The organism is Micromonospora sp. NPDC018662, from assembly GCF_044391475.1.
Taxonomy (GTDB): domain Bacteria; phylum Actinomycetota; class Actinomycetes; order Mycobacteriales; family Micromonosporaceae; genus Micromonospora.
In genome coordinates, this window is record NZ_JBISAC010000004.1 from 563804 (window position 1) to 620365 (window position 56562).

56 protein-coding genes and 1 riboswitch (2 of these 57 only partly in view) are annotated in these 56562 nt (G+C 74.0%); of the genes, 49 read left to right on the forward strand and 7 right to left on the reverse strand.

Annotated elements, in window-relative coordinates; all coding sequences use genetic code 11:
• Positions 1–485 carry the 5' portion of a DUF2243 domain-containing protein gene (locus ACH495_RS16140; RefSeq protein ID WP_396858496.1) on the reverse strand. 16 nt of this gene lie to the left of the window's left edge, so the window shows 485 of its 501 coding nt (coding positions 1–485); its start codon is at positions 483–485; its stop codon lies off the left edge, out of view.
• 92 nt (positions 486–577) lie between these two features.
• Between ACH495_RS16140 and aroB the strand changes: the two genes are divergently transcribed.
• The 4 genes from aroB to nusB are packed head-to-tail and all read left to right on the forward strand — an operon-like array spanning position 578 to position 3133.
• Positions 578–1654 (forward strand): 3-dehydroquinate synthase, encoded by a 1077-nt coding sequence (gene aroB / locus ACH495_RS16145; RefSeq protein ID WP_396858497.1) that lies wholly within the window; start codon positions 578–580, stop codon positions 1652–1654.
• Entirely contained in the window at positions 1651–2097 is a 447-nt protein-coding gene (gene aroQ / locus ACH495_RS16150; protein WP_396858498.1) for a type II 3-dehydroquinate dehydratase, read from the forward strand. The genes aroB and aroQ overlap by 4 nt, the downstream gene beginning before the upstream one ends.
• Before the next feature lie 44 nt (positions 2098–2141).
• Positions 2142–2699: an elongation factor P gene (gene efp / locus ACH495_RS16155; protein WP_281939722.1), complete on the forward strand. Its 558-nt coding sequence runs from the start codon at positions 2142–2144 to the stop codon at positions 2697–2699.
• Between the two features lie 23 nt (positions 2700–2722).
• Positions 2723–3133 (forward strand): transcription antitermination factor NusB, encoded by a 411-nt coding sequence (nusB, locus tag ACH495_RS16160; RefSeq protein WP_199733039.1) that lies wholly within the window; start codon positions 2723–2725, stop codon positions 3131–3133.
• Positions 3134–3197: 64 nt separating this feature from the next.
• Here nusB and ACH495_RS16165 read toward each other — a convergent pair whose 3' ends face one another.
• Positions 3198–3686 carry a transcriptional regulator gene (locus ACH495_RS16165; protein WP_013285505.1) on the reverse strand — a complete coding sequence of 163 codons (489 nt, stop codon included), beginning with the start codon at positions 3684–3686 and terminating at the stop codon, positions 3198–3200.
• 286 nt (positions 3687–3972) lie between these two features.
• On the opposite strand from ACH495_RS16165, the gene pyrR reads away from it, so the two are divergent.
• The 20 genes from pyrR (at position 3973) to ACH495_RS16265 (ending at position 28250) form a co-directional block, all read left to right on the forward strand.
• Complete coding sequence (gene pyrR / locus ACH495_RS16170) at positions 3973–4557, forward strand: bifunctional pyr operon transcriptional regulator/uracil phosphoribosyltransferase PyrR (RefSeq protein WP_396858499.1); 585 nt, start codon at positions 3973–3975, stop codon at positions 4555–4557.
• Positions 4554–5480 carry an aspartate carbamoyltransferase catalytic subunit gene (locus ACH495_RS16175; RefSeq protein WP_396858500.1) on the forward strand — a complete coding sequence of 309 codons (927 nt, stop codon included), beginning with the start codon at positions 4554–4556 and terminating at the stop codon, positions 5478–5480. Before pyrR ends, ACH495_RS16175 begins: the two co-directional genes overlap by 4 nt.
• On the forward strand, positions 5477–6754 hold the full coding sequence (locus ACH495_RS16180) for a dihydroorotase (protein ID WP_396858501.1): 1278 nt from the start codon (positions 5477–5479) through the stop codon (positions 6752–6754). The genes ACH495_RS16175 and ACH495_RS16180 overlap by 4 nt, the downstream gene beginning before the upstream one ends.
• Positions 6751–7899, forward strand: a complete 1149-nt coding sequence (gene carA, locus ACH495_RS16185; RefSeq protein WP_396858502.1) for a glutamine-hydrolyzing carbamoyl-phosphate synthase small subunit — start codon at positions 6751–6753, stop codon at positions 7897–7899. The genes ACH495_RS16180 and carA overlap by 4 nt, the downstream gene beginning before the upstream one ends.
• Complete coding sequence (gene carB / locus ACH495_RS16190) at positions 7892–11239, forward strand: carbamoyl-phosphate synthase large subunit (RefSeq protein WP_396858503.1); 3348 nt, start codon at positions 7892–7894, stop codon at positions 11237–11239. Before carA ends, carB begins: the two co-directional genes overlap by 8 nt.
• Before the next feature lie 70 nt (positions 11240–11309).
• Positions 11310–12314: a quinone-dependent dihydroorotate dehydrogenase gene (locus tag ACH495_RS16195; RefSeq protein WP_396858504.1), complete on the forward strand. Its 1005-nt coding sequence runs from the start codon at positions 11310–11312 to the stop codon at positions 12312–12314.
• Between the two features lie 97 nt (positions 12315–12411).
• On the forward strand, positions 12412–13686 hold the full coding sequence (locus tag ACH495_RS16200) for an adenosylmethionine--8-amino-7-oxononanoate transaminase (protein WP_396858505.1): 1275 nt from the start codon (positions 12412–12414) through the stop codon (positions 13684–13686).
• A 220-nt stretch (positions 13687–13906) separates the two neighbouring features.
• A complete protein-coding gene (pyrF, locus tag ACH495_RS16205) occupies positions 13907–14773 on the forward strand; it encodes an orotidine-5'-phosphate decarboxylase (protein ID WP_396858506.1) in 867 nt (288 codons plus the stop codon).
• Positions 14774–14920: 147 nt separating this feature from the next.
• Positions 14921–15238 (forward strand): integration host factor, actinobacterial type, encoded by a 318-nt coding sequence (gene mihF, locus ACH495_RS16210; RefSeq protein ID WP_013285515.1) that lies wholly within the window; start codon positions 14921–14923, stop codon positions 15236–15238.
• Between the two features lie 24 nt (positions 15239–15262).
• A complete protein-coding gene (locus tag ACH495_RS16215; RefSeq protein WP_396858507.1) occupies positions 15263–15796 on the forward strand; it encodes a guanylate kinase in 534 nt (177 codons plus the stop codon).
• Positions 15797–15843: 47 nt separating this feature from the next.
• Positions 15844–16110, forward strand: coding sequence for a DNA-directed RNA polymerase subunit omega (gene rpoZ, locus ACH495_RS16220; RefSeq protein WP_025617742.1), 267 nt, complete (start codon positions 15844–15846; stop codon positions 16108–16110).
• Between the two features lie 14 nt (positions 16111–16124).
• Positions 16125–17333 (forward strand): bifunctional phosphopantothenoylcysteine decarboxylase/phosphopantothenate--cysteine ligase CoaBC, encoded by a 1209-nt coding sequence (gene coaBC, locus ACH495_RS16225; protein WP_396858508.1) that lies wholly within the window; start codon positions 16125–16127, stop codon positions 17331–17333.
• An 82-nt stretch (positions 17334–17415) separates the two neighbouring features.
• Positions 17416–18621: a methionine adenosyltransferase gene (metK, locus tag ACH495_RS16230; RefSeq protein ID WP_396858509.1), complete on the forward strand. Its 1206-nt coding sequence runs from the start codon at positions 17416–17418 to the stop codon at positions 18619–18621.
• Positions 18622–18680: 59 nt separating this feature from the next.
• Entirely contained in the window at positions 18681–20633 is a 1953-nt protein-coding gene (locus ACH495_RS16235; RefSeq protein WP_396858510.1) for a primosomal protein N', read from the forward strand.
• Between the two features lie 230 nt (positions 20634–20863).
• The gene (locus tag ACH495_RS16240) at positions 20864–21835 is read left to right on the forward strand and encodes an AAA family ATPase (protein ID WP_396858511.1); all 972 of its coding nucleotides are present in this window, start codon (positions 20864–20866) and stop codon (positions 21833–21835) included.
• 103 nt (positions 21836–21938) lie between these two features.
• Complete coding sequence (locus ACH495_RS16245) at positions 21939–23174, forward strand: cytochrome P450 (RefSeq protein ID WP_396858583.1); 1236 nt, start codon at positions 21939–21941, stop codon at positions 23172–23174.
• Between the two features lie 42 nt (positions 23175–23216).
• Entirely contained in the window at positions 23217–23777 is a 561-nt protein-coding gene (gene def / locus ACH495_RS16250) for a peptide deformylase (protein ID WP_396858512.1), read from the forward strand.
• 5 nt (positions 23778–23782) lie between these two features.
• Positions 23783–24709 carry a methionyl-tRNA formyltransferase gene (gene fmt, locus ACH495_RS16255; RefSeq protein ID WP_396858584.1) on the forward strand — a complete coding sequence of 309 codons (927 nt, stop codon included), beginning with the start codon at positions 23783–23785 and terminating at the stop codon, positions 24707–24709.
• Complete coding sequence (locus ACH495_RS16260) at positions 24706–26229, forward strand: RsmB/NOP family class I SAM-dependent RNA methyltransferase (RefSeq protein ID WP_396858513.1); 1524 nt, start codon at positions 24706–24708, stop codon at positions 26227–26229. The genes fmt and ACH495_RS16260 overlap by 4 nt, the downstream gene beginning before the upstream one ends.
• 251 nt (positions 26230–26480) lie before the next feature.
• Positions 26481–28250 (forward strand): M28 family peptidase, encoded by a 1770-nt coding sequence (locus ACH495_RS16265; protein WP_396858514.1) that lies wholly within the window; start codon positions 26481–26483, stop codon positions 28248–28250.
• 42 nt (positions 28251–28292) lie between these two features.
• Here ACH495_RS16265 and ACH495_RS16270 read toward each other — a convergent pair whose 3' ends face one another.
• Both ACH495_RS16270 and ACH495_RS16275 read right to left on the reverse strand, forming a co-directional pair.
• Positions 28293–29183 carry a septum formation family protein gene (locus ACH495_RS16270; protein ID WP_396858515.1) on the reverse strand — a complete coding sequence of 297 codons (891 nt, stop codon included), beginning with the start codon at positions 29181–29183 and terminating at the stop codon, positions 28293–28295.
• A 77-nt stretch (positions 29184–29260) separates the two neighbouring features.
• Entirely contained in the window at positions 29261–30148 is an 888-nt protein-coding gene (locus ACH495_RS16275; RefSeq protein ID WP_396858516.1) for a septum formation family protein, read from the reverse strand.
• Positions 30149–30409: 261 nt separating this feature from the next.
• Here ACH495_RS16275 and rpe point away from each other — a divergent pair, with 261 nt between their 5' ends.
• The 18 genes from rpe (at position 30410) to pheT (ending at position 46345) form a co-directional block, all read left to right on the forward strand.
• Positions 30410–31090 carry a ribulose-phosphate 3-epimerase gene (gene rpe / locus ACH495_RS16280; protein ID WP_396858517.1) on the forward strand — a complete coding sequence of 227 codons (681 nt, stop codon included), beginning with the start codon at positions 30410–30412 and terminating at the stop codon, positions 31088–31090.
• 1 nt (position 31091) lies between these two features.
• Positions 31092–32048, forward strand: coding sequence for a response regulator (locus ACH495_RS16285; RefSeq protein ID WP_396858518.1), 957 nt, complete (start codon positions 31092–31094; stop codon positions 32046–32048).
• Positions 32049–32127: 79 nt separating this feature from the next.
• A riboswitch (FMN riboswitch) is annotated at positions 32128–32300 on the forward strand.
• 174 nt (positions 32301–32474) lie between these two features.
• On the forward strand, positions 32475–33536 hold the full coding sequence (ribD, locus tag ACH495_RS16290) for a bifunctional diaminohydroxyphosphoribosylaminopyrimidine deaminase/5-amino-6-(5-phosphoribosylamino)uracil reductase RibD (RefSeq protein WP_396858519.1): 1062 nt from the start codon (positions 32475–32477) through the stop codon (positions 33534–33536).
• A gap of 1 nt (position 33537) precedes the next feature.
• Complete coding sequence (locus tag ACH495_RS16295; protein WP_396858520.1) at positions 33538–34149, forward strand: riboflavin synthase; 612 nt, start codon at positions 33538–33540, stop codon at positions 34147–34149.
• Positions 34149–34844, forward strand: a complete 696-nt coding sequence (gene pnuC / locus ACH495_RS16300; protein WP_396858521.1) for a nicotinamide riboside transporter PnuC — start codon at positions 34149–34151, stop codon at positions 34842–34844. Before ACH495_RS16295 ends, pnuC begins: the two co-directional genes overlap by 1 nt.
• Complete coding sequence (locus ACH495_RS16305) at positions 34841–36106, forward strand: bifunctional 3,4-dihydroxy-2-butanone-4-phosphate synthase/GTP cyclohydrolase II (RefSeq protein ID WP_396858522.1); 1266 nt, start codon at positions 34841–34843, stop codon at positions 36104–36106. The genes pnuC and ACH495_RS16305 overlap by 4 nt, the downstream gene beginning before the upstream one ends.
• Before the next feature lie 4 nt (positions 36107–36110).
• On the forward strand, positions 36111–36608 hold the full coding sequence (gene ribH, locus ACH495_RS16310) for a 6,7-dimethyl-8-ribityllumazine synthase (RefSeq protein WP_396858523.1): 498 nt from the start codon (positions 36111–36113) through the stop codon (positions 36606–36608).
• A 540-nt stretch (positions 36609–37148) separates the two neighbouring features.
• Positions 37149–37361, forward strand: coding sequence for an alpha/beta fold hydrolase (locus ACH495_RS16315; RefSeq protein ID WP_396858524.1), 213 nt, complete (start codon positions 37149–37151; stop codon positions 37359–37361).
• A gap of 46 nt (positions 37362–37407) precedes the next feature.
• Positions 37408–37689 carry a phosphoribosyl-ATP diphosphatase gene (locus ACH495_RS16320; RefSeq protein WP_348651336.1) on the forward strand — a complete coding sequence of 94 codons (282 nt, stop codon included), beginning with the start codon at positions 37408–37410 and terminating at the stop codon, positions 37687–37689.
• A gap of 43 nt (positions 37690–37732) precedes the next feature.
• Complete coding sequence (hisG, locus tag ACH495_RS16325; protein WP_396858525.1) at positions 37733–38578, forward strand: ATP phosphoribosyltransferase; 846 nt, start codon at positions 37733–37735, stop codon at positions 38576–38578.
• Complete coding sequence (locus ACH495_RS16330; protein ID WP_396858526.1) at positions 38575–39537, forward strand: DMT family transporter; 963 nt, start codon at positions 38575–38577, stop codon at positions 39535–39537. Before hisG ends, ACH495_RS16330 begins: the two co-directional genes overlap by 4 nt.
• On the forward strand, positions 39534–40007 hold the full coding sequence (locus ACH495_RS16335) for a PH domain-containing protein (protein ID WP_396858527.1): 474 nt from the start codon (positions 39534–39536) through the stop codon (positions 40005–40007). The genes ACH495_RS16330 and ACH495_RS16335 overlap by 4 nt, the downstream gene beginning before the upstream one ends.
• A 326-nt stretch (positions 40008–40333) precedes the next feature.
• Positions 40334–40984: a translation initiation factor IF-3 gene (infC, locus tag ACH495_RS16340; RefSeq protein WP_091263828.1), complete on the forward strand. Its 651-nt coding sequence runs from the start codon at positions 40334–40336 to the stop codon at positions 40982–40984.
• An 18-nt stretch (positions 40985–41002) separates the two neighbouring features.
• Complete coding sequence (rpmI, locus tag ACH495_RS16345; RefSeq protein WP_396858528.1) at positions 41003–41197, forward strand: 50S ribosomal protein L35; 195 nt, start codon at positions 41003–41005, stop codon at positions 41195–41197.
• Between the two features lie 32 nt (positions 41198–41229).
• A complete protein-coding gene (gene rplT, locus ACH495_RS16350; RefSeq protein ID WP_222957518.1) occupies positions 41230–41622 on the forward strand; it encodes a 50S ribosomal protein L20 in 393 nt (130 codons plus the stop codon).
• Between the two features lie 31 nt (positions 41623–41653).
• On the forward strand, positions 41654–42535 hold the full coding sequence (locus ACH495_RS16355) for a TrmH family RNA methyltransferase (protein WP_396858529.1): 882 nt from the start codon (positions 41654–41656) through the stop codon (positions 42533–42535).
• 172 nt (positions 42536–42707) lie between these two features.
• The gene (pheS, locus tag ACH495_RS16360) at positions 42708–43769 is read left to right on the forward strand and encodes a phenylalanine--tRNA ligase subunit alpha (protein ID WP_396858530.1); all 1062 of its coding nucleotides are present in this window, start codon (positions 42708–42710) and stop codon (positions 43767–43769) included.
• A gap of 26 nt (positions 43770–43795) precedes the next feature.
• Positions 43796–46345, forward strand: a complete 2550-nt coding sequence (gene pheT, locus ACH495_RS16365) for a phenylalanine--tRNA ligase subunit beta (protein ID WP_396858531.1) — start codon at positions 43796–43798, stop codon at positions 46343–46345.
• Positions 46346–46419: 74 nt separating this feature from the next.
• Here the strand turns inward: pheT and ACH495_RS16370 are convergent, their stop codons facing one another.
• Positions 46420–48225, reverse strand: coding sequence for a beta-1,3-glucanase family protein (locus ACH495_RS16370; protein WP_396858532.1), 1806 nt, complete (start codon positions 48223–48225; stop codon positions 46420–46422).
• 192 nt (positions 48226–48417) lie between these two features.
• On the opposite strand from ACH495_RS16370, the gene argC reads away from it, so the two are divergent.
• From argC to argH, 7 genes are all read left to right on the forward strand, one after another.
• Positions 48418–49419: an N-acetyl-gamma-glutamyl-phosphate reductase gene (gene argC / locus ACH495_RS16375; RefSeq protein WP_396858533.1), complete on the forward strand. Its 1002-nt coding sequence runs from the start codon at positions 48418–48420 to the stop codon at positions 49417–49419.
• Between the two features lie 55 nt (positions 49420–49474).
• Positions 49475–50644: a bifunctional glutamate N-acetyltransferase/amino-acid acetyltransferase ArgJ gene (gene argJ / locus ACH495_RS16380; protein ID WP_396858534.1), complete on the forward strand. Its 1170-nt coding sequence runs from the start codon at positions 49475–49477 to the stop codon at positions 50642–50644.
• A complete protein-coding gene (argB, locus tag ACH495_RS16385; RefSeq protein WP_396858535.1) occupies positions 50641–51579 on the forward strand; it encodes an acetylglutamate kinase in 939 nt (312 codons plus the stop codon). Before argJ ends, argB begins: the two co-directional genes overlap by 4 nt.
• Complete coding sequence (locus tag ACH495_RS16390; protein WP_396858536.1) at positions 51576–52814, forward strand: acetylornithine transaminase; 1239 nt, start codon at positions 51576–51578, stop codon at positions 52812–52814. Before argB ends, ACH495_RS16390 begins: the two co-directional genes overlap by 4 nt.
• Positions 52811–53737 (forward strand): ornithine carbamoyltransferase, encoded by a 927-nt coding sequence (argF, locus tag ACH495_RS16395; protein ID WP_396858537.1) that lies wholly within the window; start codon positions 52811–52813, stop codon positions 53735–53737. The genes ACH495_RS16390 and argF overlap by 4 nt, the downstream gene beginning before the upstream one ends.
• Positions 53734–54249 (forward strand): arginine repressor, encoded by a 516-nt coding sequence (locus ACH495_RS16400; protein ID WP_396858538.1) that lies wholly within the window; start codon positions 53734–53736, stop codon positions 54247–54249. The genes argF and ACH495_RS16400 overlap by 4 nt, the downstream gene beginning before the upstream one ends.
• 64 nt (positions 54250–54313) lie before the next feature.
• The gene (gene argH / locus ACH495_RS16405; protein ID WP_396858585.1) at positions 54314–55777 is read left to right on the forward strand and encodes an argininosuccinate lyase; all 1464 of its coding nucleotides are present in this window, start codon (positions 54314–54316) and stop codon (positions 55775–55777) included.
• 296 nt (positions 55778–56073) lie between these two features.
• Here argH and ACH495_RS16410 read toward each other — a convergent pair whose 3' ends face one another.
• Together ACH495_RS16410 and ACH495_RS16415 are read right to left on the reverse strand one after the other, a co-directional pair.
• Entirely contained in the window at positions 56074–56427 is a 354-nt protein-coding gene (locus ACH495_RS16410) for an MmcQ/YjbR family DNA-binding protein (RefSeq protein ID WP_396858539.1), read from the reverse strand.
• Positions 56428–56488: 61 nt separating this feature from the next.
• Positions 56489–56562 carry the final stretch of a DNA-binding protein gene (locus tag ACH495_RS16415; protein WP_107160191.1) on the reverse strand. 352 nt of this gene lie beyond the right edge of the window, so only the last 74 of its 426 coding nucleotides appear in the window; its start codon lies off the right edge, out of view; its stop codon occupies positions 56489–56491.

Genomic DNA, 56562 nt, shown 5'->3' on the forward strand with positions numbered 1-56562 from the left:
GCGCACAGGTCGATCGCGTCGGCCCGCCGCTGGATCGCCCAGCCGGCCGCGACCAGGAGCACGCCGAGCGCCAGGAAGCCGAGGTCCCACCAGGTCTGGTACGGGCCGGACCGGACGTGGTGGATGCCGAGCAGGTGGTGGTCGACGACGCCCTCCACCAGGTTGAACAGGCCCCAGCCGACCAGCGCCCAGCCCCAGAGCATGGGGGAGCGCCAGAGCCGGCCCCGGGACCGGGTCACCCGGGCGTGGAGCAGGGCCAGCCCGGTCAGCACCGCCACCCAGGTGACGACGTGGAACAGCCCGTCCCACAGCGTGTTCATCTGCAGGCCGGGCACGGTGTCGACCGGGTAGTCCCGGATCCCCACCCGGTCGGTGGCGGTGCTGCTGAGCATGTGGTGCCACTGGAGGACCTGGTGCAGCGCGATGCCGTCGACGAAGCCACCGAGGCCGACGCCGAGGATCGTGGCGGGAAGACGGATGCTCATCCCGCCGCCCTACCCGGGGTGGGGGCGGACAAACGCCCCACGAAGTGGACAGTCGCCGCGCCGGGGCCGGGCGCTGGACTAGGCTGCCGGCGATGGACGAGGTGACCCGGATCCCGGTCGGCGGCGAGCGGCCGTACGACGTGCTGGTGGGACGCGACCTGCTCGACCCGCCACCCGACCTGCTGCCCGGCGCGGAGCGGGTGGCCTATCTGTACGCGCCGCCGCTCAAGGCGTTGGCCGAGCGGCTCGCCGAGCGGGCCCGCGCCGACGGCGTGGCGCCGCTGCTGGTGGAGGTGCCGGACGCCGAGGCGGGCAAGCACGTCGACGTGGCCGCGGCCTGCTGGGACCGGCTCGGCGCGGCGGGTTTCACCCGTACCGACGCGGTGGTCGGGGTGGGCGGCGGCGCGGTCACCGACCTGGCCGGCTTCGTCGCGGCGAGCTGGCTGCGCGGGGTGCGCTGGGTGCCGGTGGCGACCTCGCTGCTCGGCATGGTCGACGCCGCGGTCGGCGGCAAGACCGGGATCAACACGGCCGCCGGCAAGAACCTGGTCGGCGCGTTCCACCCACCGGCCGGCGTGCTCTGCGACCTGGCGACGCTGGACGCCCTGCCCCCGGCCGACCTGGCCGCCGGGATGGCCGAGGTGGTCAAGTGCGGCTTCATCGCCGACCCGGTGATCCTCGACCTGGTCGAGCGGGACCCGGCAGCCGCGCTGGACCCGACCGGCCCGGTGCTCCGTGAGCTGGTCGAGCGGGCGGTGTGGGTCAAGGCCGGCGTGGTCGGCGGTGACCTGCGCGAGTCGGGGGTGCGCGAGGTGCTCAACTACGGGCACACGCTGGCGCACGCGATCGAGAAGGCGGAGGGCTACCGCTGGCGGCACGGCCACGCGGTCGCGGTCGGGCTGGTCTACGCGGCCACGCTCGCGCGGCTCGCCGGCCGGCTCGACGACGCCACCGCGCGGCGGCACCGGGCGGTGCTGGAGGCGCTCGACCTGCCCACCGGCTACCGGGCGGACGCCTGGCCGGAGCTGCTCGCCGCGATGCGGGTGGACAAGAAGGCCCGGGGGAGCCGGCTGCGGTTCGTGGTGCTGGACGGTCTGGCGCGCCCGGCCATGCTGGAGGCCCCGCCGGACGAGCTGCTGGCCGCGGCCTACCGGGAGATCAGCTCGTGAGGGTGTACGTGCTGAACGGGCCGAACCTGGGCCGGCTCGGCACCCGCCAGGTCGACGTCTACGGCGTGACCAGCCACGCCGACCTGGTCGCCATGTGCGAGCGGACCGGGCGGGAGCTGGGGCTGGACGTGGTGGTCCGGCAGACCGACGCCGAGCACGAGCTGCTGGGCTGGCTGCACCAGGCGGCGGACGAGGAGGCGGCGGTGGTGTTGAACCCGGCCGCCTGGTCGCACTACTCGATAGCGGTCCGGGACGCCTGCGCCCTGCTGCGTGGCCCGCTGGTCGAGGTGCACATCTCCAACATCCACGCCCGGGAGGAGTTCCGGCACCACTCGGTGGTCTCGGCGGTGGCCACCGGCGTGATCTGCGGCCTGGGCGTGGACGGCTACCGGCTGGCCCTGCACCACCTCGCGCAGCGTGCGAGTCCGATTCGACACAGCTAGTAGACTTGGTGGGTCTGTCCGCCAATTGATGATCAAGGCAGGAAATGGCCACCACCAACGACCTGAAGAACGGCCTGGTACTCAACCTGGACGGCGAGCTGTGGGCCGTCGTCGAGTTCCAGCACGTCAAGCCCGGTAAGGGTGGTGCGTTCGTGCGTACCACGCTGAAGAACGTGCTGTCCGGCAAGGTGGTCGACAAGACCTTCAACGCGGGCACCAAGGTCGAGACCGCCACCGTCGACAAGCGCACCATGCAATACCTCTACGCCGACGGCGAGGACTACGTCTTCATGGATCTGGAGACGTTCGACCAGATCACCGTCATGGGCGGCACCGTCGGCGAGGCCGCCAACTACCTCCTCCCGGAGGCCGAGGCGACCGTCGCCACGCACGAGGGCGTGCCGCTCTACATCGAGCTGCCGACCTCGGTCGTGCTCGAGGTCACCTACACCGAGCCGGGCCTGCAGGGCGACCGGTCCACCGGCGGCAACAAGCCGGCCACGGTCGAGACCGGCGCCACCGTCCAGGTGCCGCTGTTCATCACCACCGGCGAGAAGATCAAGGTCGACACCCGCGACGGCCGTTACCTCGGCCGAGCCTGATGGCTGAGGGTCCGAAGCAGCAGATGCCGGCGCGCCGCAAGGCGCGCAAGCGGGCGCTGGACGTGCTCTTCGAGGCCGACCTGCGGGACCGGCCCCCGGTCGAGGTGCTCGCCGGCTACCTGGAGCGGATCGAGCAACCCCGCCCCGACCATCTCGGCTACGCGGTCGGGCTGGTCGAGGGCGTCGCGGCGCACCTCGACCGGATCGACGAGACGATCGCCAGCTACGCCGAGGGGTGGACGCTGGAGCGGATGCCGGTGGTCGACCGCAACCTGGCCCGGATCGCCGTGTACGAGTTGCTCTACGTCGACGAGATCGACGACGCGGTGGCGATCAGCGAGGCCGTCGAGCTGGCCCGGCAGATGTCGACCGACGACTCGCCCCGCTTCCTCAACGGCATCCTCGGCCGGATCGCCGAGTACGCCAGCCGCTGAGGTCCGCAGGCAGCAACGACGAAGGGCCCGTGCCGGACGGCACGGGCCCTTCGTGGCGGGTGGCTCAGGAGGCGAAGAACGCTCGCGGGTCGGCGACCAGCACACCGTGCTCGGTGAGGCGCTCGATCAGACCCGACGGTGAGGCGTCGTAGACGATCGCGAGGGCGCGCAGGTCGTCGGCGCGGATGGAGAGCACCCGGCCGTTGTAGTCGCCGCGCTGCTGCTGGATGGCGCGGGCGTACCGGGCGACGTAGGCGAGGTCCTCGGAGGCCTCGTCGTAGAGCCGCTCCAGGTCCAGCACGATCTTGCTGGTGGGCTCGTGGCGCACCCCGCTGCCGTCGGGCAGCAGCTCCGAGACGGGCACGCGGTAGAAGTCGGCCAGCTCCGCCAGGCGGGACACGGTGACGGCGCGGTCGCCGCGCTCGTACGAGCCGACCACCACGGCCTTCCACCGCCCGTTCGACTTCTCCTCCACCCCCTGCAGGGACAGGCCCTGCTGCTGGCGGATGGAGCGCAGGCGGGCGCCCAGCGACTTGGCGTATTCAGAGGGCATTCGGACACTCCCAGTGCTGCTCGGGGTTCTCCCAGCTATCGCTACGGAGCGTGACGGTACGGGGATTGGGACACGTGGTCAAGTGGTGTTGTCAAGGAGGTTGGGGAGGCCGGTGTGGGTTGTCCGCATTTCGCCGGGCTGACCGGCAGGTCAGGACCGGCGGCAGCCGGCCCGGTGACCGCTGGTAACGTGGCGTGAAGCCCCGGTCCGGGCCCCGCGTGGGCCCGCCGGAGTCGATAGACGTCCTTTAACGACCCGTCCCGTGAGGCGGGGAAGGAGGTCCGCCGTGGCCTACCCACCGGCTGCCCATTCGTCGCCGCCGCGACAACCCTCGGTGAAGGTGATCCTCGCCGCAGCGGACGTCTCGCGGGTGGTCGACCGCATCGCCCACCAGATCCTGGAGAAGACCCAGGGCGCCGCCGACACCGTGCTGCTCGGCATCCCCACCCGGGGCGTGCCCCTGGCCCGCCGCCTCGCGGCCCGGATCAGCACGTTCGAGGACGTGACCGTCCCGGTCGGCGTGCTCGACATCACGCTCTACCGCGACGACCTGCGCCGGCACGCCACCCGCGCGGTCGGCCCGACCGACCTGCCGCCGGGCGGGATCGACGGCCGGCGGGTCGTGCTCGTCGACGACGTGCTCTTCTCCGGCCGCACCGTGCGGGCCGCGCTGGACGCGCTCAGCGACGTCGGCCGCCCGGCCTCCGTGCAACTCGCCGTCCTGGTCGACCGCGGCCACCGCCAGCTGCCGATCCGCGCCGACTACGTGGGCAAGAACATCCCCACCGCGCTGGCCGAGAACGTCAAGGTCACCCTCGCCGAGACCGACGGCGCCGACGAGGTCAAGTTGTACGGGGGGTCTCCCGCATGATCCGGCACCTGCTCTCCGGGGCGGACCTGGACGCCGACACCGCCACCCTGGTCCTGGACACCGCGGCCGAGATGGCCACCGTGGCCGGCCGCGAGGTCAAGAAGCTGCCCGCGTTGCGCGGGCGCACCGTGGTGAACCTCTTCTACGAGGACTCCACCCGGACCCGGATCTCGTTCGAGGCGGCCGCCAAGCGGCTCAGCGCCGACGTGATCAACTTCTCCGCCAAGGGTTCCAGCGTGGCCAAGGGCGAGAGCCTGAAGGACACCGCGCTGACGCTCCAGGCCATGGGCGCCGACGCGGTGGTGGTCCGGCACCCCGCCTCCGGCGCCCCGCACCGGCTGGCCGACTGGGTCGACGGGTCGGTGGTCAACGCCGGCGACGGCACCCACGAGCACCCCACCCAGGCGTTGCTCGACGCGTACACGATGCGCTCCCGGCTGGGCCGGCTCGCCGGCCTGCACGTGGCGATCGTCGGCGACGTGCTGCACTCCCGGGTGGCCCGCTCCAACGTGCTGCTGCTCTCCACGCTCGGCGCCAAGGTCACGCTGGTCGGCCCGCCGACGCTCATCCCGGTCGACATCTCGCCGGCGCTGGCGCCCGGCATCGACGTCTCCTACGACCTCGACGCCGTTCTACCCGGTGTGGACGTGGTGATGATGCTGCGGGTGCAGCGGGAGCGGATGAGCGACTCCTACTTCCCGTCGGCCCGCGAGTACGCCCGGCGCTACGGGCTGGACGGGCCGCGCATGCGCCGGCTGCCGGAACACGCGATCGTCATGCACCCCGGCCCGATGAACCGGGGCATGGAGATCACGCCCGAGGTGGCCGACTCGTCCCGCTCCACCATCGTCGAACAGGTCGCCAACGGGGTCTCCGTGCGGATGGCCGTCCTCTACCTGCTGCTCGGAGGGAACAACCGGTGACCGCGTACCTGATCAGGAACGTCCGTGTGCTCGACGGCGAGCCGACCGACCTGCTGCTCCGCGACGGCGTGGTGGCCGAGGCCGGCGCCGGCCTGACCGCCGGCGACGCCACGGTGCTCGACGCGACCGGCCTGGTCGCGCTGCCCGGCCTGGTCGACCTGCACACCCACCTGCGCGAGCCCGGCCGGGAGGACGCCGAGACGGTCGAGTCCGGCTCCCGGGCGGCGGCGCTCGGCGGCTACACCGCGGTCTGCGCGATGGCGAACACCTCGCCGGTCGCGGACACCGCCGGCGTGGTCGAGCAGGTCTGGCGGCTCGGCCGGGAGGCCGGCCTGGTCGACGTGCAGCCGATCGGCGCGGTCACGGTCGGGCTGGCCGGCGAGCGCCTGGCCGAGCTGGGCGCGATGGCCGACTCCGCGGCCCGGGTGCGGATCTTCTCCGACGACGGGCACTGCGTCGCCGACCCGCGGCTGATGCGGCGGGCCCTGGAGTACGTCAAGGCGTTCGACGGGGTGATCGCCCAGCACGCCGAGGAGCCCCGGCTCACCGAGGGCGCGCAGATGCACGAGGGTGAGGTCTCCACCCGGCTCGGCCTGACCGGGTGGCCGGCCGTGGCCGAGGAGGCGATCATCGCCCGGGACGTGCTGCTGGCCGAGCACGTGGGCAGCCGGCTGCACGTCTGCCACGTCTCCACCGCCGGCAGCGTCGAGGTGCTGCGGCAGGCCAAGGCGCGCGGGGTACGGGTGACCGCCGAGGTGACGCCGCACCACCTGCTGCTGACCGACGAACGGGCCGAGAGTTACGACCCGGTCTTCAAGGTCAACCCGCCGCTGCGGACCGCCGCCGACATCGCCGCGCTGCGGGAGGCGCTGGCCGAGGGCGTGATCGACGTGATCGCCACCGACCACGCGCCGCACGCGGTGGAGGACAAGGAGTGCGAGTGGGCGTACGCCCGGCCGGGCATGCTCGGCCTGGAGACCGCGCTCTCCATCGCGCTGGACGTGCTCGGCCCGCGGTGGGACCTGATCGCCGAGCGGATGTCGCGGGTCCCGGCCCGGATCGCCGGGCTGGCCGGGCACGGTCTCGACCCGGCGCCCGGCGTGCCGGCCAACCTGACAGTGGTCGACCCGGCGGCCCGGCGCGTGATCGAGCCGGCCGAGCTGGCCAGTCGCAGTCGCAACACCCCGTACGCCCGCATGACGCTGCCGGGTCGCATCGTGGCGACCTTCCTGCGCGGCGAGCCGACGGTCCTGGACGGAAAGGCTGTCAAGTGAGCAGTAGGCGGAGAAGCGCGATCCTCGTCCTGGAGGACGGGCGCACGTTCCACGGCGAGGCGTACGGCAGCGTCGGGGAGACCTTCGGCGAGGCGGTCTTCAACACCGGCATGACCGGCTACCAGGAGACGCTCACCGACCCCTCCTACCACCGCCAGGTGGTGGTGCAGACCGCGCCGCACATCGGCAACACCGGCGTGAACGGCGAGGACGACGAGTCCGGCCGGATCTGGGTGGCCGGCTACGTGGTGCGCGACCCGGCCCGGATCGGCTCGAACTGGCGCGCCACCGGCGGGCTGGAGGACCGGCTCGCCGCCGAGGGCGTGGTCGGCATCAGCGGGGTGGACACCCGGGCGCTCACCCGGCATCTGCGGGAACGCGGCGCGATGCGGGTCGGCGTCTCCAGCGTCGAGGACGACCCGGCCGCGCTGCTGGAACGGGTCCGCCGGTCGCCGTCGATGGTCGGCGCGGACCTGTCCGCCGAGGTGACCACCGCCGAGCCGTACGTGGTCGAGGCCCTGGGCACGCACCGGTTCACGGTGGCCGCGCTGGACCTGGGCATCAAGCGCAACGTGCCGCGCCGGCTCGCCGCCCGCGGCGTCACCACCCACGTGCTGCCCGCCGGCTCGACCGTCGACGACCTGCTCGCCACCGGCGCGGACGCGGTCTTCCTGTCGCCCGGCCCGGGTGACCCGGCGACCGCCGACGGCCCGGTGGCGCTGGCCCGCGAGGTGCTCACCCGGCGGGTCCCGCTGTTCGGCATCTGCTTCGGCAGCCAGATCCTCGGCCGGGCGCTCGGCTTCGGCACCTACAAGCTGGGGTACGGCCACCGCGGCATCAACCAGCCGGTGCTGGACCGGGTCACCGGCAAGGTGGAGGTGACCAGCCACAACCACGGCTTCGCCGTGCAGGTGCCGGGCGTCTCCTCCGGCGCGGTGGTGCCCGACCAGGTGGTCGACACCGCGTTCGGCGGCGTCCGGGTCTCCCATGTGTGCCTCAATGACAACGTGGTCGAGGGGCTGCGGGCCGAGGACGTGCCCGCCTTCACCGTCCAGTACCACCCGGAGGCGGCGGCCGGCCCGCACGACGCGGACTACCTGTTCGACCGCTTCGCGGAGCTCATCGAAGGCGGAAAGAATGCCTAAGCGGACCGACCTGAAGCACGTCCTGGTGATCGGCTCCGGGCCGATCGTGATCGGACAGGCCTGCGAGTTCGACTACTCCGGCACCCAGGCCTGCCGGGTGCTGCGCAGCGAGGGGATCCGGGTCAGCCTGGTCAACTCCAACCCGGCGACGATCATGACGGACCCGGAGTTCGCCGACGCCACCTACGTCGAGCCGATCACGCCGGAGTTCGTCGAGCTGGTCATCGCCAAGGAGCGCCCGGACGCGCTGCTGCCCACGCTGGGCGGGCAGACCGCGCTGAACACCGCGGTCGCGCTGCACGCCGCGGGCGTGCTGGAGAAGTATGGCGTCGAGCTGATCGGCGCCAACATCGAGGCGATCAACCGCGGCGAGGACCGGCAGCTCTTCAAGGACATCGTCGCCAAGGCCGGCGTACGTCTGGGCATCGAGGACCCGTCCACGCTGACCCCGCGGTCGCGGGTCTGCCACTCGATGGACGAGGTCCGGGACACCGTCGCCGAGCTGGGCCTGCCGGTGGTCATCCGGCCGTCGTTCACCATGGGTGGCCTCGGCTCCGGGATGGCGCACACCGACGAGGACCTGGACCGCATCGCGGGTGCCGGCCTGGCCGCCAGCCCGGTGCACGAGGTGCTCATCGAGGAGAGCGTGCTCGGCTGGAAGGAGTACGAGCTCGAACTGATGCGCGACCGCCACGACAACGTGGTGGTGGTCTGCTCGATCGAGAACGTCGACCCGATGGGCGTGCACACCGGCGACAGCGTGACCGTCGCCCCGGCCATGACGCTCACCGACCGGGAGTACCAGCGGCTGCGCGACCTCGGCATCGCGGTGCTGCGCGAGGTCGGGGTGGACACCGGCGGCTGCAACATCCAGTTCGCGGTCAACCCGGCCGACGGCCGGATCGTGGTGATCGAGATGAACCCGCGGGTGTCCCGCTCCTCGGCGCTGGCGTCGAAGGCGACCGGCTTCCCGATCGCCAAGATCGCCGCGAAGCTCGCGGTCGGCTACACGCTGGACGAGATCCCGAACGACATCACGCTGAAGACGCCGGCCGCGTTCGAGCCGACGCTCGACTACGTGGTGGTGAAGATCCCCCGGTTCGCGTTCGAGAAGTTCCCCGGCGCCGACCCGGAGCTGACCACCACCATGAAGTCGGTGGGCGAGGCGATGAGCCTGGGCCGCAACTTCTCCGAGGCGCTGAACAAGGCGATGCGGTCGATGGAAACCAAGTCGTCGGGCTTCTGGACCACCCCGGACCCGGCGGGCGCCACGAAGGAGAACACCCTCGCCGCGTTGCGGATGCCGCACGACGGCCGGCTCTACACGGTGGAGCGGGCGCTGCGCCTCGGCGCGTCGATCGCCGAGGTGGCCGAGGCGTCCGGCGGCATGGACCCGTGGTTCCTGGACCAGATCGCCGCGCTGGTCGAGCTGCGCGCCGAGATCGTCGACGCGCCGGTGCTCGACGCCGGTCTGCTGCGTCGGGCCAAGCGCGCCGGCCTGTCCGACCGGCAGCTCGCCGCGCTGCGTCCCGAGCTGGCCGCCGAGGACGGCGTCCGTACGCTGCGGCACCGGCTCGGCATCCGGCCGGTCTACAAGACGGTGGACACCTGCGCGGCCGAGTTCGAGGCGACCACGCCCTACCACTACTCGACGTACGACCAGGAGACGGAGGTGGCGCCCTCGGACCGACCGAAGGTGCTGATCCTCGGCTCCGGGCCGAACCGGATCGGGCAGGGCATCGAGTTCGACTACTCGTGCGTGCACGCCGTCCAAGCGCTGCGGGACGTGGACTACGAGACGGTCATGGTCAACTGCAACCCGGAGACCGTCTCCACCGACTACGACACCGCCGACCGGCTCTACTTCGAGCCGCTGACGTTCGAGGACGTGCTGGAGGCGTGGCACGCCGAGGACTCGTCCGGCAAGGCGGCCGGCGGCCCCGGCGTGGTCGGGGTGATCGTGCAGCTCGGCGGCCAGACCCCGCTCGGCCTCGCCCAGCGGCTCAAGGACGCCGGGGTGCCGATCGTGGGCACCTCGCCGGAGTCGATCCACCTGGCCGAGGAGCGGGGCGCGTTCGGCGCGGTGCTGGACCGGGCCGGCCTGCGCGCGCCCGCGCACGGCATGGCCACCTCGTACGGCGAGGCGAAGGCGATCGCGGACGAGATCGGGTACCCGGTGCTGGTCCGTCCGTCGTACGTGCTGGGCGGCCGGGGCATGGAGATCGTCTACGACGACGCCACGCTGCGCGACTACATCGGCCGGGCCACCGACATCTCGCCGGACCACCCGGTGCTGGTGGACCGCTTCCTCGACGACGCCATCGAGATCGACGTGGACGCGCTGGTGGACGCGGACGGCGACGTCTACCTGGGCGGTGTGATGGAGCACATCGAGGAGGCCGGCATCCACTCCGGCGACTCGTCCTGCGCGCTGCCGCCGATCACGCTGGCCGGCTCGCACCTGACCCAGGTACGCCGCTACACCGAGGAGATCGCCCGCGGCGTGGGGGTGCGCGGCCTGCTCAACGTGCAGTACGCGTTGCAGGGCGACACGCTCTACGTGCTGGAGGCCAACCCGCGCGCCTCCCGGACCGTGCCGTTCGTCTCGAAGGCCACGGCGGTGCCGCTGGCCAAGGCGGCGGCCCGGATCGCGCTGGGCGCCACGATCGCGCAGTTGCGGGCCGAGGGCATGCTGCCGCCGACCGGGGACGGTGGCACCATGCCGCCGGACGCGCCGATCGCGGTGAAGGAGGCGGTGCTGCCGTTCAAGCGGTTCCGTACGCCGTCCGGCAAGGGCATCGACGTGCTGCTCGGCCCGGAGATGCGGTCCACCGGCGAGGTGATGGGCATCGACACCGGCTTCGGCCAGGCGTTCGCCAAGTCGCAGGCCGCCGCGTACGGGTCGCTGCCCACCACCGGGAAGATCTTCGTCTCGGTGGCGAACCGGGACAAGCGCGGCATGATCTTCCCGATCAAGCGCCTGGCCGACCTGGGCTTCGAGATCGTCGCCACCACCGGCACGGCCGAGGTGCTGCGCCGGCACGGCATCGCCTGCGAGCAGATCCGCAAGCACTACGAGTCGGGCGAGGGCGCGGACGCGGTCTCGCTGATCCTCGGCGGCGACGTCGCGCTGGTGGTGAACACGCCGCAGGGTTCGGGCGCGAGCGCCCGCTCGGACGGCTACGAGATCCGCAGCGCCGCCGTCACCGCGGACATCCCCTGCGTCACCACCGTCCCCGGCGCCGCCGCCGCGGTGATGGGCATCGAGGCCCGCATCAACGGCGACCTCCAGGTCCGCCCGCTCCAGGACCTGCACGCCGCGCTCCGGGCGAACGAGTGACCACCCCGTGGATCATGAGGGTGGCGGAGATCGCCGCCACCTTCATGATCATCGAGTCGGGGGGCGCGCGGTGATCTTCGAGCGGGTGGTGCGGCCCCGGTTGTTCGCGCTCGGGGGCGGGGATGCCGAGGCGGCGCACGAGTGGACGCTGGCGCGGTTGGCCGCGCTGTCGCGGCGGCCGGCGGTGCTGGGGGCGCTGCGACGGGCGTACTTCCGGGGCTCGCCGCGCACGGTGTTCGGGGTGCGGTTCCCGAACCCGGTCGGGTTGGCGGCCGGGATGGACAAGGACGGGGTCGCGCTGCCGGCCTGGCCGGCGCTGGGCTTCGGCTTCGTCGAGGTCGGCACCGTGACCGCGCACGCCCAGCCGGGCAACCCCCGGCCGCGGCTGTTCCGGCTGCGCGACAGCGAGGCCGTGGTCAACCGGATGGGCTTCAACAACGCCGGCGCCGAGGCGCTCGCGGCCCGGCTGGCGGCGCTGCGACGCCCGCTCGGCGTGCCGCTGGGCATCTCGCTCGGCAAGTCCAAGGTGACACCACTGGGCGACGCGGTCGAGGACTATCTCGCCTCCTACCGGGCGCTGGCGGGGCACGGCGACTACTTCGCGGTCAACGTGTCCTCGCCGAACACCCCGGGCCTGCGCTCGCTTCAGGACCGGTCCCACCTGGACGCGCTGCTCGCCGCGCTGGTCGGGGAGAAGCCGGTGCTGGTGAAGATCGCCCCGGACCTGACCGAGCCGGCGGTGGCCGAACTGCTGGAGGTGTGCCTCGACCGGGGCGCGGCCGGCGTCATCGCCACCAACACCACGCTGGGCCGGGACGGGCTCGCCCCGGCCGACCGGGCGCGCGGCGCCGAGACCGGCGGCCTGTCCGGCCGCCCGTTGGCCGCCCGCGCCCGCGAGGTGGTCGGCTTCGTGCACCGGGAGACCGGTGGACGGCTGCCGGTGATCGGTGTCGGCGGCATCCTCGACCCCGACGACGCGACCCGCATGTTCGACGCCGGCGCGTCCCTGGTCCAGCTCTACACCGGCTTCATCTACCGCGGCCCCGCCCTCACCCGAGCCATCACCACCCGCTGACCCCCGCGATCTTGCACTTTCTGCCCCGACATACCGCCCGAACCGGGCACACGGCGGGCCGAAACTGCAAGATCGCGGGGAGGGGGAAGGAGGAACCGTGACGCCCGAGGAGATCCTCGCCGTGGACCGGCGGCATGTGTGGCATCCGTACTCGGCGGTGCCGTCCGCCAGCCCGCCGCTGGTGGTCGAGAGCGCCTCGGGGGTACGGCTGCGGTTGGCGGACGGTCGGGAGCTGGTGGACGGGATGTCGTCGTGGTGGGCGGCGATCCACGGCTACCGCCACCCGGTGCTGGACGCAGCGGTGACCGACCAGCTCGGCCGGATGAGCCACGTGATGTTCGGCGGCCTCACCCACGAACCCGCGGTACGCCTCGCCGGCACGCTTGTCGAGCTGGCCCCGGACGGCCTGGAGCACGTCTTCCTGGCCGACTCCGGCTCGGTCAGCGTCGAGGTGGCGGTGAAGATGGCCCTCCAGTACCAGCGCGCCGTGGGGCGCCCGGAGCGTCGCCGCCTGGGCACCTGGCGGGGCGGCTACCACGGCGACACGTTCCATCCGATGAGCGTCTGCGACCCGGAGGGCGGCATGCACCACCTCTGGGGCGACGTGCTGCCCCGGCAGGTGTTCGCGCCGCTGCCGCCGGCCGGCTTCGACGCTCCGCCCGACCCGGCGTACGAGGCGGCGTTGGTGGACGCCGTCGGACGGCACGCCGGCGAACTGGCCGCGGTGATCGTGGAGCCGGTCGTCCAGGGCGCCGGCGGGATGCGGTTCCACCATCCGCGCTACCTGCGGGTGCTGCGCGAGGTGACCCGGGAGCACGGCATCCTGCTGATCTTCGACGAGATCGCCACCGGCTTCGGCCGGACCGGGCGGATGTTCGCCGCCGAGCACGCCGACGTCACGCCGGACGTGCTCTGCGTCGGCAAGGCGCTCACCGGCGGCTACCTGACGCTGGCGGCGGCGCTCTGCACCCCGGCGGTGGCCGGCGCGATCTCGGCCGGCGGCGTGCTGGCGCACGGGCCGACGTTCATGGGCAACCCGCTCGCCTGCGCGGTCGCGAACGCCTCGCTGGGCCTGCTGCGGGACGGAGACTGGGCCGGCCGGGTGGCCGACATCGCCGCGGGGCTGCGCGCCGGTCTGGCGCCGTTGCGTGGCGCTCCCGGGGTGGCCGACGTGCGGGTGCTCGGCGCGATCGGCGTGGTGCAACTGGACCACGAGGTGGATCTGCCCCGGGCCACCGCCGCGGCGGCGGCCGAGGGGGTGTGGCTGCGCCCGTTCCGGGACCTCGTCTACACCATGCCGCCGTACGTCTGCGACGCCGCGGACGTGGCCCGGATCGCGGCCGGGGTGGCGGCGGCGGTCAAGGCCGGCTGAGCCTGGGCGGGCCGACGAGGGCCGGCGGAGCGCCGGCAGCGCGGGACGGCCGGTTGAGCGTCGGCAGGACGGTTGGGGCCGCCGGAGCGCGGGAAGGGCCGGCGGAGCGCCGGCGGGGCGGTTGGGGCCGGCCGGGTCCGGCCGGAGCGACCTGACGCGACGGGAGGGCCGTCGCGGGACACCGAGGCGGCCCGGGGCCGCCGGGAGAGGGAGAGACGCGATGGAGACGTTCGGCGTGCGCCTGCACCGGGCCGTGGCGGAGCGGGGACCGCTCTGCGTGGGGATCGATCCGCACCCGGGTCTGCTGGCCGACTGGGGGCTGTCCGACGACGTCGAGGGCCTCGACCGGTTCAGCCGGACCGTGGTGGAGGCGATCGGCGACCGGGTCGCGGTGGTCAAGCCGCAGTCGGCGTTCTTCGAGCGCTTCGGCTCGCGCGGCGTCGCCGTGCTTGAGTCAACTATCCGACAGTTGCGAAATGCGGGCGCGCTCGTTCTGCTCGACGTCAAGCGTGGCGACATCGGCTCGACGGTCCGGGCGTACGCCTCGGCGTACCTCGATCCATCCAGCCCGCTGTATGTCGATGCGATCACCGCGAGCCCCTACCTGGGAGTAGGTTCGCTCGCGCCGATGGTCGAGACGGCCGCCGCGCACGGTGGTGGGGTGTTCGTCCTGGCGCTCACCTCGAACCCCGAGGGCGCCGCCGTGCAGCGCGCGGTCGGGCCCGACGGGCGCACCGTGGCGCAAACCGTGATCGACGAGATTTCCCAGCTCAACCGTGGTGCGGAGCCGCTCGGCAGCTTCGGTCTGGTGGTCGGCGCGACGATCGGCGAGACCGGCCACGACCTCGGCGCGGTCAACGGTCCGCTGCTCGCGCCGGGGCTGGGCGCGCAGGGCGGCACGCCCGCCGGGCTGCGTACCGTCTTCGGCACGGCGCTGCCCTCGGTGCTGCCGTCGTACTCCCGGGAGGTGCTGGGCGCGGGGCCGGACCCGGCCGCCCTGCGGGCCGCCGCGGAGCGGGTGCTGGGCGAGTGCCGGGCCGCCCTGACCACCGCCGGACTGACTGACGGCTCGGTCACTTTACGTTGATCATCGCGCGTCCACGTTGCCGAAAGCTCCGTTGACCGCTAGTTTTCCCCGCGCTGGGAACCACGGACCCCTTTGGTTGCCAGCGACACCACGTTTCACAGCTGCGGTGGGGCTCCGCCCGCCGTACTAGGGACCTGAGGAGAACTGGTGCCGCTCCCGTCACTGACCCCCGAGCAGCGCGCTGCCGCGCTGGAGAAGGCTGCGGAGATCCGCAAGGCCCGCGCTGAGCTGAAGGAGCAGCTCAAGCAGGGCAAGACCACCCTCGCCACCGTCCTCGAGCGGGCCGAGTCCGACGACGTCGTGGGCAAGCTGAAGGTTTCGGCAGTGCTCCAGGCGATGCCGGGCATCGGCAAGATCCGGGCCACCCAGATCATGGAGAAGCTCAAGATCGCCGACAGCCGTCGCCTGCGTGGCCTCGGCGAGCAGCAGCGCAAGGCGCTGCTGGGTGAGTTCGCCGCCAACTGAACGGACACCGTGTAGAAACAAGCGGTGAGCACGGATGACGAGGCGCGCTCGGCGGCTCGGCTCACTGTCCTGTCCGGCCCTTCCGGGGCCGGCCGGGGCAGTGTCGTCGAGCAGGTCCGGGCGCGCCTTGCGTCGGTGTGGGTGCCGGTGGTCGCCACCACCCGGCCGCCCCGTCCGGGCGAGCGGGACGGCGTGGACCGGCTCTTCCTCGACCCGGCCGACTTCGACCGGCTGATCGCCTCAGGCGGGCTGCTGGAGTGGTGCCGGATCGGGCCGTACCGCCGGGGGGTGCCCCGCGCGCACGTGCGGTCCCACCTCGCCCGGGGACGGCCCGTGCTGCTGCCGCTGGACGTGGCCGGCGCGCTCGCCGTCCGGGCCGTCGTGCCGGAGGCCCGGCTGGTGCTGCTCGCGCCGCCGGCGTACCGGGCCGACCCGGTCGTGGCGGCCGCGTTCGCACACGCCGTGGCGCACGACCGGACCGATCGCGCCGCGACGGAGCTGGTAGGATTGCTCGGTTCGACATTCCTGGCACCGGCCCGACCGCCACCGCGCGGTTGAGCGGCCACCGCCGTCCGGCCGCCGAGCGAGACGCAGAGGTCAAATTCGTGGGATCCATCGCCACCAACCCCGAGGGCATCACCAACCCGCCGATCGACGAGCTGCTCGAGAAGACCACCTCGAAGTACGCCCTGGTCATCTTCGCCGCCAAGCGGGCGCGTCAGGTAAACGCCTACTACAGCCAGCTCGGTGAGGGCCTCCTGGAGTACGTCGGCCCGCTGGTGGAGACCACCCCGCAGGAGAAGCCGCTCTCCATCGCCATGCGTGAGATCAACTCGGGCCTGCTCACCGCCGAGCCGACCGACCAGCCGTAACCGCGCCCGCGCCGATGCCCGCCGAGATCGTCCTCGGGGTCGGCGGCGGCATCGCCGCCTACAAGGCGTGTGAGCTGCTCCGGCTCTTCACCGAGTCGGGTCACCGGGTCCGGGTCGTGCCGACCGCGTCGGCGCTCCGCTTCGTCGGGGCGCCGACCTGGGCGGCGCTCTCCGGGCAGCCGGTCGCCGACGACGTCTGGTCCGACGTGCACGAGGTGCCGCACGTGCGCCTCGGTCAGCACGCCGACCTGGTCGTGGTCGCGCCCGCCACCGCCGACCTGCTCGCCCGGGCCGCCCACGGCCTCGCCGACGACCTGCTCACCAACACGCTGCTGACCGCCCGCTGCCCGGTGCTGCTGGCGCCGGCCATGCACACCGAGATGTGGGAGCACCCGGCCACGGTGGCCAACGTGGCGACCCTGCGGTCCCGGGGCGTCCGGGTGATCGAGCCGGCGGTCGGCCGGCTCACCGGCCGGGACACCGGCAAGGGCCGGCTGCCCGACCCGGCGGAGATCTTCGCGGTCGCCCGCCGGGCGCTGGCCCGCGGCGTCGCCGCCCCGGCCGACCTGGCCGGCCGGCACGTGGTGGTCACCGCCGGCGGCACCCGCGAGCCGCTCGACCCGGTCCGCTTCCTGGGCAACCGGTCCTCCGGCAAACAGGGGTACGCGTTCGCCCGCGCCGCGGTGGCCCGGGGCGCCCGGGTGACGCTCGTCTCGGCCAACGTGGCGCTCGCCGACCCGGCCGGGGTGGACCTGGTCCGGGTGGGCACCACCGAGGAGCTGCGCACGGCGACGCTGGCGGCCGCCGCCGACGCGGACGCCGTGGTGATGGCCGCCGCGCCGGCCGACTTCCGCCCGGCCAGCTACGCCACCGGGAAGATCAAGAAGTCGGAGGGGGCCCCCGCGCCGACCATCGAGCTGGTCACCAACCCGGACATCGCCGCCGAGCTGGGCCGGACCCGCCGGGCCGGCCAGGTGCTGGTGGTGTTCGCCGCGGAGACCGACGACGCCGAGGCCAACGGCCGGGCCAAGCTGGCCCGCAAGCGCGCCGACCTGATCGTGGTCAACGAGGTGGGCGTCGACAAGGTGTTCGGCGCGGAGACCAACGCGGCCACCGTGATCGGTGCCGACGGGGCCGTGCGCCGGCTCCCCGAGCAGCCCAAGGAGGCCCTGGCCGACGCCGTCTGGGACCTGGTGGTCGCGCGACTGGACGGGCCGTCCTGACGGTTGGTCCCCGGTGCGTTCGCGAGTGACGCTGGACTCCCGGTGATTAAACTGCCGCCGAGCGACCTTTAAAAGTCTTCACATGCTTAGGAGTGCCGTGACACGTCTCTTCACGTCCGAATCGGTCACGGAAGGCCACCCGGACAAGATCGCCGACCAGATCAGCGACGGCATCCTCGACGCGCTGCTCGAACAGGACCCGCACAGCCGGGTCGCGGTGGAGACGCTGATCACCACCGGCCAGGTGCACGTCGCCGGCGAGGTGACCACCAAGGCGTACGCCGACATCCCGACCATCGTGCGGGAGACCATCCTCGGCATCGGCTACGACTCGTCGAAGAAGGGCTTCGACGGCGCGTCCTGCGGCGTGAGCGTCTCCATCGGCGCCCAGTCGCCGGACATCGCCCAGGGCGTGGACAACGCGTTCGAGCTGCGTACCGGCGGTTCGGAGAGCGCGCTGGACGCGCAGGGCGCGGGCGACCAGGGCATGATGTTCGGCTTCGCCTGCTCCGAGACGCCCGAGCTGATGCCGCTGCCGATCGCGCTGGCACACCGGCTGGCCCGCCGGCTGGCCCAGGTGCGCAAGGACGGCACGATCCCCTACCTGCGGCCGGACGGCAAGACCCAGGTGACCATCGAGTACGACGGGCTGCGACCGGTCCGCCTGAACACGGTGGTGGTGTCCAGCCAGCACGCGGCGGACATCTCGCTGGAGTCGCTGCTCACGCCGGACGTGCGGGAGCACGTGATCACGCCGGAGCTGGACGGGCTCGGGCTGGACACCGACGGCTACCGCCTGCTGGTGAACCCGACCGGACGGTTCGAGATCGGCGGTCCGATGGGCGACGCCGGGCTGACCGGCCGGAAGATCATCGTGGACACCTACGGCGGGTACGCCCGGCACGGCGGCGGCGCGTTCTCCGGCAAGGACCCGTCGAAGGTCGACCGGTCGGCCGCGTACGCGATGCGGTGGGTGGCCAAGAACGTGGTCGCCGCCGGGCTGGCCGAGCGGTGCGAGGCGCAGGTCGCGTACGCGATCGGCAAGGCGCACCCGGTGAGCCTGTTCATCGAGACGTTCGGCACCGAGACGGTGCCGGTGGCCTCGATCGAGAAGGCCGTCGCCGAGGTGTTCGACCTGCGCCCGGCCGCCATCATCCGGGACCTGCACCTGCTGCGCCCGATCTACCGGCAGACCGCCGCGTACGGCCACTTCGGCCGGGAGCTGGCGGACCTGACCTGGGAGGGCACCGACCGGGCCGCCGACCTCAAGTCGGCCGCGGGAGCCTGACCACCGCCACGCGCCGCGACCGGCGACCCGCCGAGGGGTCGCCGGTCGCTCGTGTCTGCGTGGACGTGCCGCTGCCGCACCTCGACCGCCCGTTCGACTACCTGGTCCCGGAGGCGCTGGACGCCGACGCCCGGCCCGGGGTCCGGGTGAAGGTCCGCTTCGCCGGCCAGCTCGTCGACGGCTGGTTGCTGGAGCGCGTCGCCGAGTCCGACCACCCGAAGCTGGCGTACCTGGAGAAGGTCGTCTCCGGTGTGCCGGTGCTCGCCCCGGAGGTGGCCCGGCTGGCCCGGGCGGTCGCGGACCGGTACGCCGGCAGCCTGGCCGACGTGCTCCGGCTCGCCGTGCCGCCCCGGCACGCCCGCGCCGAGAAGGCCGTCACCGCCCCCGCCGAATCCACCGCCGCCGAACCCGCGACCGGGTCCACCGCCGCCGCTCCCGCCACGGTCGTCGGCGAGGGGCTCGACCCGCGTGGCTGGCGGGACTATCCGGCCGGGCCGGCGCTGCTGCGCGCGCTCGCCGAGGGCCGACCGGCCCGCGCGGTGTGGTCGGCGCTGCCGGGGGAGGACTGGGCCGACCGGTACGCGGACGCGGTGGCCGCCACCGTGGCCGGCGGCCGGGGCGCCGTGGTGGTGGTCGCGGACGGCCGGGACCTGGACCGTCTCGACGCGGCCCTGACCGCCGTGCTGGGCCCGGACCGGCACGTCCGCCTCACCGCCGCCGTCGGTCCGGCCCGTCGCTACCGCGCGTTCCTGGCCGCCCGACGGGGCGAGGTGCCGGTGGTGATCGGCACCCGGGCGGCCATGTTCGCCCCGGTGGAACGGCTCGGTCTGGTGGCGGTCTGGGACGACGGCGACGACCTGCACGCCGAGCCCCGGGCGCCCTACCCGCACGCCCGTGACGTGTTGCTCACCCGGGCGCAGCTCGCCGACGCGGCGGCCCTGGTGGGCGGCTACGCGCGGACCGCCGAGGCGCAGTTGCTGGTGGAGACCGGCTGGGCCCGGGAGGTGGTCGCCGACCGGGCCACCGTGCGGGCGCGGATGCCGGCGATGGCGCCCACCGGCGACGACCCGCAGTTGGCCCGGGACCCGGGCGCGGCGTCCGCCCGGCTGCCCAGCCTGGCCTGGACCACGGCCCGGGACGCGCTCCGCGCCGACCTGCCGGTGCTGGTGCAGGTGCCCCGCCGTGGCTACCTGCCCTCGGTGGCCTGCGCCGACTGCCGGGCCCCGGCCCGCTGCCCGCACTGCGCCGGCCCGCTCGCGCTGCCCTCGGCGCAGGGCACGCCCGCCTGTCGCTGGTGCGGCCGGGTCGCCGCCGCGTACGCCTGCCCGGAGTGCGGTGGGCGGCGGCTGCGCGCCTCGGTCACCGGCGCCCGGCGGACCGCCGAGGAGCTGGGTCGGGCGTTCCCGGGGGTGCCGGTGCGGACCTCGGGCCGGGAGGAGGTGCTGGCCACCGTGCCCGGCGGCGCCGGCCTGGTGATCGCCACGCCGGGCGCCGAACCGGTCGCCGAGGGCGGCTACGGCGCGGTGCTGCTGCTCGACTCGTGGGCGCTGCTCACCCGGGCCGACCTACGGGCCGGGGAGGAGGCGCTGCGTCGCTGGCTGGCCGGCGCCGCGCTGGCCCGATCCGGTGCGGCGGGCGGCCGGGTGGTGGTGGTCGCGGACGGCGCGCTCGTGCCGGTGCAGGCGTTGCTGCGCTGGGACGCGGCCTGGTTCGCCGCCCGGGAGCTGGCCGAACGTCGCGAGCTGGGCTTCCCGCCGGCGGTACGGATGGCCAGCGTCACCGGCACGGCGGAGGCGGTGGCCGACCTGCTGGCCGGCGCCCGGCTGCCGGACGGCGCCGAGGTCCTCGGCCCGGTGCCGGCCGAGGAGGGCCGGGAGCGGATGCTGGTCCGCGTCCCGCGGGCCCGGGCCGGCGCGCTGGCCGACGCGTTGCACGCCGCGGCCGGGCAGCGCAGCGCCCGCAAGGCCGCCGAACCGGTCCGGCTCCAGGTCGACCCGCTGAGCCTGTTCTGAGCGGGGCCGCCGGCCGTGACCGAGCGCACCCGAACCCTCGCACACGGTCGTGAGCTGGGGTTTGTCGCACACCTCGTCCGGCAATTGGGTAGCGGACGGTGATAGCATCGCCCGTCATGCCCAGACGCGCGGGATTTCCGCGCGGAACGCGGCGCGGCGGCTGCTCGAAGCACGTCGGGCCACACGGATTCGATGTCGTCAGTCAGCCGGTGAGCAGGGGTGGACCAGTCGTGACCGTTCGTCAGTCGATCGTCTTCAACGGTGACCTCGGCAGCGGCAAGAGCACCGTTTCCGTCGAGATCGCCAAGCGGCTGGGGCTGCGCCGGGTCAGCGTCGGCGACCTCTACCGGCAGATGGCGCAGGAGCGGCAGATGACCGCGCTCCAGCTCAACCTGCACGCCGAGCTGGACCAGGCGGTCGACGGCTACGTCGACCAGCTCCAGCGGGACATCGCCGCCTCCGGCGAGTCGCTGGTCATGGACTCGCGCCTGGCCTGGCACTTCTTCACCGACGCGCTCAAGGTGCACATGATCACCGAGTCGACCGAGGCGGCCCGACGGGTGCTGGCCCGCCCGTCCGGCCCGGCCGAGAGCTACACCTCGCTGGAGGAGGCGCGGGCCAAGCTGCGGGAGCGCAGCGAGAGCGAGCGCAACCGCTTCATCGTCCGGTACGGCGTCGACAAGGCCCGGCTGCGCAACTACGACCTGGTCTGCGACACCACCCGGGCCACCCCGGAGCAGGTGATCGAGCACGTCGTCGACGTCTACGAGGGCCGGCTCGGCGCGGACGTGCTGCGCGCCGGCCAGCCGCTGCTGCTGCTCGACCCGACCCGGGTCTACCCGACCGAGGACGTCGCGACGCTGCGGGGGCTCTGGGACCCGGAGCCGGCCGGCGAGGCGGACACCGCGGTCGAGCCGCTGAGCATCGGCTACACCGGTGAGTACTTCTTCGTGGTCGACGGGCACCGGCGGCTCAGCGCCGCGGTGCGCGGCGTTGTCCCGATGGTCGCGGCCCGGTTGGTCGCCGAGGTGGACGAGCCGGTGGTCGGTGGGCTGAGCGCTGTCGACTTCTTCGCCGCCCAGGCCCGGCCGGCCCTGATCCACGACTGGGAGGACGCGCACGGCATCGCGCTGCCGCTGCCCGAGCACGCGCTGCTGGGCGGCGGCGCGGTGCTGGCCGGGGAGCCGGGCGCCGGCGCCTGACCGACGCGACGGGGTCGCCCGATCCCGGCCGTCGGAGGATGATGGGGTTCTCCGACGCCTGGGGAGGCCGTCCGTGGATCCTGCCGACGCCCTCGCGCTGCTGATGTCCCCCGCGGGTCGGGTCGACCCCTACCCGACGTACGAGCAGTTGCGGGCGCACGGCCCGGTGGTCCGGGCCGGCCCGGTCTTCTTCGTGGTGACCGGTTACGCCGAGGCCGACGCGATCCTGCGCGACGCCCGGTTCGGGGTGATGGACGACGGCCTGCGGGACCAGTTCATGCCCGGCTGGCGGGAGAGCCCGGCGATGCTGTCGATCTCCCGGTCGATGCTGCGCACCAACCCGCCCGACCACAGCCGGATGCGGCGGCTGGCCGCCGGCGCGTTCACCCCGCGCCGGATCACCGCCATGCGCGGCGTGGTCGAGGCGCAGGCCGACGAGCTGATCGACGGGATGGTGGCCGCCGAAGGGCCGGTCGACTTCATGGCGGCGTTCGCGTACCCGCTGCCGGTGGGGGTGATCTGCGCGCTGCTCGGCGTCCCGGCGGCGGACCGGCCGCTGTTCCGGCGCTGGGCCACCGACCTGACCGGCGTGCTGGAGCCCGAGATCACGGCCGACGAGCTGGCGGTGGCCGACCGGGGCGCGGGCGAGCTGCGGGCCTACTTCACCGAGCTGGTCGCGTCCCGCCGTCGGGCGCCGGCCGACGACCTGACCACCGCGCTGGTCCAGGCGCACGACGCCGATGGCGAACGGCTGTCGGGCGACGAGCTGCTGGCCAACCTGATCGTGCTGCTGGTGGCCGGCTTCGAGACCACCACCAACCTGCTCGGCAACGGCCTGGTGGCGCTGCTCGACCACCCCGACGCGGCGGCGGCGCTGCGCGCGCACCCGGAGTTCGCCCCCGGGTACGTCGACGAGCTGCTGCGCTACGACTCGCCGGTGCAACTGACCTCCCGGATGAGCACCGCGCCGTCCCGGCACGGCGGCGTCGACCTGCCGCCGGAGAGCTGGGTCATCGTGATGCTCGGCGCGGCGAACCGGGATCCCCGCCACTATCCGGAGCCGGCGCGCTTCGACCCGTGGCGTCCGCAGGTCCATCCGCTGTCCTTCGGCGCCGGGCCGCACTACTGCCTCGGCGCGGCGCTGGCCCGGCTGGAGGCGCAGGTGGCGTTCCCGCTGCTGCTGCGCCGGCTGCCCGAGCTGGCGCTGGCCGGCCGGCCGGAGCGGCGGGTCCGGCTCACCCTGCGCGGCTACGCCACGCTGCCGGTCACGCCGGGGCCGGAGGCGGCCCCGGTCACCGTTGCCGGTACGCCGCCGGGGGCGGCCGGGCCGACTCCGTAGACTGGGGGCGCACCACCCGTCCCAGACAAGGAGCCCCGCCGCGTGACCGTTCAGCCCATCCGTCTGTTCGGCGATCCGGTGCTGCGCACGCCGGCCGACCCGGTGGTCGACTTCGACGCCGAGCTGCGCAAGCTGGTCGCCGACCTGACCGACACGATGCGTGAGCAGAACGGCGCCGGCCTGGCCGCGCCGCAGCTCGGAGTGAGCCTGCGGGTGTTCACCTTCGATGTCGACGACATGCTCGGCCACCTGGTCAATCCGGTGCTGGAGTTCCCCGACGAGGAGGAGCAGGACGGCCCGGAGGGCTGCCTCTCCATCCCCGGGCTCTACTTCGACACCAAGCGCCGGCAGAACGTGATCGCCAAGGGCTTCAGCGCCCACGGCGACCCGATGCAGATCGTCGGCACCGGCCTGATGGCCCGCTGCGTGCAGCACGAGACCGACCACCTCGACGGGGTGCTCTTCGTCGACCGGCTCGACCCGGCCGGCCGCAAGGAGGCCATGAAGGCGATCCGCCAGGCCGACTGGTACGACCAGGGCGCCCCGCCCACGGTCAAGCTCAGCCCGCATCCCGTCAGCAACCCGTTCGGCCTGGGACGGTGACCGGGATGCGCCTGGTCTTCGCCGGCACGCCGGCGGTCGCCGTACCGGCCCTGGACGCGATCGCCGCCTCCGGCCACGAGCTGCTCGCCGTGGTCACCCGCCCGGACGCCCCGGCCGGCCGCGGCCGGGGGCTGCACCGCTCACCGGTCGGCGCGTGGGCCGACGCGCACGGCGTCGAGGTGCTCACGCCGGCCCGGCCGCGCGAACCCGAGTTCCTCGACCGGCTGCGCGCGCTCGCGCCGGACTGCGTACCCGTGGTCGCCTACGGCGCGCTGGTGCCGCCGGTGGCGCTGGAGATCCCCCGGCACGGCTGGATCAACCTGCACTTCTCGCTGCTGCCGGCGTGGCGGGGCGCAGCGCCGGTGCAGCACGCCGTGCTGCACGGCGACGAGCTGACCGGGGCCAGCGTGTTCCAACTGGAGGCGGGGCTGGACACCGGCCCGGTCTTCGGCACGGTCACCGACGAGGTCCGGCCCGCCGACACCTCCGGCGACCTGCTGGAGCGGCTCGCCCACTCCGGCTCGGGGCTGCTGGTCGCGGTGCTCGACGCGATCGGCGCCGGCACCGCCCGGGCCGAGCCGCAGCCGGCCGACGGGGTCTCGCTGGCGCCGAAGCTGACCGTGGAGGACGCCCGGATCCGCTGGACGGAACCGGCGTTCGCGGTGGACCGGCGGGTGCGCGCCTGCACGCCCGCGCCCGGCCCGTGGACCACGTTCCGTGACGACCGGGTCAAGCTCGGCCCGGTCACCCCACTGGCGAACGGCCCCGAGCTGAAGCCGGGGGAGCTGTTGGTGGAGAAGTCCCAGGTGCTGGTGGGCACCGCGACCGGGCCGGTGCGGCTCGGCGAGGTGCGGGCGGCCGGCAAGAAGGCCATGTCGGCCGGCGATTGGGCGCGCGGCGCCCGGGTCGCCGCCGGCGAGGTCTTCGCGTGAGCGGGCCGTCGGGGCCGGAGCGGCCCGTCGAGGGCGAGCGCCCGCGGGGGTACGACCGCAGCGCCGGCGACCGGCCGCGTGGTCCGGGTCGCGCCGGTGAGCGGCCGAGCGGGCCGTACCGGGGCGGTGGCGAGCGGCGGGGTGGGGCGCGTCCGGTCCGACCGACCGTGGACCTGCCCCGGCACGTCGCGTACGAGGCGCTCGCGGCGGTGCACCGCGACGACGCGTACGCCAACCTGGTGCTTCCGGCGATGCTGCGTGAGGCGGGGCTGAGCGGGCGGGACGCCGCGTTCGCCACCGAGCTGACCTACGGCACGCTGCGGCACACCGGCACGCTGGACGCGATCGTCACCGACGCGGCCGGCCGGGACGTGCAGCGGATCGACCCGCCGGTGCGGGACGCGCTGCGGCTCGGGGCCTACCAGTTGCTGCACACCCGGGTGCCGGCGCACGCCGCGGTGTCCTCCACTGTGGACCTGGTCCGGATGGTGGGGCCGGGCGCGACCGGGTTCGCCAACGCGGTGCTGCGGGAGATCGCCGGGCGGGACGCCGACGCCTGGGTGGCGAAGCTCGCCCCGGCCGAGGGGACCGACCCGATCGGTCACCTCGCGCTGGCGTACAGCCATCCGCAGTGGATCGTCCGGTCGTTCGCCGAGGCGCTCGGCGGCGACCTGGGGGAGACCACCCGGCTGCTCATCGAGGACAACGAGCGTCCGCCGGTGCACCTGTGCGCCCGGCCGGGGCGGGCCGACGCGGTGGCGTTGGCGGACGAGGTCGGCGGTGCGCCCGGCGCGTTCTCGCCGTACGCGGTCTACCTGTCCGGCGGCGCGCCAGGTGACCTGGCGGCGGTGGCCGACGGGCGGGCCCACGTGCAGGACGAGGGCTCCCAGTTGGTGGCGGACGCCCTGGTGAACGCGCCGGTGGACGGGCCGGACGGCCGCTGGCTGGACCTGTGTGCCGGTCCGGGCGGCAAGTCCGGCCTGCTCGGCGCGCTGGCCGCGCGGCGTGGGGCGCGGCTGACCGCGGTCGAGGTGGCGGAGCACCGGGCCCGGCTCGTCGAGCAGGCGACCCGTGGCCTGCCGGTCACGGTGCTGCACCTGGACGGGCGTGACGTCGGCGGTGACCCGAAGCTGCCGGAGGGGCACTTCGACCGGGTGCTGGTGGACGCGCCGTGCACCGGCCTGGGCGCGTTGCGCCGCCGGCCGGAGGCGCGCTGGCGGCGGCAGCCGGCGGACCTGCCGCCGTTGACCCGGTTGCAGCGGGAGCTGCTCACCGCCGCGCTGCGGGCGGTCCGTCCGGGCGGCGTGGTGGCGTACGTGACCTGCTCGCCGCACGTGGTGGAGACGCACGTGACGGTGACCGAGGCGTCCCGGCGGTGCGGTTTCCCGGTCGACTTCGTGGACGCCCGCCCGCTGCTGCCGGCCGGCATGCCCGGCCTGGGTGACGGCCCGACGGTGCAGCTCTGGCCGCACCGGCACGGCACCGACGCCATGTTCCTGGCCGTCCTGCGCCGAGGCTGACCCACCCCCACCCCGCCCACGCTCCACCCTGATTCACGGAAAGTGGTGGCATTCCGCGTGCCATGCCCCCTCTTTCCGTGAATCAGCGCGGGGAGACGGTGGGGGAAGTGACGCGGCGGGTGCATCCCGGGCGGGGGAGGGGGGTGGTGGGATGTGACGGGCCGTTGACTAAGTGATCGATGCATGTAACTGTTCCGATCACCGGTCCTCGGCCGTCACCCCCGCCCGCACGACCCCCACGAGGAGTCTCCATGAGACGCAGCACGCCGACCACGAGCCTCGCGCTCGCCCTCGTCGCCACCCTGACGACGGCGAGCCTGGCCGGCACCGCCTCCGCCGCGCCCGCCTCCGCCCCCGCCCCGGCCGCCCCCGCCCCGGCCGCCCCCGCCCCGGCCGCCGCGCTCGCCGCACCGGACGTCTCGCTGACCAACGTCCAGGCCCACCTGACCCAGCTCAACTCCATCGCCACCAGCAACGGCGGCAACCGCCGGGCCGGCTCGGCCGGCTACGCCGCCTCGGTCAGCTACGTCAAGGGCAAGCTCCAGGCCGCCGGCTACACGGTCACCGAGCAGACCTGCACCACCTGCACCTACCCGGGCAGCAACCTGATCGCCGAGTGGCCGCAGGGCCCGGCCGACCAGGTCGTCATGTTCGGCGCGCACCTGGACAGCGTCTCCGCCGGCCCGGGCATCAACGACAACGGCTCCGGCTCGGCCACGCTGCTGGAGAACGCGCTGGTGCTGGCCGCGCAGAACCCGACCATGACCAAGCGGGTCCGGTTCGCCTGGTGGAACGGCGAGGAGCAGGGCCTCCAGGGCTCGAAGCACTACGTCAACCAGCTCAGCACCACCCAGCGGGGCTACATCAAGGGCTACTACAACTTCGACATGGTCGGCTCGCCCAACGGCGGCTACTTCATCAACCGGATCACCTCGGCCACCGCGGCGCCGCTGAAGGCGTACTGGGACTCGTTCGGCATCCAGCCGGAGGAGAACACCGAGGGGCAGGGCCGCTCCGACGACTACTCGTTCGCCAACGCCGGCATCCAGACCTCCGGCTACGCGGCCGGCGCCAGCTACACGAAGACCGCCGCCCAGGCCGCCAAGTGGGGCGGCACCTCCGGCGCGGCGTACGACGGCTGCTACCACCGCTCCTGCGACACCACCAGCAACATCAACACGACGGTGCTCAACCGCAGCGCGGACGGCGTGGCGTACGCGATCTGGGCGCTCGCGGTCGGCGGCGGCACGCCGGCCAACGACTTCTCCGTCGCGGTGAGCCCCACCTCCGGCAGCGTCGCCCGGGGCGGCTCCACCACCGCCACCGTCAGCACCGCCACCACCAGCGGCAGCGCCCAGACGGTGACGCTGTCGGCCAGCGGCGCCCCCAGCGGCGTCACGGTCGGCTTCAGCCCGTCGTCGGTCACCTCCGGCGGCTCCGCCACCATGACGGTCAGCGCCTCGTCCACCGCGACCACCGGCACGTTCACGCTCACCGTCACCGGCACCGGCTCGGCCACCCGCACCGCCACCTACACGGTCACCGTGACCGGCGGCAGCGGTGGTTGCGCCGCCGGGCAGCTCATCGGCAACAGCAGCTTCGAGTCCGGCACCACGCCGTGGACGACCAGCTCCGGCGTGATCACCAACGACTCCGGCCAGGCGGCCCGGACCGGGTCGTACAAGGCGTGGCTGAACGGGTACGGCTCCGCGCACACCGACACGCTCTCCCAGTCGGTCACGCTGCCGGCCGGCTGCACCAGCTACACGCTGGCGTTCTGGCTGCACGTCGACTCGGCCGAGACCACCACCTCGACCGCGTACGACAAGCTGACCGTGCAGGCCGGCTCCACCACGCTGGCGACCTACTCGAACCTGAACAAGGCCACCGGCTACACCCAGCGCAGCGTCAACCTGGCCGGGTACGCCGGCCAGACGGTCACGCTCAAGTGGACCGGCGTCGAGGACGCCTCGCTCCAGACCAGCTTCGTCATCGACGACGTGACGGTGCAGGTCGGCTGAGCGCACCGGGCGGGGTGGGCCGACGCCCGCCCCGCCCCCGGCTCAGGTGACCGGCAGCGCCGAACCGCCGGCGCCCCGCACCGAGCGGGTCAGCGTCCGGTCGGAGATCCAGAGGAAGCACTGCACACCCCGGTCGCCGTCGCGCCACTGCTGCTCGTACGGGTGGTAGACGATGGTGCCGGCGCGGTACTGCATCTTCCCGTCGTTCGGCACCTTGGCGTACGTCGCGATCAGTCCCCGGCACGCCTTGTGCGCCCGCAACGAGGTGCGCTGGAACTCGGCGTAGCTGACGTCGGGCGCCTGGTAGATGCCGACGAACTCGGCGTGGTGCTTCGCGGTGCAGGCGACCGGCCGCATGGCCTGGACGTCGTCCTTGCTCAGCTTCGGGTTGAAGCAGCCCAGCGCCAGCGGCGAGCCGGGCTTGAGGGCGCCGCGCAGGCTGCCGGTGCGCGCGGCCACGTTGCCCTCGTCCAGGTCGGTCACCTCGGCGACGTCGCAGCGGTACCAGCGGGCGCCGCCGGACCAGGCCAGGGCGGACGGGAAGACCACGGAGAGCTGCAACCGCCCGGACCGCCAGTCCGCGCCGACGGCCCGGGTGACCTGCCGGCCGCACTCGGCGTGCGCGGTGCGGATGCCGGCCGAACCGGTGCGCGGCGGCGCGGAGCGGCCGGCGTCCGGGCCGGTCAGCGTGCCCACGTGCAGCGTCTCGGCGCGGTGCGAGGTGGCGCAGTCGACCGGCTGGTAGCCGCTGAGGTAGCCGACGTCGGCGACGGTCGGGTGGCAGACGTCGGCCTCGGGCACGAAGCCCACCGGGGCGGCGAAGGCCGGCCACTCGTCGGTGAGGTCGCGGTCCACGCCGGCCGGCGCACGGCAACCGCCGAGCGCCAGCACCGCCACCGCGCCCGCGGCGACCGCCGCCCACCATCGCCGCATCGCGACCCACCTCCCCGCCGTCCGGAGCCGCCCGGCCGACCGGTACGCCTCGGCGACGCAGCATACGGCAACGGGCGTCAGATGACCGGCAGTCCCTCGGGGCCGGCGCCGCGCATCGAGCGGGTCAGCTTGCGGTCGTCGCTCCACAGGAAACAGCGCACGCCCCGGTCGCCCTCCTCCCACTCCCGTTGCGACGGCGGGTAGAAGATCGACCCGGCCCGGTACGGCAGCTCGGCATTGTCCGGCACGCTGGCGAACGCGGCGATCAGCCGCATGCAGCGCCGGTGCGCGGCCGGCGCGCCCCGGGCGAACTCGGCCCAGCTCATGTCGCGTTCGGAGTAGACGCCGACGAACTCGGCCCGGTGCGGCTCGGTGCACAGCACCGGGGCCATGTAGTTGAGGTTCGCGCCGATCAACTTCGGGTCGAAGCAGCGGTGCACCAGCGGGTTGTCGCCGACCAGCGCGCCGCGCAGGCTGCCCACCCGGTTGACCGGCCGGGTGTTGTCGATGCTGTCGGTCTCGGCCAGGTCGCAGCGGAACCAGCGCGCGCCGGCCATCCAGGCGGTCGCCGGTGGCAGCGCGATGTTCAGGGTGAGCCGGGCGGCGTGCCAGTCGCCGCCGATCATCTCCCGGGCCCGCTGGTCGCACTCGGCCCGGGCGCCGCGCAGCTCCGGGGAGCCCGGCTCGGGGCGGGCGCCGTCGGCCGCCGCCCCGGTGAACGTGCCGACGTGCACCGCCTCGGCCAGGTGGCTGCCCGCGCAGTCCACCGTCTCGTACGTGGCCGCCTGCACCACGGCGGTGAGCCGGGGCAGGCACGCGTCGGTGGCCGGGACGAACAGCCGGGGCGCCGGCAACGCCGCCCAGTCGTCGACGAGGTCCCCGTCGGCCCGGTGCGCCGGGGCGCAGGCGGCGAGCACCGCTGTCACGGTGCCGGCCAGCGTGAGCGCGTGGAGCCACCGTCGCATCGTCCGCCCTTTCGCCGGAGAGATGGCAGCCGGTCGCCGCGGCCCGTGCGGCGTCCCCCGCGCCCGGGCGTGCAGCATATGTGACCGTCCCTGTAGGAGTTTCGTCATCTTTCAATCGATCGGCCAGTCACCGGGAACTATTCGTGTCGATTTCTGGCCCGGACGGCGGAATTATGCACCGAAGGTGACGATAGGGTCACAGGGCGTCCTTCATGGTGCCGCGCTGCGGCCCGGGGATGACCGCGTTCGTACACTGGCCCCGTGACCGTACCGCCGCCCGTCGTCGCGCCCAGCATCCTGGCCGCCGATTTCGCCCGCCTCGCCGACGAGGTCCGCGCCGTGGAGTCCGCCGCCGACTGGCTGCACGTGGACGTCATGGACAACCACTTCGTGCCCAACCTGACCATCGGCCTGCCGGTGGTGCAGAGCCTGCGCGCCGTCACCGACCTGCCGTTCGACGTGCATCTCATGATCGAGGATCCGCGTCGCTGGGCCCCCGGCTACGCCGACGCGGGGGCGTACAACGTCACGTTCCACGCCGAGGCGTGCGACGACCCGGTGGCGCTGGCGAAGGACCTGCGCTCGGCCGGGGCGAAGGCCGGGCTGGCGATCGACCGGGACACCCCGATCGAGCCGTACCTGGACCTGCTGCCCAGCTTCGACACGCTGCTGGTCATGACGATCAAGGCCGGCTTCGGCGGCCAGCGGTTCCTGCCGTCGCTGCTGGACAAGGTGCGCGCCGCCCGCCGGCACGTGGACAGCGGCCACCTGGAGCTGCGCATCGAGGTCGACGGCGGCATCGCCGCGGACACCATCGAGCAGGCCGCCGCCGCCGGCGCCGACGCGTTCGTGGCCGGCACCGCGGTCTACGGCGCCGACGACCCGGCCGAGGCGGTACGCCGCCTGCGCGGCCTGGCGGAACGCGCGATGACCGGGGTCTGAGATGGACCCGGCCGGCGACCGACCCGACGTCATCCTGGTCGTCGACGACGACGAGGACATCGCCCGCTTCGTCGAGTTCAACCTGCGCCTGCACGGCTTCGAGGTGCTGCACGCCGCCGACGGCCAGGAGGCGCTGGAGGTGATCGAGCGGCAACGGCCGGACCTGGCCGTGGTCGACCTCATGATGCCCCGCGTCGACGGGCTGGAACTGACCCGCCGGCTGCGCGCCGACCCGATGACCTCGGCCCTGCCGGTGATCATGCTGACCGCCAAGGGCATGACCTCCGACAAGGTCAACGGCCTCAGCGCGGGCGCGGACGACTACCTGGTCAAGCCGTTCGACACCGCCGAGCTGGTCGCCCGGGTCAGCTCCACGCTGCGCCGCAACAAGGAGTTCCGGGAGGTCTCGCCGCTGACCGGCCTGCCCGGCAACAGCCGCATCCGGCGGGAGATCAGCGACCGGGTGCGCAGCGGCGTGGACTACGCCGTCGGCTACGTCGACATCGACCGGTTCAAGAGCGTCAACGACCGGTACGGCTTCGTCCGGGGCGACGAGTTCATCTCCGCGCTGGCCCGCAGCCTGCACCGGGCGGTGGTGTCGATCGGGCTGCCGCCGGCCTTCCTCGGCCACGTCGGCGGCGACGACTTCGTCATCGTCTGCGCCCCGACCCAGGTCCGGCCGCTGACCAGCCGCGCGGTGGTCGACTTCGAGAACGCCGCCGACACGCTCTACGACCCCACCGACGCCGAACGCGGCTTCGTCGAGCTGAAGGACCGGCGGGGCAACATCCGCCGGGCCGCGCTGGTCACGCTCTCCATCGGGGTGTCGCTGTCGGACAGCGGCAAGCGGTTCACCGACCCGCTGGAGGCCATCGCCGTGGCCTCCGAGATGAAGACCGTGGCCAAGAGCCAGCCCGGCTCGTACGTGGCGGTCGACCGCCGCCGCGGCGTCACCTGACCGCACGCGCGGCTGTGAGGTAGCTCGCCTCTGTGGCGCGCGCCGCCGCGGAACGTGTAAGACTTCCGGGGTACCCACCACGCGCTGGCGGGGCTCGGTGAAATTCCGAACCGGCGGTGATCCACGGCCCGACCGTGGTAAGCCCGCGACCCGGACGGCTTCGGCCGGACGGTGGACCTGGTGAGAATCCGGGGCCGACGGTTGGGGTGCGGCTCGTCCGCCCCCAGAAAGTCCGGATGGGAGACAGCGCGCGGAACGGGGGAGGCCCCTGCCGGCCGCTGAGCACCCTCAGCCGCGCCGCGTGGGCTCCTCGGGGTCGGCCGACGCCGTCCCCGGGTTCTCCGCCGCCGCGTGTCCGCGGCCCTCTGTGCCGCTGCTCCCCACCCCGCCTGCGCGTGACCGGCGAGCGGAAGGGCAGGGCGGGCCATGGCGAGCGTCTCCGTCGACGAGGCGATGCGTCGTGCCGTCGCGCTGGCCGCCCGCGGTCTCGGCGCCACCAGCCCCAACCCGGTCGTCGGCTGCGTGCTGCTCGACCCCGACGGCGAGGTCGTCGGCGAGGGCTTCCACGCGTACGCCGGGGGACCGCACGCCGAGATCGTCGCGCTGGCCCAGGCCGGCACGCGCGCCCGGGGCGGCACCGCGGTGGTCACGCTGGAACCCTGCGACCACACCGGCCGCACCGGTCCCTGCAGCCACGCGCTCATCGCCGCCGGGGTGGCCCGCGTGGTGATCGCCGTGCCCGACCCGAATCCGGTGGCCTCCGGCGGCGCGGCCACGTTGCGCGCCGCCGGGCTCCAGGTCACGCTCGGGGTACGCGCCGAGGAGGCCGAGGCCGGCAACGTCGCCTGGCTGACCTCGATGCGCCGCGGCTGGCCGTACCTGATCTGGAAGTACGCGGCCACGCTCGACGGGCGCTCCGCCGCCGCCGACGGCACCAGCATGTGGATCACCTCGGAGGCGGCCCGGACCGACGTGCACGCGCTGCGCGGCACCGTGGACGCGGTGCTCGCCGGGGTGGGCACCGTGCTCACCGACGACCCCCGGCTCACCGCCCGCAACCTGCGCGACGGCACGCTCGCCATCCGGCAGCCGCTGCGGGTGGTGGTGGACAGCTCGGGGCGTACCCCCCTCGACGCCCGGGTCCGCGACGGCGCCGCCCGCACCTGGGTGGCCACCGCCGCGGAGGTCGGCGCCGGCCCGGACGGCCGGGTCGACCTGGCCGCGCTCCTGGCCGAGCTGCACCACCGCGGCGTGCGGGCCGCGCTGCTGGAGGGCGGCCCCACGCTGGCCGGCGCGTTCCTCGCCGCCGGCCTGGTCGACAAGATCGTCGGGTACGTCGCGCCGAAGCTGCTCGGCGCCGGGCCGACCGCGCTGCGCGACGCCGGCGTGACGACCATCGCCGACGCCATCGACCTGGAGATCACCGACGTTACGCAGGTCGGTCCCGACCTGCGGATCACCGCGCTGCCCCGGAAGAGGGAGGCCTGACATGTTCACCGGCATCGTCGAGGAACTGGGCGAGATCGTCCGGAGCACCGAGACCGCTGACGACTCGGCGCTGGTCGCGATCCGCGGCCCACTGGTCACCTCGGACGCCCGACACGGCGACTCCATCGCGGTCAACGGGGTCTGCCTGACCGTGGTCGACGTCGACGGCGGCGTCTTCACCGCCGACGTGATGGGTGAGACGCTGCGCCGCACCGCGCTCGGGGCGCTGCGCCCCGGCGACCCGGTCAACCTGGAGCGGGCCGCCGCGCTGAACAGCCGGCTCGGCGGGCACCTGGTGCAGGGGCACGTCGACGGCGTCGGCGAGATCGTCGCCCGCGAGCCGGCCGCGCAGTGGGAGACGGTCCGGTTCCGGCTGCCGGCCGGACTGGCCCGCTACGTGGTGGAGAAGGGTTCGATCACCGTCGACGGCGTGTCGCTGACCGTCGCGGAGGTGGGCGACGACTGGTTCTCGGTCGGCCTGATCCCCACCACGCTGAAGCTCACCGGGCTCGGCGCGAAGCAGGTCGGCGACCCGGTCAACCTGGAGGTCGACGTGCTGGCCAAGTACGTCGAGCGGCTGCTCGGCGAGCGGGCGGCGGGGGGTGCCCGGTGATGGGCCCGCTCGCCTGGCTGCTCGACGCCCAGGTGCACGTCGCCGGCTCGCCGGTGCTGGTCCGGGAGATCGTCGGCAACGTCTTCGGGCTGGTCTCGGCGCTGCTCGGGCTGCGCCGGGTGGTCTGGGCCTGGCCGGTCGGCATGATCGGCAACGGGCTGCTGTTCACCGTGTTCCTCGGCGGCGTCTTCACCACCCCGCAGGCGCACGACCTCTACGGCCAGGCCGGCCGGCAGGTCTTCTTCTTCGCGGTGAGCGTCTACGGCTGGTGGCGCTGGTCGCGCAACCGCCGCGCCGGCGGGGGCGCGGAGCCGGCCGTGGTGCCGCGCTGGGCCACCTGGCGGGAGCGGCTCGGCCTGCTCGTCGTCGCGGTCGCCGGCACCGCCGCCGCCTACCCGGTGCTGGCCGCGCTGGGCTCGTGGGGGCCGCTGCCGGACGCCTGGATCCTGGTCGGCAGCCTGCTCGCCACGTACGGCATGGCCCGTGGCTGGGTGGAGTTCTGGCTGGTCTGGATCGCCGTCGACGCGGTGGGTGTGCCGCTGCTGCTGCGCGGCGGCTTCTATCCGTCGGCCGCCATGTACCTGGTCTACGGCGCGTTCTGCGCGGCCGGCTTCTACACCTGGTGGCGCACCTCGCGGGCGGTCGCGGCCGCGCGTCCCCGGATTCCCGCGACGTACTCGGAGGTGGTGGCATGAGCAGCTTCGGTTCGATCGAGCAGGCGGTGGCGGACATCGCCGCCGGCCGGCCGGTGGTCGTGGTCGACGACGAGGGGCGGGAGAACGAGGGCGACCTGATCTTCGCGGCCGAGATGGCCACCCCGGAGCTGGTCGCGTTCATGGTCCGCTACACGTCCGGCTACATCTGCGTGCCGTTGACCGAGGACGAGTGCGACCGGCTGGACCTGCCGCCGATGCACCACACCAACCAGGACCGGCGCGGCACCGCGTACACGGTGACGGTGGACGCCCGGGAGGGCGTCGGCACCGGCATCTCGGCCGCCGACCGGGCGCACACCATCCGGCTGCTCGCCGACGCCGGCACCGACCCGACCGACCTGGCCCGCCCCGGCCACGTGGTGCCGCTGCGCGCCCGCGCCGGCGGGGTGCTGCGCCGGCCCGGCCACACCGAGGCGGCGGTGGACCTGACCCGGCTGGCCGGGTTGCGCCCGGCCGGGGTGCTCTGCGAGATGGTCAACGACGACGGCACCATGATGCGCGTGCCGGACCTGGAGAAGTTCTGCGCCGAGCACGGGCTGACGCTGATCACCATCGCCGACCTGATCGCGCACCGGCGGCACACCGAGAAGCAGGTGGAGCTGGCGGCCGAGGCGCGGATGCCTACGCCGTACGGCGTGTTCCGCGCGCTCGGATACCGCGCCGAGCACGACCCGGCCGAGCACGTCGCGTTGGTCTTCGGTGACCTCGGCGACGGCCGGGACGTGCTGGTCCGGGTGCACTCCGAATGCCTCACCGGCGACGTGTTCGGCTCGCTGCGGTGCGACTGCGGCCCGCAGTTGCAGGCCGCGCTGGCCCGGGTCGCCGAGGAGGGCCGCGGGGTGGTGCTCTACGTGCGCGGGCACGAGGGGCGCGGCATCGGCCTGCTGCACAAGCTCCAGGCGTACCAGTTGCAGGACCAGGGCCGGGACACCGTGGACGCGAACCTCGACCTGGGGCTGCCGGCCGACGCGCGGGACTACGGCACCGGCGCGCAGATCCTGTACGACCTCGGCGTCCGCTCGATGCGGCTGCTGACCAACAACCCGGCCAAGCGGGCCGGCCTGGAGGGGTACGGCCTGACCGTGACCGGCCGGGAGGGGCTGCCGGTGCGGTCCAACCCGGAGAACGTGCGCTACCTGCGCACCAAGCGGGACCGGATGGGCCACCTGCTGGACGGGCTGGACGAGGTGACCGAGGCGCCGATGGGCCGCGCGGTCGCCGGTGACGAGATCGGAGCGTAGGACGATGGCGGGTTTCGGGGAGCCGGGCGTGACCGCGGTGGACGCCGCCGGGATGACCGTCGGCGTGGTGGCCGCGCGCTGGCACGGCGAGCTGACCGACCACATGGCCGAGCGCGCGGTGGCCGCCGCGCAGGCGTGCGGCGCACGGGCCGTGGTGGCCCGGGTGGCCGGTTCGGTCGAGTTGCCGGTGGTGGCGCAGGCGATGGCGCGGCGCTTCGACGTGGTGGTCGCGCTCGGCGTGGTGGTACGCGGGGCGACCGCCCACTTCGACTACGTCTGCCAGTCCGTCACCGAGGGCCTGACCCGGGTGGCGCTGGACGAGGGCAAGCCGGTGGCGCACGGGGTGCTCACGGTGGACACGATCGAGCAGGCCCGGGACCGGGCCGGGCTGCCCGGCTCGGCCGAGGACAAGGGCTGGGCGGCCACCGTGGCGGCGCTGGACGCCGCGCTGGCGGTCCGCGCCCTGGACGCCGCCAACGCCCACCGCGTCGGCTTCGCCTGACTCCGCGCCGGTCCCGGTGGCGGGCGGCCGCCCCTCGTCCCCGCCGCCCTCAGAGCTGAGAGCACACTCGACTCAGCCCGCCGACCTGGTCATCCCCATCTGACCTCGACGAGTTCCCGCCCGCACCCGAGCAGCGGCTCCCATCCGGCCGGCGGTGGAACGCCATGGGTGTGTCAGGGCGCGGTAGACACCCATGGCGTTCCACCCGCGCCGCGCGCTGCCCGTGGGTGGAACGCCATGGGTGTGACGCGCTCTCGACATCGCGTCCGGCGAGCGCGGCCTGAGATGGTTGACGGCCGCTGGAGCACTCCCCCGCGCCGCCGCCAACAGGTGGAACTGGGCAGTTGATCAAGAAGTTTGCGTCGCCCGCGGAGATCGACTCCGACGCAAACTCCTTGTTCACGCTGAAGGAGGGCTCCGGGGAGGGGAGGGGGGAGAGGGGAGGGAGGGGAGGGGAGAGGGCGGCTGCCCGACGACTGGGCCGCCCGGCAGGCGATCGTCGCGCAGCTCAACGCCCCGCCTCCCACCTGGTGGGAGAGGTTGACGGAGATCACCGCGCCGACGCTCGTGGTGGCCGGCGGCCCCACCAGCCACCTCCCGCAGCACGAGCTGGCGCGGATGACCACCCGGATCCCGGCCGCCCGCCTGGTCACCGTCGCCGCCGGCCACGCGGTGCCCACCACGCGCCCGGCCGAGTTCGCCGCCGCCGTGCGGTCCTTCCTCGTCGGGCTGCCCGGTGGGCCGGAGCGGTGAGGTGGGCGACGCGGGTGGACCCGGTCGGTGTGCGCGCCGGGGTCGGCTGGAAGAATCGCCTTCCGTGAAGACGTTCGAGGAGTTGTTCGCCGAGCTGCAGGCCAAGGCCGCCGCCGGCACCCCGGGCTCGGGCACGGTCGACGCGCTCGCCAAGGGCGTGCACTTCATCGGCAAGAAGGTCGTCGAGGAGGCGGCCGAGTCGTGGATGGCGGCCGAGCACGAGGGCCCGGAACGAACCGCGGAGGAGATCTCCCAGCTGCTCTACCAGGCGCAGGTGCTGATGCTGGCCACCGGTCTGGAGCTGAAGGACGTCTACCGACATCTGTGAGTGCCCGTCCGCTGATCATCCGATCGAACGAAGGAGCACTCCCATGCTGCGTGTCGCCGTACCCAACAAGGGCGCCCTGGCCGAGTCGGCCGCCGGGATGCTGCGCGAGGCGGGCTACCGCCAGCGCACCGACCCGAAGGACCTGGTCTGCCGGGACGAGCCCAACGACATCGAGTTCTTCTACCTGCGCCCGAAGGACATCGCCACCTACGTCGGCTCCGGCGACCTGGACGTCGGCATCACCGGGCGGGACCTGCTGATCGACTCCGGCGCGCCGGCGGAGGAGGTGCTGGACCTCAACTTCGGGCGGGCCACCTTCCGGTTCGCCGCCCGGCCCGACGACGTCGCCTCCGTGCAGCAGCTCGGCGGGCACCGGATCGCCACCGCGTACCCGGGTCTGGTCGAGCGGCACCTGGCCGAGCTGGACGTCAAGGCCGAGGTGATCCGGCTCGACGGCGCGGTGGAGAACGCCATCCGGCTCGGCGTGGCCGACGTGGTCGCCGACGTGGTGGAGACCGGCGCGACGCTGCGCCAGGCCGGCCTGGTGGTGTTCGGCGAGCCGCTGCTGCGTTCCTCGGCGGTGCTGGTGCGGCGCGCGGGCGCGCCCGGCGGCCCCCAGCCGGAGCAGCTCGAACGCCGGCTGCACGGGGTGCTGGTCGCCCGCCGCTACGTGATGCTCGCCTACGACGTGCCGGCCGGGCTGCTCGACCGGGCCAGCTCGCTCACCCCGGGCATCGAGTCGCCGACGGTCTCGCCGCTGCACCGGGAGGGCTGGGTCGCGGTGCAGGCGATGGTGCTCCGCGACGACGTCCACCGGATCATGGACGAGCTGTACGAGCTGGGCGCCCGGGCGATCCTGGTCACCAACATCCACGCCTGCCGGCTGTGAGGCCGCTGCCGCTCCCGGCCGCGCTGACCGTCGTCGTGCTGGCCGGGGTGGCCTCGGCCGCGCAGGGCGTGGTCAACGCCGAGCTGGGGGAACGGACCGGCGACCCGGTGCTGGGCGCGGTGGTCAACAACCTGGGCGGCTGCCTGGTCGTGCTGGTCGGGCTGGCGGTGGTGCCGTCGATGCGAGCCGGGCTGGCCGCGCTGCGTCGGGCCGGTCTGCCCTGGTGGTCGTACCTGGGCGGGGTGGGCGGGGCGGTGATCGTGCTGACCGCGCCGGTGGTGGTGCCGGTGCTCGGGGTGGCGGTGTTCACGATCGCCCAGGTGGCCGGCGGCAGCCTCGGCGGCCTGGCCGTCGACCGGGCCGGGCTGGCCGCCGCCGGGCGGCTGCCGCTCACCGGGCCCCGGGTGGCCGGTGCGCTGCTCGGCATCGGCGCGGTGGCCCTCGCGCAGCTCGGCCGGCCGGTCGGCGACCTGGCGGTCGGGCTGGTGCTGCTCTCCGTGGTCGGCGGGCTGGCGGTGGCGCTGCAGTCCGCGTTCAACGGCCGGGTCGCGGCCGGGATCGGGCCGGCCGCCGGGCTCGCGGTCAACTTCGTGGTCAGCACGTCGGTGATCGGCACGGTCGCGGTGCTTGTCGGTTCGTTCGCCGACCAGCCGCGCTGGCCGACCCAGTGGTGGCTCTACGTGGGCGGCCTGTTCGGCGTCGGCATCGTGCTCGCGTTGCTGGTCGGGGTGCGCGCCGCCGGGGTGCTGCGGACCGGTCTGGCGCTGGTGACCGGGCAGCTCGGCGGCGCGCTGCTGCTGGATCTGGCGCTGCCCGACGGTCCGGGCGTCCGGCTGCCGGTGCTGGTCGGCGCCGTGCTCACGCTGCTGGCGGTGCTGGTCGCCGGCGTCCGGCGGCGCGGCCCGGCCCGTGTGGCGGCCGAACGCGAGCGCGAGCCGGATGGCAGACTGGTCCGGTGAGCGATTCCGTGGTGACCGTGCGGCCCCGCCGCGTCCGGGTGGTCTGCTGGGCGGCGGCGGTCACGCTGCTGGTGGTGTTCAGCCTCGTCGCGACGTCCCTGACCGGCGCCACCGGCGACGGCTACGGCTCGTTCCAGCGCGGCGACCAGTTCGCCATGATCGGTCTGGGCGTCTTCGGCGCGCTCGGCTTCCTGCTGTTCACCCGCCCCCGGGTGATCGCCGACGCCAAGGGCGTCCGGGTGCGCAACGTGGTCAGCTCCTACGAGCTGCCGTGGGAGGTGATCCGCGGGGTCCGGTTCGACCGGGGCGCCCCGTGGGCCAGCCTGGAGCTGCACGACGACGACCTGTTGCCGATGGTCGCGCTCCAGGCCGCCGACAAGGAGAGCGCGGTCGAGGCGGTCCGCGCGCTGCGCCGGCTGCACCAGGCGCACCTGGCCGCGCTCGCCGCCGGCCACTCGGCACCCCGCTGACCTGCGGGCCCGGTTTGGGCGGGCCTGGGCCGAGGGTGTAGTGTTGCGGAGTCGACCAGACTGCCCCCGTCCCTGACGCGCGGGTGGTCGCAGAAGCGGAGCGCCCGCTCCCACCCGAGTCGCCGTCCAGGTGTCCGGGTCCGGTCCCCGGTTTCGGGCACGTCCCGATCCCGGATGCGCGATCCTGTGATCGTGCCGACCGGTCGAGTGGGCCCTGGCGTACGCCGGGGCCTTCTGCTTTCCGGGTCGGCTCCCGCCCGGGAGCCCGCGGAGTCGGCACCGTAGGACACTCGACTCGAGGAGGCCACATCAGCGTCGAACCACGCGTGAACGAGCAGATCCGGGCACGTGAGGTCCGACTGGTCGGTCCTGAGGGTGAGCAGGTGGGCATCGTCCCGCTGGAGCGCGCTCTACAGCTGGCCGCGGACGTCGACCTGGACCTGGTCGAGGTTGCGCCGATGGCGCGCCCGCCGGTGTGCAAGCTCATGGACTTCGGCAAGTTCAAGTACGAGAGCGCACTCAAGGCGCGCGAAGCGCGGCGTAACCAGCAGCAGACCGTCATCAAGGAAATGAAGCTCCGGCCGAAGATCGACCCGCACGACTACGAGACCAAGAAGGGTCACGTGGTGCGGTTCCTCAAGGCGGGCGACAAGGTCAAGGTGACGATCATGTTCCGTGGTCGCGAGCAGAGCCGCCCGGAGCTGGGTTACCGGCTCCTGCGCCGGCTCGAGTCCGAGATCACGGACCTGGGATACGTCGAGGCCGCGCCGAAGCAGGACGGCCGAAACATGATCATGGTTCTCGCTCCGCACCGGGCCGTCAAGGCCTCCGCGGTCGCCGCCACGGCGTCCCGCGGTGGGCCCCGGGACCGGGCCGCGGAGGAGTCGGCAGCCCCGGCAGGTGGCGAGACCCCGGCGGCCGGCGAGACCGCAGCAGCCGGTGAGACCGGCCCGACCGCTGACACCAGCGGCCAGTAACAGGGAGAGACGTTCCACATGCCGAAGATGAAGAGCCACACGGGTATGGGCAAGCGGGTCAAGGTGACCGGCTCGGGCAAGATCGTTGCCCAGCAGGCCGGCCTCCGCCACAAGCTGGAGAAGAAGCCCTCCACCCAGACCCGCCGGCTGACCGGCACCGTCGAGCTGGCCAAGGCCGACGTGAAGCGCATCAAGAAGATGCTCGGCCGCTGACGCGCGCCACCTGAACCGAAGAAGGAGTTGAGATGGCACGCGTCAAGCGGGCTGTGAACGCCCAGAAGAAGCGTCGTACCCTGCTGGAGACCGCGAGCGGCTACCGCGGTCAGCGCTCCCGGCTCTACCGCAAGGCCAAGGAGCAGGTGCTGCACTCGATGCAGTACTCCTACCGGGACCGTCGCGACCGCAAGGGCGACTTCCGGCAGCTCTGGATCCAGCGGATCAACGCCGGCGCCCGGGCCAATGGCCTGACCTACAACCGGCTGATCCAGGGCATGCGCCTGGCCGGCATCGAGGTCGACCGCAAGATCCTGGCCGACCTGGCCGTCAACGACGCCGCCGCGTTCGCGGCGATCGTCGAGCTGGCCCGCGCCGCCGTGGCGGCCGAGGGCACCGGTGGCGCCGCGGCCCAGGCCGCCTGACCCACCCGTACGGCAGATCGAGGCGTCTCCCATGCAGTCACCGTCGCAGGGGAGACGCCTCGACGCCGTCTCCGGCCCGTTCACCCCGCGTACCCCCAGGGTCGCGGCGGCCCGCCGGCTGCACCGCCGACGCGACCGCGAGCAGGCCGGCCGGTTCCTCGCCGAGGGGCCGCAGGCCGTCCGCGAGGCGCTCGCCCGCGGCGGCACGGTGGTCGAGCTGTTCGGCACCCCGGCCGCGCTGGACCGGTACGCCGACCTCGCCGCCGTCGCCGCCCGCGCCGACGTGCCGGTCTCCGAGGTCACCGACGACGCGCTGGCGGCGCTCACCGAGACCGTGGCCCCGCAGGGCCTGGTGGCGGTCTGCCGGCACCTCGACGTGCCGCTGACCGAGGCCGTGGCGGGCGGGCCGCGCCTGGTCGCGGTGCTCGCCGGGATCCGCGACCCGGGCAACGCCGGAACGGTGCTGCGCACCGCTGACGCGGCCGGCGCCGGCGCGGTGGTCTTCGCCGGCGAGGCGGTCGACCCGTACAACGGCAAGTGCGTGCGGGCCTCCGCCGGCAGCCTGTTCCACGTCGACGTGGTGCGCGCCGCCGACCCGCTCGCGGCCGTCGCGGCGCTGCGGGCCGCCGGGCTGGCGATCCTCGCCACCACCGGGTACGGCGACAGCGACCTCGACGACCTCGCCGACGCCGGCCGGCTCGCCGCGCCCACCGCGTGGTTGTTCGGCTCGGAGGCGCACGGCCTGCCCGAGGAGTTGACAGCGGCCGCCGACGCCCGGGTCCGGGTGCCGCTGCACGGTCGCGCCGAGAGTCTCAATCTGGCTGCGGCGGCGGCCGTCTGCCTGTATTCTTCGGCCAGAGCACTGCGTCGACCGACGGTCGCGCGGCACACAGCAGGGGAGTCCGCCTCGTGATGAACGCGCCACGGCGTTCGTTTAGCCAGCCCGCCGGTGTCGGCGGGCGGCAGGTCTGACCCTTCCCCCTGCACGACTCCCACCGGCGGGCTGCGGCGAAGCCGCGCGTCCGTAGACTCGCCTGGCCGCCTGTAGTCGGGCCGGCGCCGCCCTGAGGGAGTGCCCGTTCACCATGAGCTACCGCAACGATCCGTACGACCCGAAGCAGGTCGCCCTGCTCGACCCGGACGCCCTGGCCGGGGCCGTGGCCGACGCCGAGAAGGCGTTCGCCGCCGCCACCGACCCGGACGCGCTGACCGCGCTGCGCCCGGCGCACCTGGGGGACCGGTCCCCGGTGTCGCTGGCCCGCCGGGAGATCGGCGCGCTGCCGCCGGCCGCGAAGTCCGACGCCGGCAAGCGGGTCAACGAGGCCCGCCGGGCCATCGAGTCCGCGTACGCCGCCCGCCAGGAGATCCTGGACCGCGCGCAGGCCGAGCGGGTGCTGGTCGAGGAGCGGGTCGACGTGACCCTGCCCCACGACCGCCGGCCGCGCGGCGCCCGCCACCCGCTGACCGTGCTGATGGAGCAGATCAGCGACCTGTTCATCGGCATGGGCTACGAGGTGGCCGAGGGCCCCGAGGTCGAGTTGGAGTGGACCAACTTCGACGCGCTCAACATCCCGGCCGACCACCCGGCGCGCGGGCTGATGGACACGTTCCACATCGCACCCGAGGGCAGTGGCCTCGTTCTTCGCACCCACACGTCGCCGGTGCAGGCGCGCACCATGCTCAGCCGCACGCCGCCGATCTACGTGGTGGTGCCCGGCCGGGTCTACCGCACCGACGAGCTGGACGCCACCCACGCGCCGGTCTTCCACCAGGTCGAGGGCCTGGTGGTGGACAAGGGCATCACCATGGCGCACCTGCGCGGCACCCTGGACCACTTCGCGCGGGCCATGTTCGGCGAGGGCGCGAAGACCCGCTGGCGTCCGCACTACTTCCCGTTCACCGAGCCGTCGGCGGAGTTCGACGTCTGGTTCCCGGAGCACCGGGACGGGCCGCAGTGGGTCGAGTGGGGCGGCTGCGGCATGGTCAACCCGCGGGTGCTGCGCGCCTGCGGCATCGACCCGGAGGTCTACTCCGGATTCGCGTTCGGTATGGGCATCGACCGGACCGTGATGGTCCGGCACGGCGTCAGCGACATGCGGGACATGGCCGAGGGCGACGTGCGGTTCACCCGCGCGTTCGGCGCCTGAGCTACGGGAACGGTGGTTAAACAGTCATGCGAGTTTCTGTCAGTTGGCTGCGGGAGTACGTGGATCTCCCCGCCGACCTGCCCGCCGGCGACCTGGAGCAGGCGCTGGTCGACCTCGGCATCGAGGTCGAGTCGATAGTGGACCTGCGGGAGACCGTCACCGGTCCGCTGGTCGTCGGCGAGGTCCTCCAGATCGAGGAGCTGACCGGTTTCAAGAAGCCGATCCGCTTCTGCCGGGTGGACGTCGGCGCCGCGAACGGAACCGGCGAGCCGCAGGAGATCGTCTGCGGGGCGCGCAACTTCGCCCCGGGCGACAAGGTGGTGGTGATCCTGCCGGGCGGCGTGCTGCCGGGCAACTTCGCCATCGGCGCGCGCAAGACGTACGGGCGCAACTCCCACGGAATGATCTGCTCGGCCCAGGAGCTGGGCCTGGGCGACGACCACTCGGGCATCGTCGTGCTGCCCGCGGACGTCAAGGCCCAGCCCGGCGACGACGCGCGCCCGGTGGTCGGCCTGGACGACGTGGTGGTCGAGATGGAGATCACCCCGGACCGCGGGTACGCGCTCAGCGTCCGCGGCATCGCCCGGGAGCTGTCGCACGCGCTCGGCGTGCCGTTCCGCGACCCGGCCGACGCGCCCGCGACGGGCGGGACCGCCGAGCCGGCGTACCCGGTGGAGGTGCGCGACCCGGTCGGCTGCGACCGGTTCGCGGCCCGGATGGTGCGCGGCGTCGACCCGACCGTGGAGACGCCCGGCTGGATGCGGCAGCGGCTCACCGCGGCCGGCGTCCGCAGCATCTCGCTGCCGGTCGACATCACCAACTACCTGATGCTCGAACTCGGCCAGCCGATGCATGCCTTCGACGCCGACCGGATCGCCGGGCCGCTCGTGGTGCGCCGGGCCGAGCCGGGGGAGAAGCTGACCACGCTCGACGGGGTGAGCCGCGCGCTCGCACCGGAGGACATGGTGATCTGCGACGAGACCGGGCCGATCTCGCTGGCCGCGGTGATGGGCGGCGAGACCAGCGAGGTGCTCGCCTCCACCACCAACGTGCTGTTCGAGGCCGCGCACTGGGACCCGGCCATGGTCGGCCGCACCGCGCGGCGGCACAAGCTGTTCAGCGAGGCCGCGAAGCGCTGGGAGCGGGGCGTCGACCCGGCGCTGCCGCTGGTCGCGCTGGAGAAGGCGGTCCGGCTGCTCACCGACCTGGCCGGTGGCACGCCGGGCGCGGAGGTGCTCGACCTCGACCACGTCCGCCCGTCGTCGCCGGTGACGCTGCCGGCGGACCTGCCGTCGCGGCGGGTCGGCGTGACGTACCCGGCGGACCGGGTGGTGGAACTGCTGGAGCAGGTCGGCTGCGCGGTCACCCGCGGCACCGACCGGCTCGGCGAGGACCCCGGCGCGGCCGGCGTGGCCGCCGGCGGCGCCGCCGAGGTGCTGACCGTGACGCCGCCGAGCTGGCGTCCCGACCTGACCGACCCGGCCGACCTGGTGGAGGAGGTGGTCCGCCTCGACGGGTACGACCGGGTGCCCTCGGTGCTGCCCACCGCGCGGCCCGGCCGGGGCCTCACCGCGGCGCAGCAGCGCCGCCGCGCGGTGGCCCGCTCGCTCGCCGAGCGCGGCTGGGTCGAGGTGCTGGCGCAGCCGTTCGTGGCGCCGGAGCTGGCCGACCAGCTCGGCCTGCCGGCCGACGACCCGCGCCGCCCCGCGGTGCGGGTGGCCAATCCGCTGTCCGAGGAGGAGCCGCTGCTGCGCACCACGCTGCTCGGCCCGCTGCTCGGCATCGTCCGGCGCAACGTCGGTCGGGGCCAGCGGGACGTGGCGATCTACGAGATCGGCGCGGTCTTCCACCCCCGCCCGGGTGCCGGCGCCCCACCCGCCATGGGCGTGGACCGGCGGCCCACCGACGCGGAGTTCGCCGCCGCCGACGCGGTGGTGCCGGCGCAGCCGCGGCACGTCGCGGTGGCGCTCTGCGGCGAGATCGAGCCGGCCGGCTGGTGGGGCGCGGGTCGCGCGGCAAGCTGGGCGGACGCGGTCGAGGCCGGCCGGGCGGTGCTCGACGCCGCCGGCATCCCGACCGTCCGGGTGACCGTGCGGGCCGGCGAACGCGCGCCGTGGCATCCGGGTCGCTGCGCCGAGCTGCTGGTCGACGACACCGTTGTCGGTCACGCCGGCGAGCTGCACCCGGCCGTGGTGGCGGCGCTGGAGCTGCCCCGGCGCACCAGCGCGATGGAGCTGGACCTGGACGCGCTGCCCGCCGCGCCACTGGTGGCCGGGCCGGCCATCTCCACGTTCCCGCCGGCGCTGATCGACGTGGCGCTGGTGGTGGACGAGGCGGTGCCGGCGGCGGACGTGCAGCGGGCCCTGGTCGAGGGCGCCGGCGCGCTGCTGGAGGACGTCCGGCTCTTCGACGTCTACGCCTCGGAGCAGCTCGGCGCCGGGCGGAAGTCGTTGGCGTACAAGCTGACGTTCCGTGCCCCGGACCGGACCCTCGCGGGCGAGGAGGCGGTGGCCGCGCGCGACGCCGCGGTGGCGCTCGCCGCGCAGCGCTTCGGCGCCACCCTCCGCGGCGCCTGAGGTGTAAGGAGGGGCCCCCGCTTAACGCATTCGGTAGAGGCGGGGGCCCCTCTTAACATCCGGACAACCGCGGCTCAGCCCGCGTACGGCAGGACGACCCGCGAGAGGTCGCCGGTGCCCACCGAGGACGGGGCCGCTCCGATGGCGTTCCAGATCTCGATGCGTACGCTGCCCCGCACCAGGTCGCCGGGCGTGCCCGAGGTGGTACGCACGCCCTGGGACGGTCGGTAGTGCTCCCAACCGGGCACCGGGTCGGTGGCGAAGTAGTGGTAGGTCTGCACCCAGTCGGCATCGCCGTCGCCGGTCAGGTCGTACGAGATCCGCACCTGCACACCGTTGCCGACCGCGGTTCCGGCGTCGACGAACAGGTCGAAGTCGGTGCTCCCGCCCTGGTAGCGGGCATCGATTCCGCAGGCGGTGAGCACCAGCGGCGCGGCTGGGACGCCGTCGTGGTTGCCGCCGGCCGCCGCCAGCCGTGCCACACCGGTCGGCCCCGCGCCGGCGGTGAGTGAGCCGTCGGAGCGCACCAGCCGGGCGGGCTCGGCGAGCCGGCCCTCGGGGTGGGCGCACGCCGGCCCGGGTGTCACGGTCGGGCTCGGCGAGGGTTGCGGACCGGTCGGGCCGGTGGTCGGCGACGGGCTCGCGCCGGTCGGGGTGGGGCTCGGCGTCGGGTTCGGGCCGCCGCCCGGGCCGAACGGGCTCAGGTCGATGCGCGCGGCGCGCGGGTCGCCGTCGTGCACCAGCGACTCCTGGTTGAGCACGTCGTCGAAGGCGAAGCCGTACGCCTTTCCGTCGACCATGTTCGCGTGCACGATCCGGGAGTAGTGGTTGGTGCGCGCGCCCTGGTAGAAGTCGGCCGGGCCGCCGGAGGGTTGCACGTCGCGGGTGCCGAGGGTGGCGCGGTGCAGCGCGGCGCAGAGCGTGCGGGCGATCGGCCCGACCACGAGGTCGTTCGGGGCGGCGAGCGCGCCGTCGCAGTCCCACACGTCGGAGCTGGTCGGCTTGGTGAAGGTGGCGACCCGCTGGCCGGCGCCGTCGGTGAACGTCATGACGTCGCCGCTGGTCCGCCCGGTGTACCTGATCCCGGGCTGGTCGAGGAAGGGCGTCACGGTCAGCGCCCGGGTGGCGTACGCCTGCCAGGCCGAGACGATGTACGGGTCGAGGTAGGCGGCGTCGAGCTGGCCGGCGTCGGCGGCCTTGCCGGGGGAGAGCACCCGCAGCACGGTGCCGTCGGCCCTGGTCTGCACCGTGCCGTCCCAGCCGGCCTGGGCGCGGATCGCGTCGATGACCCGGTTCCGGCCGTCGTCGACGAGCCGGCCGGTCTCCCGGGACGCGCCGTCGGCGCCGGTCACGCCGACCACGTGCGGGATCGCGAACATGTCGACCTGTGAGCTGTTGAGCCAGAGCCCGGCGTCGTTGTAGGTGAACTCGGACCAGTCGAACAGGACGTCCCGGTTGGGGTCGCCGGGTGCCCAGGGCGCGGGCTGGACCAGGCCGTCCGGGGTGAGGCGGAACGTCAGTTTCTCGCCGAACGCGAAGTAGACCCGGCCGGAGATGTTGCGGGGGACCTTGAGCACGGTGGCGCCGCCGTTCGGCGGGCCGGGGATGGCCACGTCGGGGGCGGGGGTGGGCGGCAGGCCGCCGGCCGGCCAGGGGGTGAACGTGCCGGCGGCGTCGACGTAACCGAGCCGGCCGGAGGTGAGGTCGGTGCCGAGCACGTAGAGCCAGGTGGCGTCGGCCCGGCCGGTGTGGTTGGTGACGGTGAGGGGCAGCAGGTTCGGGCCGGTGGCCCGGGCCAGCGAGGCGGCCGTGACGACCGAGCCGGCGGTGGTGAGCAGGAGCGCGAGCAGTGCGCGGAGGATTTTCGTACGGGTGGGCAAGGACGACTCCGATGGTAGTGGGCTGCGTGGTGAGGGCACGACCCGATCGTGAGAGCGCTCTCTCAGCATCGACGTGGGATAGTCGGCTGTCAATGCGAAGCACATGGATGCAGCTTCATGCGTCACACTGCATGACCTTGCAGGCGCACGGTTCGACTGCTAACCTTTCTGCATAGTCATGCGGAGGTTGGTATGGGCATTCGAGTAGCGGTGGCCGGAGCGAGCGGGTACGCCGGCGGCGAACTGCTGCGCCTGCTCGCCGGCCACCCCGAGTTCGAGCTGGTCGCCGCCACCGCGCACAGCCAGGCCGGCCAGCCCGTCGCCGCCGTACACCCGCAGCTCGCCGGCCTGGACCTGATGCTCGGGGCGACCGAACCGGCGGCCCTGGCGGACGCGGACCTGGTCTTCCTGGCGCTGCCGCACGGCCAGTCCGCGGCGCTCGCCGCGGCGCTGCCCGACGCGGTCAAGGTGGTCGACCTCGGCGCCGATCACCGACTGCGCGACGCCGACGCCTGGGCCCGCTACTACGGTGGCGCGCACGCCGGCGCCTGGACCTACGGGCTGCCGGAACTGCCCGGCCAACGGGACGAGATCGCGGCTGCCCGGCGGGTGGCCAGCACCGGCTGCTACGCGGTCGCCACCACGCTGGCGCTGGCCCCGCTGATCGCCGCCGGCGCGGTACGCCCCGACGACGTGGTGGTGGTCGCCGCCTCCGGCACCTCCGGCGCCGGCCGGGCCGCCAAGGCGCACCTGCTCGGCAGCGAGGTGATGGGCGACCTGTCCCCCTACAAGGTGGGGGCCCACCAGCACGTGCCGGAGATCAAGCAGGCCACCGGCGCGACCGGTCTGTCGTTCACGCCGGTGCTCGCCCCGATGCCCCGCGGCATCCTGGCCACCGTCACCGCGGTGCCGGCCGGCGCCGCCGACCCGCGTGCGGTGCTGGCCGCCGCCTACGCCGACACGCCCTTCGTGCACCTGCTGCCCGAGGGGGCGTGGCCGCACACCGCCGCCACCGCCGGTGGGAACTCCTGCCACCTCCAGGCGACGGTGGACGCCGACTCGGGGCGGGTGATCGTGGTCAGCGCCATCGACAACCTGGGCAAGGGCGCGGCCGGCCAGGCCGTGCAGAACGCCAACCTGATGGCCGGGCTCCCCGAGACCACCGGCCTGTCCGCCTTCGGAGTGTGCCCGTGAGCGCGAGGAGTGCAGCGGAGCGGAGCCCCGCAGTCGCGAACGAAAGGAAGGCTCGGTGACCGTCACCACCCCCCGTGGCTTCCGCGCCGCCGGTGTCGCCGCCGGCCTCAAGACCGCCGGCACCGACATCGCCCTCGTCGTCAACGACGGCCCCGACGCCGGCGTCGCCGGCGTCTTCACCGCCAACCGGGTGAAGGCCGCCCCGGTGCTCTGGACCCAGCGGGTCGTGCACGGCGGCGTGGTCCGCGCCGTCGTGCTCAACTCCGGCGGCGCGAACGCCTGCACCGGGCCGGCCGGCTTCCAGGACACCCACGCCACCGCCGAGCACACCGCCGCCGCGCTCACCGGCAGCAGCGCGCGGCTGATCGTCGGGGCCGGCGAGGTAGCGGTCTGCTCGACCGGCCTGATCGGCGAACGGCTGCCGATGTCGAAGCTGCTGCCGGGCGTCCGCCACGCGGTGCGCACCCTGTCCCGCGACGGCGGCCGACCGGCCGCCGAGGCGATCATGACCACCGACACCCGGCCCAAGACCACTGTGGCCCGGGGCAGCGGCTGGACCGTCGGCGGGATGGCCAAGGGCGCCGGCATGCTGGCCCCGGCCATGGCCACCATGCTCTGCGTGCTCACCACCGACGCGGTGGCCGGGCCGGACGCGCTGGACGCCGCGCTGCGGGCCGCCACCCGGGTCACCTTCGACCGGATCGACTCCGACGGCTGCATGTCCACCAACGACACCGTGCTGCTGCTGGCCAGCGGCGCCTCGGGCATCGAGCCGACCGCGGACGAGTTGACCGCCGCGGTCACCGCCGCCTGCGACGACCTGGCCCAGCAGTTGATCGCCGACGCCGAGGGCGCGACCAAGCAGATCGCCATCGACGTGGTGGGCGCGGCGAACGAGGACGACGCCGTCGAGGTCGGCCGCGCGGTGGCCCGCAACAACCTGGTCAAGACCGCGCTGTTCGGCAACGACCCGAACTGGGGCCGGATCCTCGCCGCGGTCGGCACCACCACCGCCGCGTTCGAGCCGGACGGCGTCGACGTCGCGGTCAACGGCATCTGGGTGTGCCGGGCCGGCGCCGCCGCCGAGGACCGGGCCACGGTCGACCTCACCGGCCGCGACGTCACCATCCGCATCGACCTGCACACCGGCGCCGCCGCCGCGACGATCCGGACCAACGACCTGTCGCACGCGTACGTGCACGAGAACTCGGCGTACTCCACATGATGAACGACAACCTCACCCGGGCCCAGGCCAAGGCCGCCACCCTGATCGAGGCGCTGCCCTGGCTGGCCCGCTTCGCCGGCACCACGGTGGTGGTCAAGTACGGCGGCAACGCGATGGTCGACCCCGAGCTGCGGCGGGCGTTCGCCGCGGACATGGTCTTCCTCCGGTACGCCGGCCTCAAGCCGGTCGTGGTGCACGGCGGCGGCCCGCAGATCTCCGCCATGCTCGGTCGGCTCGGCATCGCCAGCGAGTTCCGGGGCGGCCTGCGGGTCACCACCCCGGACGCCATGGACGTGGTGCGGATGGTGCTGGTCGGGCAGGTCGGCCGGGAACTGGTCGGGCTGGTCAACGCGCACGGCCCGTTCGCGGTCGGGCTCTCCGGCGAGGACGGCGGACTGTTCACCGCGGTGCGCCGACCGGCGTACGTGGACGGGCAGCCGGTCGACGTCGGGCAGGTCGGCGACGTGGCGTCGGTGGACGTCTCCGCGGTCACCGACCTGATCGCGGCCGGCCGGATCCCGGTCATCTCCACTGTCGCGCCGGACGCCGACGGGGTGCTGCACAACCTCAACGCGGACACCGCCGCCGCCGCGCTCGCGGTCGCGCTGGAGGCGCGCAAGCTGGTCGTCCTCACCGACGTCCCCGGCCTCTACGCCGACTGGCCGGACACGACGAGCCTGGTCAGCGAGATCACCGCGGACGACCTGGCGAAACTGCTGCCGTCCCTGGAGTCGGGCATGGTGCCGAAGATGGAGGCCTGCCTGCGGGCGGTGCGCGGGGGAGTGCCCGCCGCGCACGTCGTCGACGGCCGGGTCGCCCACTCCACGCTGCTGGAGGTCTTCACCTCGGAAGGGTTCGGCACGATGGTCGTGAGCGCGAGGAGCGAGCTTGCGAGCCCCGCAGTCGCGAACAGGAAAGGCACGGTCGGTTCATGAGCACGCTGGTGCGGCGCTGGGGCGCCACCATGATGGACAACTACGGCACGCCGCCGCTGGCGCTCGTCTCGGGCGCCGGCGCCGTCGTGGTCGACGAGACCGGCCGGGAGTACGTCGACCTGCTCGGCGGCATCGCGGTCAACGCGCTCGGCCACGCCCACCCGGCGGTGGTGGCCGCCGTGTCGAAGCAGGTCGCCACGCTCGGCCACGTGTCGAACCTGTTCGTCGCCGAGCCGCCGGTCGCGCTCGCCGAGCTGCTGCTGGCCCTGGCCGGCCGACCCGGCCGGGTCTTCCTCGCCAACTCCGGCGCGGAGGCCAACGAGGCCGCGTTCAAGCTGTCCCGGCTGACCGGGCGCCGCCACGTGGTGGCCACCCACGGCGGCTTCCACGGCCGGACCATGGGCGCGTTGGCGCTCACCGGCCAGCCGGCCAAGGCCGACCCGTTCCGCCCGCTGCCCGGCGACGTCACCCACGTGCCGTACGGCGACGCCGACGCGCTCGCCGAGGCGGTCACCGACGCCACCGCCATGGTGATCGTCGAGCCGATCCAGGGCGAGAACGGCGTGGTCGTGCCGCCGCCCGGCTACCTCACCGCGGCCCGGCGGATCACCGCCGCGCACGGCGCGCTGCTGGTGCTCGACGAGGTGCAGACCGGCGTCGGGCGCACCGGGCACTGGTTCGCCCACCAGGCCGAGGGCGTCGAACCGGACGTGGTCACGCTGGCCAAGGGGCTCGGTGGTGGCCTGCCGCTCGGCGCCTGCCTGGCCTTCGGCCCGGCCGCCGACCTGCTCACCCCCGGCTCGCACGGCACCACGTTCGGCGGCAACCCGGTCAGTTGCGCCGCCGCGCTCGCGGTGATCGCCACGATCGCCAACGAGGGGCTGCTCGACCACGTCAAACGCATCGGCGAGCGGCTGCGGCGCGGCGTCGAGGCGCTCGGGCACCCGCTGGTGCGCGACGTGCGCGGCGCCGGGCTGCTGCTCGGCGTCGCGCTCGACCGGCCGGTGGCCGGTGCGGTGTCGACAGCGCTGCGGGAGGCCGGTTTCCTGGTCAACCCGGTGCAGCCGGGCGTGGTCCGGCTCGCCCCGCCGCTGATCCTCACCGCGGCGCAGGCCGACGCGTTCCTCGCCGCGCTACCCGCCGCGCTCGACGCCGCCGCGCCCGCCGACGTCCCGGCACCGGCGGACACCGTCGCCGCGCCCACCCCCGCGACCCGCACGGAGGCCCCCGCATGATCCGCCACTTCCTGCGCGACGACGACCTCACGCCCGCCGAGCAGGCCGCCGTGCTGGACCTCGCCGCCCGGATGAAGACCGACCGGTACGCCCACCAGCCGCTTGCCGGGCCCCGATCGGTGGCGGTGCTGTTCGACAAGCAGAGCCTGCGTACCCGGATCTCGTTCGACGTCGGCATCGCCGAACTGGGCGGTCACCCGCTCGTGGTGGACACCCAGGTCACCCACTTCGGTCGCGGGGAGACGCTCGGCGACGCCGGCCGGGTGCTGTCCCGCTACGTCGCCGCCATCGTGCTGCGTACCCACGGCGACGACCGGATCGCCGAGGTCGCGGCGCACGCCGGCGTGCCGGTGGTCAACGCGCTCACCGACACGTTCCACCCCTGCCAGTTGCTGGCCGACCTGCTCACCGTGCGGGAGCGGTTCGGCGCCACCGCCGGGCGGATCCTGGCGTACGTCGGCGACGCGGCGAACAACATGGCCCACTCGTACCTGCTGGCCGGCGCGACCGCCGGGATGCACGTCCGGATCGCCGGCCCGGCCGGATTCGGCCCGGACCCGGCGATCGTGGCCCGGGCCGGAAAGATCGCCGCCGGCACCGGCGGCTCGGTCGACGTGGGCACCGACCCGGTCGAGGCGGTACGCGGCGCGCACGTGGTCGCCACCGACACCTGGACGTCGATGGGCCAGGAGGCCGACGGGCTGGACCGGGTCACCCCGTTCCGGCCGTACCAGGTGAGCGACGCCCTGCTCGACCACGCCGCGGCGGACGTGATCGTGCTGCACTGCCTGCCCGCCCACCGGGGCGAGGAGATCACCGACGAGGTGCTCGACGGGCCGCGCAGCGCGGTGTTCGACCAGGCGGAGAATCGCCTGCACGCCCAGAAGGCGCTGCTGACCTTTCTCCTGGAGGCATCCACATGACCGCCCCGCTGACCCGCGCCGCCCGCCACGCCCGCATCGTCGAGCTGATCCGCGACGGCGCCGTCCACTCGCAGACCGAGCTGGCCGACCTGCTCGCCGGTGACGGCATCCAGGTCACCCAGGCCACGCTCTCCCGCGACCTCAAGGAGCTGGGCGCGGTGACCGCGCGCGGCGGCGACGGGCGGGGGGTCTACCTGATCCCCGAGGACGGCCACCGGCCGCTGCGCGACGCCGAGGGGGCGCCCGCCCGGCTGGTGCGGCTGCTGCGCGAGCTGCTCAACGGCGTCGACGCCAGCGGCAACATCGCCGTGCTGCGTACCCCGCCGGGCGCGGCGCACTACCTGGCCAGCGCGTTGGACCGGGCGGGCCTGTCCGAGATCGTCGGCACCATCGCCGGCGACGACACCATCCTCGTGGTGGCCCGCGAGGCCGACGGCGGCGCCGCGCTGGGCGACCGGCTCGCCGCGTGGGCCCGCCGGGACGAGAACGCCGAAGGGAACACCACACCATGACCGAGCGCATCGACGGCGCCGCACGGTATGCCCGGTGGGGAGGGCCGCGGTCGTGACCACCACAATGGGAGGGGTGGACGACAAGAGCCTGACCGAGAACAGCGCCGCCGCCAACCGGACGAGCCTCTGGGGAGGCCGGTTCGCCGGCGGCCCCGCGGAGGCGCTGGCGCGGCTGTCGGTGAGCGTCCAGTTCGACTGGCGCCTCGCCCCGTACGACATCGCCGGTTCCCGGGCGCACGCCCGGGTCCTCGCGGGCGCCGGACTGCTCGACCCGGACGAGTTGGGGCGGATGCTGGCCGCGCTGGACGACCTGGAGGCGGCCTGCGCCTCCGGGGCGTTCCGCCCCACCGTGGACGACGAGGACGTGCACACCGCCCTGGAGCGCGGCCTGCTGGAGCGGCTGGGCAGCCTCGGCGGCAAGCTGCGCGCCGGCCGCTCCCGCAACGACCAGGTCGCCACCGACCTGCGGCTCTATCTGCGCGACCACGCCCGAGGGGTGGCCGCCCGACTGGTCGAGCTGGCCGAGGCACTCCTCGAGCAGGCGGAGCGGCACGTGGACACCGCGGCACCCGGCATGACACACCTCCAGCACGCCCAGCCGGTGACGTTCGGGCACTGGCTGCTCGCCCACGTGCAGCCGCTGCTGCGCGACCTGGACCGGCTGCGCGACTGGGACGAGCGGGCCGCGGTCAGCCCGCTCGGGGCCGGCGCGCTGGCCGGTTCCGGGCTGCCGCTGGACCCGATGGCCGTCGCCAAGGAGCTGGGTTTCCGCACCTCGTTCGCCAACTCGATGGACGCGGTCGCGGACCGGGACTTCGTGGCCGAGTTCCTCTTCGTCACCGCGATGGTCGGCGTGCACCTGTCCCGCCTCGGTGAGGAGGTGGTGCTCTGGACGTCGCAGGAGTTCGGCTGGGTCGAGCTGGACGACTCGTTCGCCACCGGCTCGTCGATCATGCCGCAGAAGAAGAACGCGGACATCGCCGAGCTGGCCCGCGGCAAGTCCGGCCGGCTGGTCGGCGGCCTGATGAGCGTGCTCACCATGCTCAAGGGCCTGCCGATGACCTACGACCGGGACATGCAGGAGGACAAGGAGCCGGCGTTCGACGCGGTCGACACGCTGGAGCTGCTGCTGCCCGCGCTGGCCGGCATGATCTCCACGATGACGGTCCGGGTGGACCGGCTGGTGGCCACCGCGCCGTCGGGTTTCTCGCTGGCCACCGAGGTCGCCGACTGGCTGGTCCGCCGGCACGTGCCGTTCCGCGACGCGCACGAGATCACCGGCAAGCTGGTGGCGCTCTGCGCGGCCCGGGACTGCGCGCTGGACGAGGTCTCCGACGCCGACCTGACCGCGGTGAGCGAGCACCTGGACCCGTCGGTGCGCGACGTGCTCTCGGTGCGTTCGGCGCTCGCGGCCCGCACCACCCCCGGCTCCACCGGCCCCGGGCCGGTCGCCGACCAGCTCGCCACCGCCGCGGACAAGCTGGCCGGCTGGCGCGACTGGGCGGCCGAGCAGGTCGTTCCGCGCTGAGCGACCTGGTCCGGGGCGGGCGCGTCCGTCCGCCCCGGACCGCCTTCGGACGCGGTACGCGACGAATCCGAGATCCCCGTCTCGGGTGACAGGAGCAGCTGTCCACACGGCGGGATGCTCGTAGATCTTGGAATCTGGGCGCCCCTATGAGGGCCTTTTCGTTCCAAGATTCAGGTGGCGGCCGGTACCCGCGTGCCGGGCGGCCCGGGCCGAGCGGTCCGGGCCGCTCCTCGTGCTGCCGCCGTACGCGGTGTCGAGGGTCATCCGTTGGCCCGGAAGTCCTGCTCTGTGTGCGGTCAACCGGTGGGACGCTCGCGTTTCGGCAGCTTCGCCACCACCGCGTCGTACGACCCGTCGAGCGCGTCGACCAGGTCGTCGTCGGGGATGCCGCCGTCCAGCCGTAACGTGTTCCAGCCGGACCGGCCGATGTAGGGGGAGGGGCGGGCGTCGGCCGGGAATCGGTGCAGCCACTCGTCGGCCACCTCCCGGGACGGCCCGCACTTCACGCCGAGCCGGGCCTCGCCGTCGGGGGAGCCGAGGAACGCGAAGATCCGGCTGCCCACCTTCACCACCTCGTCACCCTCCCACGGCCGGTCGAGCCAGGCTCCCGGCTTGGCCAGGCAGTAGGCCAGCATCTCCTCGCGCGTCATCGCGTCCTCCCGTGCCGTCGTCCGGCACAGTCTCGCCCGCGGCTGTGACAACCCGCCGGACTCAGTCGCCGGTGCCGGTGCGGACGGTGAGCCGCTCGTAGCGCTGCCGGGCCGCCTGGGCGCTGCCCAGCCCCA

Coding starts and splice junctions, on each gene's coding strand:
- aroB (WP_396858497.1), top strand. CDS start 578: ATGGACGAGGTGACCCGGATCCCGGTCGGCGGCGAGCGGCCGTACGAC.
- efp (WP_281939722.1), top strand. CDS start 2,142: ATGGCCACCACCAACGACCTGAAGAACGGCCTGGTACTCAACCTGGAC.
- nusB (WP_199733039.1), top strand. CDS start 2,723: ATGCCGGCGCGCCGCAAGGCGCGCAAGCGGGCGCTGGACGTGCTCTTC.
- ACH495_RS16165 (WP_013285505.1), bottom strand. CDS start 3,686: ATGCCCTCTGAATACGCCAAGTCGCTGGGCGCCCGCCTGCGCTCCATC.
- ACH495_RS16175 (WP_396858500.1), top strand. CDS start 4,554: ATGATCCGGCACCTGCTCTCCGGGGCGGACCTGGACGCCGACACCGCC.
- carB (WP_396858503.1), top strand. CDS start 7,892: ATGCCTAAGCGGACCGACCTGAAGCACGTCCTGGTGATCGGCTCCGGG.
- pyrF (WP_396858506.1), top strand. CDS start 13,907: ATGGAGACGTTCGGCGTGCGCCTGCACCGGGCCGTGGCGGAGCGGGGA.
- coaBC (WP_396858508.1), top strand. CDS start 16,125: ATGCCCGCCGAGATCGTCCTCGGGGTCGGCGGCGGCATCGCCGCCTAC.
- metK (WP_396858509.1), top strand. CDS start 17,416: ATGCTTAGGAGTGCCGTGACACGTCTCTTCACGTCCGAATCGGTCACG.
- ACH495_RS16245 (WP_396858583.1), top strand. CDS start 21,939: ATGTCCCCCGCGGGTCGGGTCGACCCCTACCCGACGTACGAGCAGTTG.
- fmt (WP_396858584.1), top strand. CDS start 23,783: ATGCGCCTGGTCTTCGCCGGCACGCCGGCGGTCGCCGTACCGGCCCTG.
- ACH495_RS16265 (WP_396858514.1), top strand. CDS start 26,481: ATGAGACGCAGCACGCCGACCACGAGCCTCGCGCTCGCCCTCGTCGCC.
- ACH495_RS16270 (WP_396858515.1), bottom strand. CDS start 29,183: ATGCGGCGATGGTGGGCGGCGGTCGCCGCGGGCGCGGTGGCGGTGCTG.
- ACH495_RS16275 (WP_396858516.1), bottom strand. CDS start 30,148: ATGCGACGGTGGCTCCACGCGCTCACGCTGGCCGGCACCGTGACAGCG.
- ACH495_RS16285 (WP_396858518.1), top strand. CDS start 31,092: ATGGACCCGGCCGGCGACCGACCCGACGTCATCCTGGTCGTCGACGAC.
- ribD (WP_396858519.1), top strand. CDS start 32,475: ATGGCGAGCGTCTCCGTCGACGAGGCGATGCGTCGTGCCGTCGCGCTG.
- ACH495_RS16295 (WP_396858520.1), top strand. CDS start 33,538: ATGTTCACCGGCATCGTCGAGGAACTGGGCGAGATCGTCCGGAGCACC.
- pnuC (WP_396858521.1), top strand. CDS start 34,149: ATGGGCCCGCTCGCCTGGCTGCTCGACGCCCAGGTGCACGTCGCCGGC.
- ACH495_RS16305 (WP_396858522.1), top strand. CDS start 34,841: ATGAGCAGCTTCGGTTCGATCGAGCAGGCGGTGGCGGACATCGCCGCC.
- ribH (WP_396858523.1), top strand. CDS start 36,111: ATGGCGGGTTTCGGGGAGCCGGGCGTGACCGCGGTGGACGCCGCCGGG.
- hisG (WP_396858525.1), top strand. CDS start 37,733: ATGCTGCGTGTCGCCGTACCCAACAAGGGCGCCCTGGCCGAGTCGGCC.
- rpmI (WP_396858528.1), top strand. CDS start 41,003: ATGCCGAAGATGAAGAGCCACACGGGTATGGGCAAGCGGGTCAAGGTG.
- rplT (WP_222957518.1), top strand. CDS start 41,230: ATGGCACGCGTCAAGCGGGCTGTGAACGCCCAGAAGAAGCGTCGTACC.
- ACH495_RS16355 (WP_396858529.1), top strand. CDS start 41,654: ATGCAGTCACCGTCGCAGGGGAGACGCCTCGACGCCGTCTCCGGCCCG.
- pheS (WP_396858530.1), top strand. CDS start 42,708: ATGAGCTACCGCAACGATCCGTACGACCCGAAGCAGGTCGCCCTGCTC.
- pheT (WP_396858531.1), top strand. CDS start 43,796: ATGCGAGTTTCTGTCAGTTGGCTGCGGGAGTACGTGGATCTCCCCGCC.
- argC (WP_396858533.1), top strand. CDS start 48,418: ATGGGCATTCGAGTAGCGGTGGCCGGAGCGAGCGGGTACGCCGGCGGC.
- argB (WP_396858535.1), top strand. CDS start 50,641: ATGATGAACGACAACCTCACCCGGGCCCAGGCCAAGGCCGCCACCCTG.
- ACH495_RS16390 (WP_396858536.1), top strand. CDS start 51,576: ATGAGCACGCTGGTGCGGCGCTGGGGCGCCACCATGATGGACAACTAC.
- argF (WP_396858537.1), top strand. CDS start 52,811: ATGATCCGCCACTTCCTGCGCGACGACGACCTCACGCCCGCCGAGCAG.
- ACH495_RS16400 (WP_396858538.1), top strand. CDS start 53,734: ATGACCGCCCCGCTGACCCGCGCCGCCCGCCACGCCCGCATCGTCGAG.
- argH (WP_396858585.1), top strand. CDS start 54,314: ATGGGAGGGGTGGACGACAAGAGCCTGACCGAGAACAGCGCCGCCGCC.
- ACH495_RS16410 (WP_396858539.1), bottom strand. CDS start 56,427: ATGACGCGCGAGGAGATGCTGGCCTACTGCCTGGCCAAGCCGGGAGCC.